The sequence below is a fragment of the Comamonas denitrificans genome (assembly GCF_017368815.1).
GTDB lineage: Bacteria > Pseudomonadota > Gammaproteobacteria > Burkholderiales > Burkholderiaceae_C > Comamonas > Comamonas denitrificans.
The window spans coordinates 1-52609 of sequence record NZ_JAFNME010000022.1 but is presented as its reverse complement, the minus strand read 5'-3'; the positions used below and the strand labels follow the sequence as shown (position 1 = coordinate 52609).

The 52609-nt window shown below is 62.4% G+C and carries 42 protein-coding genes and 1 pseudogene; 21 read left to right on the top strand and 22 right to left on the bottom strand.

What is annotated here, in order from left to right:
- The 3 genes from J1777_RS10505 to polA form a co-directional block, all read right to left on the bottom strand.
- On the bottom strand, positions 1–221 hold a 221-nt coding region (locus tag J1777_RS10505), incomplete at its 3' end, for a hypothetical protein (protein WP_207575652.1).
- A complete protein-coding gene (locus J1777_RS10500; protein WP_207575651.1) occupies positions 205–1104 on the bottom strand; it encodes a ZIP family metal transporter in 900 nt (299 codons plus the stop codon). The genes J1777_RS10505 and J1777_RS10500, both read right to left, overlap by 17 nt.
- A gap of 181 nt (positions 1105–1285) precedes the next feature.
- On the bottom strand, positions 1286–4087 hold the full coding sequence (polA, locus tag J1777_RS10495) for a DNA polymerase I (protein ID WP_207575650.1): 2802 nt from the start codon (positions 4085–4087) through the stop codon (positions 1286–1288).
- 73 nt (positions 4088–4160) lie between these two features.
- On the opposite strand from polA, the gene J1777_RS10490 reads away from it, so the two are divergent.
- The 9 genes from J1777_RS10490 to J1777_RS10450 all read left to right on the top strand — a co-directional run bounded on the left by J1777_RS10490 (position 4161) and on the right by J1777_RS10450 (position 11992).
- On the top strand, positions 4161–4505 hold the full coding sequence (locus J1777_RS10490) for a hypothetical protein (protein ID WP_242700495.1): 345 nt from the start codon (positions 4161–4163) through the stop codon (positions 4503–4505).
- Positions 4506–4586: 81 nt separating this feature from the next.
- Positions 4587–5543, top strand: coding sequence for a homoserine kinase (locus tag J1777_RS10485; RefSeq protein WP_207575649.1), 957 nt, complete (start codon positions 4587–4589; stop codon positions 5541–5543).
- Positions 5544–5552: 9 nt separating this feature from the next.
- Positions 5553–6353, top strand: coding sequence for a BPSS1780 family membrane protein (locus J1777_RS10480; RefSeq protein WP_207575648.1), 801 nt, complete (start codon positions 5553–5555; stop codon positions 6351–6353).
- Between the two features lie 117 nt (positions 6354–6470).
- Positions 6471–8189, top strand: coding sequence for a type IV-A pilus assembly ATPase PilB (gene pilB, locus J1777_RS10475; protein WP_207575647.1), 1719 nt, complete (start codon positions 6471–6473; stop codon positions 8187–8189).
- Between the two features lie 28 nt (positions 8190–8217).
- On the top strand, positions 8218–9432 hold the full coding sequence (locus tag J1777_RS10470) for a type II secretion system F family protein (RefSeq protein WP_207575646.1): 1215 nt from the start codon (positions 8218–8220) through the stop codon (positions 9430–9432).
- A 35-nt stretch (positions 9433–9467) separates the two neighbouring features.
- Complete coding sequence (locus J1777_RS10465) at positions 9468–10316, top strand: prepilin peptidase (RefSeq protein ID WP_423220542.1); 849 nt, start codon at positions 9468–9470, stop codon at positions 10314–10316.
- Complete coding sequence (coaE, locus tag J1777_RS10460; RefSeq protein WP_207575644.1) at positions 10316–10924, top strand: dephospho-CoA kinase; 609 nt, start codon at positions 10316–10318, stop codon at positions 10922–10924. Before J1777_RS10465 ends, coaE begins: the two co-directional genes overlap by 1 nt.
- A 58-nt stretch (positions 10925–10982) precedes the next feature.
- Positions 10983–11747, top strand: coding sequence for a cell division protein ZapD (zapD, locus tag J1777_RS10455; protein ID WP_207575643.1), 765 nt, complete (start codon positions 10983–10985; stop codon positions 11745–11747).
- A gap of 23 nt (positions 11748–11770) precedes the next feature.
- On the top strand, positions 11771–11992 hold the full coding sequence (locus J1777_RS10450; protein WP_207575642.1) for a DNA gyrase inhibitor YacG: 222 nt from the start codon (positions 11771–11773) through the stop codon (positions 11990–11992).
- Positions 11993–12375: 383 nt separating this feature from the next.
- Here the strand turns inward: J1777_RS10450 and J1777_RS10445 are convergent, their stop codons facing one another.
- The 12 genes from J1777_RS10445 to J1777_RS10390 all read right to left on the bottom strand — a co-directional run bounded on the left by J1777_RS10445 (position 12376) and on the right by J1777_RS10390 (position 29725).
- Positions 12376–14874 (bottom strand): heavy metal translocating P-type ATPase, encoded by a 2499-nt coding sequence (locus J1777_RS10445; protein ID WP_207575641.1) that lies wholly within the window; start codon positions 14872–14874, stop codon positions 12376–12378.
- Between the two features lie 108 nt (positions 14875–14982).
- On the bottom strand, positions 14983–15414 hold the full coding sequence (locus J1777_RS10440; protein ID WP_207575640.1) for a ribonucleotide reductase subunit alpha: 432 nt from the start codon (positions 15412–15414) through the stop codon (positions 14983–14985).
- Positions 15415–15431: 17 nt separating this feature from the next.
- A complete protein-coding gene (locus J1777_RS10435; protein ID WP_207575639.1) occupies positions 15432–16127 on the bottom strand; it encodes a carbonic anhydrase in 696 nt (231 codons plus the stop codon).
- 24 nt (positions 16128–16151) lie between these two features.
- The gene (locus J1777_RS10430) at positions 16152–16934 is read right to left on the bottom strand and encodes a peptidylprolyl isomerase (RefSeq protein WP_207575638.1); all 783 of its coding nucleotides are present in this window, start codon (positions 16932–16934) and stop codon (positions 16152–16154) included.
- A gap of 404 nt (positions 16935–17338) precedes the next feature.
- On the bottom strand, positions 17339–18058 hold the full coding sequence (gene narI / locus J1777_RS10425; protein ID WP_207575637.1) for a respiratory nitrate reductase subunit gamma: 720 nt from the start codon (positions 18056–18058) through the stop codon (positions 17339–17341).
- Entirely contained in the window at positions 18055–18747 is a 693-nt protein-coding gene (gene narJ / locus J1777_RS10420) for a nitrate reductase molybdenum cofactor assembly chaperone (RefSeq protein WP_207575636.1), read from the bottom strand. Before narJ ends, narI begins: the two co-directional genes overlap by 4 nt.
- Before the next feature lie 16 nt (positions 18748–18763).
- Positions 18764–20287: a nitrate reductase subunit beta gene (gene narH / locus J1777_RS10415; protein ID WP_207575635.1), complete on the bottom strand. Its 1524-nt coding sequence runs from the start codon at positions 20285–20287 to the stop codon at positions 18764–18766.
- Positions 20288–20304: 17 nt separating this feature from the next.
- A complete protein-coding gene (locus J1777_RS10410; protein WP_207575634.1) occupies positions 20305–24093 on the bottom strand; it encodes a nitrate reductase subunit alpha in 3789 nt (1262 codons plus the stop codon).
- 45 nt (positions 24094–24138) lie between these two features.
- On the bottom strand, positions 24139–25596 hold the full coding sequence (locus tag J1777_RS10405; RefSeq protein WP_207575633.1) for an MFS transporter: 1458 nt from the start codon (positions 25594–25596) through the stop codon (positions 24139–24141).
- Positions 25597–25621: 25 nt separating this feature from the next.
- Complete coding sequence (locus tag J1777_RS10400) at positions 25622–26905, bottom strand: MFS transporter (protein ID WP_207575632.1); 1284 nt, start codon at positions 26903–26905, stop codon at positions 25622–25624.
- 201 nt (positions 26906–27106) lie between these two features.
- The gene (locus J1777_RS10395) at positions 27107–27829 is read right to left on the bottom strand and encodes a response regulator (RefSeq protein ID WP_207575631.1); all 723 of its coding nucleotides are present in this window, start codon (positions 27827–27829) and stop codon (positions 27107–27109) included.
- A gap of 12 nt (positions 27830–27841) precedes the next feature.
- Positions 27842–29725, bottom strand: a complete 1884-nt coding sequence (locus tag J1777_RS10390) for a histidine kinase (RefSeq protein WP_207575630.1) — start codon at positions 29723–29725, stop codon at positions 27842–27844.
- A gap of 149 nt (positions 29726–29874) precedes the next feature.
- On the opposite strand from J1777_RS10390, the gene hyi reads away from it, so the two are divergent.
- Complete coding sequence (hyi, locus tag J1777_RS10385) at positions 29875–30660, top strand: hydroxypyruvate isomerase (RefSeq protein ID WP_207575629.1); 786 nt, start codon at positions 29875–29877, stop codon at positions 30658–30660.
- A 9-nt stretch (positions 30661–30669) separates the two neighbouring features.
- A complete protein-coding gene (locus tag J1777_RS10380; RefSeq protein WP_207575628.1) occupies positions 30670–31950 on the top strand; it encodes a glycerate kinase type-2 family protein in 1281 nt (426 codons plus the stop codon).
- 94 nt (positions 31951–32044) lie between these two features.
- Here the strand turns inward: J1777_RS10380 and J1777_RS10375 are convergent, their stop codons facing one another.
- A complete protein-coding gene (locus tag J1777_RS10375; protein WP_207575627.1) occupies positions 32045–32512 on the bottom strand; it encodes an Lrp/AsnC family transcriptional regulator in 468 nt (155 codons plus the stop codon).
- A 118-nt stretch (positions 32513–32630) separates the two neighbouring features.
- Between J1777_RS10375 and mdeB the strand changes: the two genes are divergently transcribed.
- Positions 32631–35261, top strand: coding sequence for an alpha-ketoglutarate dehydrogenase (mdeB, locus tag J1777_RS10370; protein WP_207575626.1), 2631 nt, complete (start codon positions 32631–32633; stop codon positions 35259–35261).
- A gap of 14 nt (positions 35262–35275) precedes the next feature.
- Here the strand turns inward: mdeB and J1777_RS14355 are convergent.
- Together J1777_RS14355 and glmS are read right to left on the bottom strand one after the other, a co-directional pair.
- Positions 35276–35440 (bottom strand): annotated as a pseudogene (locus J1777_RS14355) (flagellin); the annotation flags it as partial.
- Positions 35441–35944: 504 nt separating this feature from the next.
- Positions 35945–37843, bottom strand: a complete 1899-nt coding sequence (gene glmS / locus J1777_RS10360) for a glutamine--fructose-6-phosphate transaminase (isomerizing) (protein ID WP_207575624.1) — start codon at positions 37841–37843, stop codon at positions 35945–35947.
- A 176-nt stretch (positions 37844–38019) separates the two neighbouring features.
- Here glmS and J1777_RS10355 point away from each other — a divergent pair, with 176 nt between their 5' ends.
- A complete protein-coding gene (locus J1777_RS10355) occupies positions 38020–38511 on the top strand; it encodes an Lrp/AsnC family transcriptional regulator (protein WP_207575623.1) in 492 nt (163 codons plus the stop codon).
- 304 nt (positions 38512–38815) lie between these two features.
- On the opposite strand, the gene J1777_RS10350 is transcribed toward J1777_RS10355, so the two are convergent.
- Positions 38816–39802: a DMT family transporter gene (locus J1777_RS10350; protein WP_207575622.1), complete on the bottom strand. Its 987-nt coding sequence runs from the start codon at positions 39800–39802 to the stop codon at positions 38816–38818.
- Positions 39803–39968: 166 nt separating this feature from the next.
- Between J1777_RS10350 and J1777_RS10345 the strand changes: the two genes are divergently transcribed.
- The gene (locus J1777_RS10345) at positions 39969–40889 is read left to right on the top strand and encodes a LysR family transcriptional regulator (protein ID WP_207575621.1); all 921 of its coding nucleotides are present in this window, start codon (positions 39969–39971) and stop codon (positions 40887–40889) included.
- Positions 40890–40912: 23 nt separating this feature from the next.
- Here J1777_RS10345 and J1777_RS10340 read toward each other — a convergent pair whose 3' ends face one another.
- Both J1777_RS10340 and nagZ read right to left on the bottom strand, forming a co-directional pair.
- Positions 40913–41980: a 6-phosphofructokinase gene (locus J1777_RS10340; protein ID WP_207575620.1), complete on the bottom strand. Its 1068-nt coding sequence runs from the start codon at positions 41978–41980 to the stop codon at positions 40913–40915.
- Between the two features lie 14 nt (positions 41981–41994).
- Positions 41995–43089, bottom strand: coding sequence for a beta-N-acetylhexosaminidase (gene nagZ, locus J1777_RS10335; RefSeq protein WP_207575619.1), 1095 nt, complete (start codon positions 43087–43089; stop codon positions 41995–41997).
- Positions 43090–43251: 162 nt separating this feature from the next.
- Here nagZ and J1777_RS10330 point away from each other — a divergent pair, with 162 nt between their 5' ends.
- The 6 genes from J1777_RS10330 (at position 43252) to J1777_RS10305 (ending at position 48933) form a co-directional block, all read left to right on the top strand.
- Positions 43252–43863: a PepSY-associated TM helix domain-containing protein gene (locus J1777_RS10330; RefSeq protein ID WP_207575618.1), complete on the top strand. Its 612-nt coding sequence runs from the start codon at positions 43252–43254 to the stop codon at positions 43861–43863.
- Between the two features lie 23 nt (positions 43864–43886).
- Positions 43887–44423 (top strand): DUF2271 domain-containing protein, encoded by a 537-nt coding sequence (locus J1777_RS10325; RefSeq protein WP_207575617.1) that lies wholly within the window; start codon positions 43887–43889, stop codon positions 44421–44423.
- A gap of 26 nt (positions 44424–44449) precedes the next feature.
- Positions 44450–45262, top strand: coding sequence for a DUF4198 domain-containing protein (locus J1777_RS10320; RefSeq protein ID WP_207575616.1), 813 nt, complete (start codon positions 44450–44452; stop codon positions 45260–45262).
- 133 nt (positions 45263–45395) lie between these two features.
- The gene (locus J1777_RS10315) at positions 45396–46400 is read left to right on the top strand and encodes an FAD:protein FMN transferase (protein WP_242700494.1); all 1005 of its coding nucleotides are present in this window, start codon (positions 45396–45398) and stop codon (positions 46398–46400) included.
- The gene (locus J1777_RS10310) at positions 46393–47796 is read left to right on the top strand and encodes a sulfite reductase subunit alpha (protein ID WP_207575615.1); all 1404 of its coding nucleotides are present in this window, start codon (positions 46393–46395) and stop codon (positions 47794–47796) included. The genes J1777_RS10315 and J1777_RS10310 overlap by 8 nt, the downstream gene beginning before the upstream one ends.
- Before the next feature lie 153 nt (positions 47797–47949).
- Positions 47950–48933, top strand: a complete 984-nt coding sequence (locus tag J1777_RS10305) for a chemotaxis protein (protein WP_207575614.1) — start codon at positions 47950–47952, stop codon at positions 48931–48933.
- 64 nt (positions 48934–48997) lie between these two features.
- Here the strand turns inward: J1777_RS10305 and J1777_RS10300 are convergent, their stop codons facing one another.
- On the bottom strand, positions 48998–49309 hold the full coding sequence (locus J1777_RS10300) for a DciA family protein (RefSeq protein ID WP_207575613.1): 312 nt from the start codon (positions 49307–49309) through the stop codon (positions 48998–49000).
- A gap of 179 nt (positions 49310–49488) precedes the next feature.
- Here J1777_RS10300 and secA point away from each other — a divergent pair, with 179 nt between their 5' ends.
- On the top strand, positions 49489–52224 hold the full coding sequence (gene secA / locus J1777_RS10295; protein WP_207575612.1) for a preprotein translocase subunit SecA: 2736 nt from the start codon (positions 49489–49491) through the stop codon (positions 52222–52224).
- Positions 52225–52609: the final 385 nt, after the last annotated feature.

Here is a 52609-nt window from a genome sequence, read left to right as displayed (position 1 = left end):
GGCGGGGCGCTGCCGCGCTCCACCCGCAAAGAATGCAAAGGCACGGGCGCGGTGTGCGGCGTAGCCTGCCATAAGGCCAGCCCACCGGCGCACAACCCCAGCCACACGGCCAGCGCCATGGCCATGGCGGTGCGCGAGGTGCGGGGTGTTGAGGCGGCGGTGGCAGGGGGTGCGGCGCTGGCGGCGGTGAAGGGGGAGGAAGATTCAGTGTTCGTCTGCATGAATGGAATGGGCCGGGGCATGGCCCCCACCCGCGTGGTCATGGTCGTGGTCGTGGCCTTGGTGGGCCAGGTCGTGGGCCAAGCTGCTGACCGTGGTGACCAGGGCAATGCCCAGCACCAGCCACAGCACCTGGGTCAGGGTTTGCCGCGCCGTGAGGTGTTTTTGCAATTGCGGAATCAAGTCGGACAGCGCCACATAGATAAAGCTGCTGCACGCCACGGTGAGGAAAAACGGCAGCCAATCGTGCAGTTGGCCCACCAAAAAGTAGCCAGCAATCCCGCCCAGCGCGGTAATCGAGCCAGCCAGGGAGACTTTGAGCATCGCCACCCCCCGCTGGTTGCCCCGGCGCATGACGATCAAATCGCCCATGTGGTGTGGCACCTCGTGCGCCAACACCGAAACGGCGGCAATCAGCCCCAGGCGCATATCGGCCAAAAAAGCCGAGGCAATCAACACCCCATCGCCAAAGCAATGCACGCTGTCGCCGGTGAGCAGCGACCAGCCGGAGGTGGGGTGGTGGTGCGCGTGGTCGTGCGCATGCGCGGGGTGGTCGTGCCCATGGTGCAGGTTTTGCACCTGCGGGGCATGGCTGTGCTCATGGCCGTGGTGCCACAGCTCGGCCTTGGTCAGCAAAAAGAAAAACACGATGCCAATCAACAACGTGGTGAATAAATGCTGGGGATTGGCCCCGCTGGCAAACGCCTCGGGCAATAAATGCATAAACGCCGTGGCCAGCAGCGCCCCGGCCGCCAGGCTGAGCAGCCCTTGCTGCGCCCGCCCTGCACTGGCGCGACCAAAGCCGATGCGCAACAGCGCGTCGGCCACCCAGACGCTGCCGATTCCTGCGACCAGGGTGGCCAAAATAATTGCTATCAATACCATTGCTAATTTCGCTTATATTTCAATGTTTTCAGGGATAAATTGCGCCAAAAATAGCGCATCCATTGCAGCGCACAGTCGCCACACATCCAGACTACACACGCTGTCAAGCCCCAGAAAACCCGCAATTGTCCCACCAGCGCGGGCCTGCAGACGGCCCGCACGGCCCTGACCTAATGCGCTTTCAATGCGCTTGCTCCCAATTGGCCCCTACGCCCACCTCGGCCAGCAGGGGCACGGTGAGCTGGGCCACGCCCGCCATCAGCGCGGGCACCTCCTGGCGCAGCCAGTCGGCCTTGTCGGCGGGCAGCTCAAACACCAGTTCGTCGTGCACCTGCATGATCAGCAGCACCTCGGGCTGGGCGGCATCCAACCGGTTTTGCACGGCGACCATGGCTTTTTTGATCAAGTCGGCCGCCGTGCCCTGCATGGGGGCGTTGATGGCGGCGCGTTCGGCCGCTTTTTTGCGCGGGCCGTTGCCGCCGTTGATATCCGGCAAATACAAGCGGCGGCCAAACACGGTTTGCACATAGCCCTGGGCGTGGGCCAGGGCCACGGTGTCGTCCATATAGCGTTTCACACCGGGGTAGCGCTGAAAGTAGCGGTCGATGTAGGCGGCCGCGGCCTGGTTGTCGATGCCTAAGTTTTTCGCCAGCCCGTAGCTGCTCATGCCGTAAATCAGGCCAAAGTTGATCACCTTGGCAAAGCGCCGCTGCTCGCTGCTGACCTGGTCCAGCGCCACGCCAAACACTTCGGCTGCCGTAGCGCGGTGTACGTCCAGGCCCTGGTGGAAGGCGTTCAGCAGGGCCTCGTCGCCACTCAGGTGGGCCATGATGCGCAGCTCAATCTGGCTGTAGTCGGCGCTGGCAATCACCCGGCCCGGCGGGGCGATGAAGGCCTGGCGAATGCGCCGCCCCTCGGGCGTGCGCACCGGAATATTTTGCAAATTGGGCTCGTTGCTGGACAGCCGCCCGGTCACGGCCACGGCCTGCGCGTAGTGGGTGTGGACGCGCCCGGTGCGCGGCAGGGCCATGTGGGCCAGCTTGTCGGTGTAGGTGTTTTTCAGTTTGGACAGGCTGCGGTGTTCCAGGATTTTGGCGGGCAGGGGGTAGTCGTCGGCCAGTTTTTCCAGCACCTCCTCATCGGTGCTGCGCCCGCCGGTGGGCGTTTTTTTCACCACGGGCATGCCCAGCTTGTCAAAGAAGATTTCGCCCAGTTGCTTGGGACTGGCCAGGTTGAATGGCTGCCCGGCCAGTGCGTACGCGGCTTGTTCCAGCGCGACGATGCGTGTGCCCAGGTCGTTGCTCTGGCGGGCCAGCTCCTGCGCGTCGATGGCCACGCCGTTGCGCTCCATGCGAAACAGCGCCTCGCTGGTGGCCATCTCCAGTTCATAAATGTGCAGCAGCCCCGGCTGCACCTGGATTTGTGGCCACAGCACGCGGTGCACGTCCAGGGTCTGGTCGGCATCTTCGCAGGCGTAGGCGCAGGCCTTGTCCAGCGGCACCTGGGCAAAGGGAATCTGGTTTTTGCCCTTGCCGCACAGGTCTTCGTAGCTCAGGCCCGTGCGGTTGGTGTGGCGCAGCGCCAGGCTCTCCAGGCCGTGCGGGCGGTGCACTTCCAGCACATAGCTTTGCAACATGGTGTCGTGCTGGTAGCCGCGCACGGTGATGCCGTGGTTGGCCAGCACGTGCTGGTCGTACTTGACATGCTGGCCCAGCTTGGGCTTGCTGGCATCCTCCAGCCAGGGTTTGAGCTGGGCCAGCACGTCGGCCAGCGCCAGCTGCTGCACGGCATCCAGACCTTCGTGGCCCAGCGGAATGTAGGCCGCTTCGCCCGGTTGCACGCTCAAGGAGATGCCGATCAGCTGTGCCTGCAAGGCGTTGAGGCTGTCGGTCTCGGTGTCGATGGCGGTCAGCTCTGCGGCATGGATTTTGGCCAGCCATTCGTCCAGTTGCGCCTGGGTTTGAATGCAGTGGTAGGCCACTTCGCGCTGCTGAGCGGCCACGGCCACTTCGGTGCTGGCGGCATCGCCGCTGTCAAAGCTGCTGAACAGGTCGTCGCTGCTGGCGCTGGGAGCTTCTTTTTTAGGAGCTTCAAGCGCTCTTGCCAAGCCTTTAAAGCCATATTTATCGTAAAAATGGCGCAGATTAAGCGTATCCAGCTCTTGTTTTTTCAGATCCGTCAAATCCGGCAGGCTGGGGGCATAGGCGCTCAGGTCGCAATCGGTCTTCATCGTGACCAGTTGGCGGCTCAGGGCCAGCTGGCCGCTGGCAATGGCTTCGCGCAGGTTGCTGCCGGCCACGCCCTTGATGCTGCCCGCCTGGGCGATCAGGCCGTCCAGGCTGCCAAACTCTTGCAGCCACTTCACCGCCGTTTTCGGGCCCACTTTGGCCACACCGGGCACGTTGTCCACCGCATCGCCCACCAGGGCTTGGTAATCGGCCATCAGCGCGGGCGGTACGCCAAATTCTTGCTCCACCCCGGCCACGTCGCGGCGCTTGCCGCTCATGGTGTCGATGATGGTGATGTGCGCATTGACCAGCTGGCTCAAGTCCTTGTCGCCGCTGGAGACAATGGTCTGCACCCCTTGCGCCGCCGCGATATGGGCCAAGGTGGCAATCACGTCGTCGGCCTCGACACCGGGCACGCTCAGCACCTTCCAGCCCAGCAGCCGCACCACTTCGTGGATGGGGTCGATCTGGCTGCGCAAGTCGTCGGGCATGGGCGAGCGATTGGCTTTGTAGTCGGGGTACCAGTCATCGCGGAAGGTGGGGCCGCTGGCATCGAACACGCACACGGCATAGGCCGCCTGGGCCGTTTGCGGCTCTTTGGTCAGCGCCTGCAGCATATTCACCATGCCACGGATGGCCCCCGTGGCCGGGCTGCTGGGGTCGCCTGGCACGGCCCGCAAGTCGGGCATGGCGTGGTAGGCACGGTACAAGTAGCTGGAGCCATCGACCAGCAGCAAGGTAGGGGGATATGTCATAAGGCGCGTCATAGCCCGCAATTGTGCCCGCGCCCACCCAGCCGCATCGAAACAAGGCATCTACAATGCGCGGATGCGTGCCGCCACCTCCTCCTCATTTTTTCTTGCCAGCCTGCTCCTCAGTAGCCTGGCCTGTGCCCAAACACCTGCTACCCAGACGGACAGTGCCGAGCCACCGGCGGCACAAGCCGCCCCCGGCGGCAACGACCGCCACAACCAGCGCATTGAGCGCATTCACCACGAGGACAAAGGCAGCCAAATCAACGAGCTGCGCGTGGGTGGTGAAACCAAAAACATTACTGTGCAGCCCAAGAGCGGCAAATTCCCTGCCTATGAAGTGACCCCGTCCAAGCCCGGCAAGGATGCTGCGCAAGACGGCACCAATGGCCGACGCACCTGGAAAGCGCTGCAGTTTTAAGCCTGCCCCCTGCCCCCTCTGGCCCCTCAGCCCTGCACGCGCGGGGCTTTTCTTGACCATTGCCCCCTGCGTTGCTCCCCCATGGCTGTTTTTACCCAAGTTAGCGAAGACCAAGCACGCGCTCTGCTAGAGCGCCTCAACCTCGGCCAACTGACCGGCCTGCGTGGCATTCAAGGCGGCATTGAGAACACCAATTATTTTTTAGACACCACCCAAGGCCATTGGGTGCTGACGCTGTTTGAGCGCTTGACCGCCGAGCAGCTACCGTTCTATTTGGAGCTGATGCGCCATCTGGCCGCCAAGGGCATTCCCGTGCCCAATCCGCAAGCCGATCGCCACACCGGGGCCATCTTGCACAGCGTCTGTGGCAAACCTGCCGCCGTGGTGCAAAAACTGCATGGGGCCAGCCAATTGCTGCCCGATGCTGCGCATTGCGCTGCCGTCGGCGACATGCTGGCGCGCATGCATTTGGCGGGGCAAGATTTTGGCCTGCACCAGCCCAATTTGCGCGGCCTGCCCTGGTGGAATGCCACGGTGCCCCAGGTGCTGCCCTTTATGGCCACCGAGGCCGCGCACCTGCTGCAAGCAGAGCTGGCCCACCAAAACACCATCGCGAGCAGCACAGCCTATGCGGCCCTACCGCGTGGCCCAGTGCATGCCGACCTCTTTCGCGACAACGTCATGTTTGAGGGGACCGCCCTCACCGGTTTTTTCGATTTTTACTTTGCCGGAGTGGATACGTGGTTATTCGACCTGTGCGTGGCACTGAATGATTGGTGCATCCACCACACCGATGGCAGCCACCACGCTGATTTGGCCCAGGCGATGTTGCATGCGTACCAAGCCGTGCGCCCACTGACCGACGCAGAGCAGCAATTGCTGCCCGATTTGCTGCGGGCCGGGGCACTGCGGTTTTGGATTTCCCGCTTGTGGGATTACCACCTGCCACGCGAAGCGGCCCTGCTCACCCCCCACGATCCGCGCCATTTTGAGCGGGTGCTGCGCGCGCGCATCACGCAGCCGCTGCGCTTGAAGTAAAAACACGGCATGCAACTTCAACTCGTTAAACCCCGCATGGGCCTGGAATGGGTCAAATTGGGCGTGCGCACTTTTTGGCGCCAACCCATCGCTTTGGCCGCTTTGTTTTTTCTGTGCATGGCCGGGATGTCGCTCATCAGCGCCCTGCCCATTGTCGGCACCATTTTGGCACTGACCTTGCTGCCCACCTTCTCCCTCATCATGATGGTGGCCGCTGCCGAAGTGTGGAGCAACCGGGTTCCCACCCCGGTCTTGATCTGGCACATCCTGCGCCAAGGCAAAGAGCGCCTGGCCGCCTTGGCCACGCTGGGCGCTTGCTACGCCGTGGGGTTTGGCCTGGTGATGTTCCTGTCCAGCCTGGTCGATGGCGGCGAGTTCGCCCGGGTGTATTTGGGGCTGGCCCCACTGAGCCAAGAGCTGGCGCAAAGCGCCAGCTTCCAAGCCGCCATGTGGACCGCCTGCTTGCTCTACCTGCCCCTGTCTTTTCTTTTTTGGCACGCCCCGGCGTTGGTGCACTGGCACAACCTGCCGGCGTTCAAAGCCATGTTTTTCAGCATCGTGGCCTGCACCCGCAATATCGGGGCTTTTTTCATGTTTGGCGTGGGGTGGGTGACGCTGTTTTTACTGGTGGCAGCGGTGCTCACCTTGGTCACCGGCCTGCTCTCGTTGGTCGTAGGGCATATCGCCATGGCACTCATGATCGCTGCGGCCATGGCCTTGGCCGCCATGCTGTTCACCTCGATCGTGTTTACATTTCGCGACTGTTTTGCCGCCCCTGAAAAGCCCATAAGCGCTGAAAACACCGCTTAGTGTTGGTTCGCCGTCGCATCCCGGTCGGCGTGCGCCTGAAAATGGCCACACACCGGCTATGCTATTGCCGATGATAGACAGCTGTTCTGCGCTTTTCACAGGCTCATCTGCACCGCAATGACAACGACGACAACACCTCCCCCTCTCGCTGGCTTGGCCCGTGCCTTGATTGCTGCGGGCAAGCTCTCGGCTGCCGCTGGCGAAGAACTTTCCCAAAAAGCCTTGGCCAACAAAACCAGTTTTGCCTCTCAACTGGTCGCATCCGGCGTGCTTTCGGCAGCCGATCTGGCCCACCATGTTTCTGGGATTTTTGGCATCCCCTTGGTGGACGTGCAAGCCCTGGATATCAACCGCATCCCGAAAGACCTGCTCGACGGCAAGCTGTGCGCCAGCTACAAAGTGCTGCCCTTGGCCAAACGCGGCAGCCGCTTGGTGATCGCTACCGCCGACCCCACCAATAAAGAAGCCGCTGAAAAAATCAAATTTACCGCGCAGGTAGGGGTCGATTGGCTGATTGCCGAACATGACAAACTGGTTGCCTTGGTCGATAAGATCACCAAAACGACCAGCGAATCTCTGGAGTCTTTCAGCAGCGCGGCAGATTTTGATCTGGAGGACATTAAAGATGTCGATGAATCAAATAAGAATGAAGCCGATGGCTCCGATGTTGAAGATGCCCCGGTCGTCAAATTTCTGCACAAAATGCTGATTGATGCTTTCAATATGCGGGCTTCAGACTTGCACTTTGAACCCTATGAGCACAATTACCGCGTTCGCTTTCGCATTGATGGTGAATTGCGCGAAATCGCCGCTCCGCCCATTGCGATTAAAGACAAGCTCGCTTCGCGCATCAAAGTTATCTCACGCCTAGACATTTCAGAAAAGCGGGTTCCACAAGACGGGCGCATGAAGCTCAAAATGGGGCCGGAAAAAGTCATTGACTTTCGGGTTTCTACCCTGCCCACTTTATTTGGCGAAAAAATCGTTATTCGTATTTTGGACCCCAGCAGCGCAAAAATGGGGATTGATGCCTTAGGGTATGAGCCAGAAGAAAAAGAGCGCCTTCTGAACGCCATCAGTCGCCCTTACGGCATGATTTTAGTAACCGGCCCCACCGGATCGGGTAAAACCGTGTCGCTCTACAGCTGTTTGAATCTTTTGAATAAGCCTGGGGTGAACATTTCAACGGCAGAAGACCCTTCCGAAATTAACATGCCGGGTGTCAATCAAGTGAACGTGAATGACAAAGCGGGCCTGACATTTGCCGTCGCTCTTAAATCCTTTCTGCGCCAAGACCCAGACGTGATCATGGTGGGTGAGATTCGCGATCTGGAAACTGCCGACATTGCTATCAAAGCTGCACAAACCGGTCACTTGGTGTTATCTACCTTGCACACCAACGATGCCCCCACGACCCTCACCCGCATGCGCAATATGGGCATCGCACCCTTTAATATTGCATCCAGTGTGATATTGATTACCGCCCAGCGGCTGGGCCGCAGGCTTTGCAAAAAGTGCAAAGAACCGGTCGATATTCCACATGAAGCCCTTTTGGAAGCGGGCTACCAAGAAGAAGAGCTGGATGGCAGCTGGACACCTTATAAACCCGTAGGTTGTGCTGAATGCAACAATGGCTACAAAGGCCGGGTCGGTATTTACCAAGTCATGCCCATCTCCGAGGCGATGCAAGAAATTATTCTCAAAGATGGTTCTGCTTTGGAAATTGCCAATCAAGCACGCAAAGAAGGGGTTAAATCTTTGCGTGAATCAGGGCTACACAAAGTAAAACAAGGCGTAACCTCCTTGGAAGAAGTTATCGCTGTCACCAATCTATAAAACAAGCAAAGCTTAACCAGAGGTACGCATGGCTACTGGAACGATAAAAGTTAAAGAATCGGTTTTTGAGTGGGTGGGCAAGGATCGACAAGGCCGCATTGTTCAGGGTGAATTGCGTGCGGCAGGCGAGGCGACGGCACAAAATACTTTGCGCCGCCAAGGCATTTTGGTTACAAAAATAAAAAAACGCAAAATGTCTTCGGGTAAAAAAATCAAACCCAAAGATATTGCACTGTTTACCCGTCAAATGGCCACCATGATGAAGGCCGGTGTCCCCTTACTCCAGTCGTTTGACATTGTTGGCCGAGGCAACCCCAACCCCAGCGTGACCAGGTTACTCAACGAAATTCGGCAAGACGTAGAAACAGGCACATCCCTCAGTATTGCCTTTCGTCGCCATCCCATGTACTTTGACGATCTGTACTGCAATCTGGTTGAAGCCGGTGAATCTGCAGGTATTTTAGAATCACTGCTTGATCGCTTAGCGACATACATGGAAAAAACCGAAGCGATTAAAAGCAAAATCAAATCCGCCTTGATGTACCCAATCTCGGTGATTATCGTAGCCTTTGTGGTTGTGACTTTGATTATGCTTTTCGTAATTCCAGCTTTTAAAGAGGTATTTAGCTCTTTTGGCGCTGACCTTCCTGCTCCGACCATGTTCGTGATTGGGATGAGTGAATTTTTTACTACTTACTGGTGGTTGATTTTTGGTATTTTGGGCGGCGGTATTTACTTTTTTCTACAAGCGTGGAAGCGCAGCCCCAAAGTCCAAGTTTTTATGGATCGTGCCTTGCTCAAGCTACCCGTCTTTGGGGCACTGATTGATAAATCGTGTATTGCCCGCTGGACACGCACCCTGTCCACCATGTTTGCGGCCGGCGTTCCTTTGGTCGAAGCCTTGGATTCTGTCGGCGGTGCCTCTGGCAATATTATTTACAAAGAGGCTACCGATAAAATTCAAAAATCCGTCTCTATCGGCACCAGTTTGGCTGTCGCCATGACCGATGCCAACGTATTCCCGAGTATGGTGCTGCAAATGTGCGCCATTGGGGAGGAATCCGGCGCTATTGACCACATGCTAGGCAAAGCTGCTGATTTTTATGAAGCCGAAGTAGATGAAATGGTCGCAGGCTTATCCAGCCTGATGGAGCCGATTATTATCGTTTTCTTGGGAACTATTATTGGCGGCATTGTTGTCTCTATGTACCTGCCCATCTTTAAACTCGGCCAGGTGGTTTAATGGAGTTCTTCGCCTCATTAGGTACCACTGGTGCGATGATTGTTTTCGGTTGTTTGGGCTTATTGGTTGGTAGCTTTTTAAATGTTGTCATCCACCGCTTGCCCAAAATCATGGAAGCGCAATGGGATGCCGAGTGCGCCGAGCACATGGCAGCACAAGCAGGGCAAGAGGACTTTACCCCTCCGGCACCAGCGCTGACCCTCTCACACCCGCACTCGCGCTGCCCCCAGTGTGGGCACGGCATTCGCTGGTTTGAAAATATTCCCGTACTCAGTTGGCTGGTGTTGCGTGGGCGCTGCAGCCAGTGCCAGCACCGCATTAGTGTGCGCTACCCGTTGGTCGAAATCACCACCGCCTTATTGTTTGCTTGGAATGCCGCCCATTGGGGGCCGACTGCCGCCGCCTTGGTGTGGTGCGGCTTTAGTGCCGTCTTGCTGGCCCTGGCATTGATTGATTGGGATACCACGCTGCTGCCCGACAGCATGACCTTGCCACTGCTATGGGCGGGCTTGATGGCAACCACTTTGGGCTGGACGGGAATTAATTTACTAGATGCGGTGTGGGGCGCTGCTGCGGGTTATTTATCGCTGTGGAGTATTTACTGGGTTTTTAAATTGGCCACTGGCAAAGAAGGCATGGGTTACGGCGACTTTAAGTTGCTCGCAGCGTTGGGGGCTTGGTTTGGCTGGCAGGCCTTGGTGCCGATTTTGCTGGCCTCGTCGGTCATTGGCGCAATCATTGGCATCGCTTTAAAAATCAATAGCCGCTTGCGGCCGGGTGGATATATTCCTTTTGGGCCATTTTTGGCCGGAGCCGGTTTTGCTGTGCTATTTTTTGGGGCGCAAACCATGATGCAAAAATTCTTGGCTTTGCTTGGTTTGTAATGGCTGGTATTTTCAAGCTCGGCCTGACCGGTGGCATTGGCAGCGGCAAAAGCACCGTTGCCCAACTCTTGGCCGAATATGGGGCCACGGTAGTGGATGCCGATGCTGTTTCTCGCAACTTAACAGCCAGCGGCGGCGCAGCCATGCCAGCAATTGCCGACGCTTTTGGCCCCCACATGATGGCTGCGGATGGCAGCCTGAATCGCGCAGCCATGCGCAATTTGGTGTTTGAGCACCCCCATGAGCGCCAGCGCCTGGAAGCCATCCTCCACCCCCTGGTGCAAACGACCCTGGCAGCACAAATTGCCCAAGCCGAACACGCGGGGGCCAAGGTTGTGGTGCTCGATATTCCTTTGCTGGTCGAATCGGCATATTGGCGCGCGCAGGTAGATGCCATTTTGGTCGTTGATTGCAGTGAAGCCACCCAAATTACCCGTGTAATGCAGCGCAGCCAGCTCGATGAATCAGCCGTGCGCAGCATTATTGCCAGCCAAGCCACACGAGAAGCACGCCGCGCTGTGGCCGATTGGATCATCGAGAATGACGGAATCACTTTGGAGCAATTGCGGGCACAGGTGCTATCAATTTCACAAAAGTTGCCGTTATGATTAGCGCCCCTGCCCGGAAAACCTGTCCGCTACTGCCCAACCACCGCAAAGTCCCCGCGTGATTCTGTACGAATACCCCTTCAACGAGCGTGTGCGCACTTACTTGCGCCTAGAGCAGCTTTTTCGCCGTTTGCTCGAATTGATGGGCCGTGAATCGGCCTTGGACCACCATTTTGCGTTGGCCACCATGTTTGAGATTGTGGAAATTGCCTCGCGCACCGACCTCAAATCGGACGTGATGCGAGATTTAGAGCGACAAAAAAACATTCTCGATGGCCTGCATGACAACCCGGACATCGCCCAGAACATGCTGGCCAAAATCATCGACCAGCTCAACCAACGCTATGCCAGCTTGCATGCCCAAACGGGTAAATCCGGCCAAAGCTTGCTCGACAGCGAAATGCTCAACGCCCTGCGCAGCCGCCTGGAAATCCCTGGTGGCACCAACGGTTTTGACCTGCCGGCTTACCACCACTGGCAACACTTCCCGGCGGAGCAGCGCCAGAATGATTTGCGCCACTGGGGCCAATGCTTAAAGCCCCTGGCCGATGCCATTTTTCTGCTTCTGGGCCTCTTGCGGGACACAGGAACCCCGCAAAGGGTGGCGGCCAGCAATGGGCAATTTCAGCAATCGCTGCCCTCGTCCAAAGCCTACCAATTGCTGCGGCTGCGCATTGATCCAGCGCTGGGCTTGATCCCTGAAATCAGTGGCAACCGCCTGATCGTTTCTGTGCGGCTGCAGCAAATGCAATTGCAAAACGGCCATTACCACTGGCAGACCAGCACGGTCAATGCCGATTTTGAGCTCACGCTGTGCGCCTAAAAACCCGCTCCTGCCCCGGCCCCATGACCACACCTGCCGCCCCCCAGCCACCCGCATCGACACCGCCCACAGTGGCCTGCCCAACCTGCGGCGGCCCGGCCCTGTTTGCACCCAGCAACCGCTGGCGGCCTTTTTGCAGCGAACGCTGCAAGCGCATCGACCTGGGAGCCTGGGCGGCCGAAGAGTTTCGCGTTCCCAGCCGGGAATCCGAGGCGGATAGCGCCCCCGATAGTCAGGACGCTTGATGCTTGCGCTTGGACTGTGAATTTTCTGAAGCTGCGCAGCAAGCGAAGCAGCCACGCCCAACCACAGCGCATCCGTCAGAGCGCAGCCGCCATAACCAGCACGCCGCATCCCGTCTGACTCACCGCAGTTGTCCGAGCGCAGCGCCGCAAAGCGGCGCGTAGCGAGTTCTGCGGTGCAAAAGCTGCGCAGCACGCCTTCTTTGCTGACTTTCTTGCGCGGGCAAGAAAGTCAGTCGCCCGCCGGGGCGAGTCCCGGCCAGCCGCCGCAAAAATAAGCTATAAAAATTAATAGCTGCACCCGCATTCAAACAAACAACTTCACTATAAAAACACCTTAAATTTCAATAAATACCAGCGTAAAACGCTTCTTTTTATCATCACCCCTAAGGCTGAAACCTGCGCAACCGCAGCGCATTGCTCACCACAAACACGCTGGACAAAGCCATCGCCCCCGCCGCAAACATGGGCGACAGCAGCATGCCATTGACCGGGTACAGCACCCCGGCGGCCAGCGGAATCAGCGCCACGTTGTAGGCAAACGCCCAGAACAGGTTTTGCGCGATATTGGCCATGGTGGCCTGGGACAGGGCAATTGCCTTGGGCACCCCGCCCAGGTCGCCGGACATGAGCACCACGTCCGCCGCTTCCACCGCAATATCGGTGCCGGTGCCAATGGCGATGCCCACATCGGCCTGCGCCAGCGCCGGGGCATCGTTGATGCCGTCGCCAACAAACACCAGCGTGCCATGGCTTTGTTGCAGGCGCTGCACGGCCTCGACCTTGCCGCCGGGCAGCACTTCGGCCACCACTTCGTCAATGCCCAGCTGGCGGGCAATGGCCTGGGCGGTGTGGCGGTTGTCGCCAGTGATCATGGCCACCTTCAGCCCCAGTTGGTGCAGCGCGGCAATGGCTGCGGGGGTGCTGGGCTTCATCGGGTCGGCCACGGCCAGCATGGCGGCCAGCTGGCCATCGATGGCGGCGTAGAGCGGGGTTTTGCCCTCTTGTCCCAGTTGCTCGGCGGCAGCAGCAAACGCGGTCACATCCAGCCCCAGCTGGCGCATAAAGCGATCGGCACCGATTTCGATGCGCTGGCCGCCGTGGTGTCCTTGCACCTGGGCGCGTACGCCCATGCCGGAGAGGTTTTCGAACTGGGCCACCGTGGGCAACGCCAGCCCTTCGTCCTCGGCGGCCTGGACGATGGCACGGGCGATGGGGTGCTCGGACTGCGCCTCGACCGCCGCGATGGCCGCCAGCACCGGGGCGCGGTCGAAACCGGAGGCCAGGGCCAGATCGGTCAGCACGGGTCGCCCCAGGGTCAGGGTGCCGGTTTTATCGACGGCCACGACGCGGGTGGCTTTGAGCTGCTGCAGCGCCTCGCCCTTGCGCAACAGCACGCCCAGCTGCGCCGCGCGGCCGGTGCCGACCATGATCGAGGTCGGCGTGGCCAGCCCCATGGCACAGGGGCAGGCGATGATGAGCACGGCCACGGCATTCACCACCGCAAAATTCAGTGCGGGCTGCGGCCCCCACAACCACCAAACGAAAAAGGTGAGCAGCGCTGTTGCCATGACCGCTGGGACGAACCACATGGTGACCTTGTCGACCAGCGCCTGGATGGGCAGCTTGGCCCCTTGCGCCTGCTCCACCATGCGGATGATTTGCGCCAGCAGCGTATCACCGCCGACCTTGGTGGCCTCAAAAACCAACGCGCCGTTTTGGTTCACCGTGCCGCCGACCAGCTCGGCCCCGGCCTGCTTGGCCACGGGCACGGGTTCGCCGCTGACCATGGATTCATCGACAAAGCTCTCGCCCTCCAGCACCACGCCATCGACGGGAATGCGCTCGCCGGGGCGCACCTGCACCCGGTCGCCGGCCATGACCTGCACGATGTCCACCTCTTGCCATGCGCCAGCGCCGCGCTGCACGCGGGCGGTCTTGGCCTGCAATTGCACCAGGCGGCGGATGGCATCGGAAGTCTGGCCCTTGGCCCGCGCCTCTAAAAAACGACCCAGCAAAATCAGCGCGACGATAACGGCCGCCGCCTCAAAATACACATGCACCGTGCCCGTGGGCAGCACGCCGGGGGCGAAGGTGGCGACCACCGAATAGGCAAACGCCGCCGCCGTGCCCAGCGCCACCAGGGAATTCATGTCCGGCGCACCGCGCAGCAGGGCAGGCACGCCCAGGGCGTAGAACTGCCGCCCCGGCCCCAGCAGCACGGCGCTGGTCAGCACACATTGCAGCAGCCAGCTGGTGCGCATGCCGATGGTGGCCTCGATCCACCCATGCAGCGGCGGGAAAACATGCCCGCCCATTTCCAGAATAAAGACAGGCAAGGCCAGCACCAAGGCCCACCCCAGGCTGCGTTGCAAGCGCTGGCGCTCGGCGGCCTGGCGCTGCGCCTGGGCATCGTGGGCCTGGGCGCTGGTGTCTTGCACGACAAGCGTAGCCTCGTAACCGGCCTTGTGTACGGCAGCAATCAGCGCCTGCTCCGGCGTGCCCGCCAGCAGCTGGATGCGGGCGCGTTCGGTGGCCAGGTTCACCGCCACGTCCTGCACGCCGGGCACGCGGCGCAGCGTGCGCTCGACCCGGCCTACGCACGAGGCGCAGGTCATGCCCTGCACCTGCAGCTCAACGCTGGCCTGCGGCACGGCGTAGCCGGATTTTTCAATGGTGGCGATGGCGGCGGCCACGTCGGGCGGCCCCTCAAAGTGCAGGGTGGCGCTTTCGGTGGCCAGATTGACCTGCACGCTGGCCACACCGGGCAGTTTTTTCAAGGCCCGCTCGACCCGGCCCACGCACGAGGCGCAGGTCATGCCCTGCACCGGCAGGGTCACGGCGGCGGCGGTGGGGGCGGTAACGGCGCTGGCTGCGGTATTCATGGCAGTGGTTCCTTCAGTCATGCGGGGACTGTAAGGCTTGCCATGGTGGCAAGGTCAAACGGTGGGGTGGGAGGCGGCGGCGCGAGGATTCGTGCAGAGCCTCCCTCACTAGCCCGGTTGCAGTTGCACGGGCTGGCCCTGGCGGTTGAAGGGCAGGTAGGCATTGACCATGCCGCCGCGAATGGATTCGACCATGCGGTGCAGTTGCGCATCGACCTGGGCATCGCTGGGCTCTTCATGGAGCACCCCGCCCAGGGCGGCGACAAAGACCAGCGACCAGGGCTGGGGCAAGGGGGCCTCCAGGGTGTGCGACTCTTCCAGCAGGGCGGCAAACGAGGCAATTTCTGCCGGCTTTTTGTCCACGCACAGCAACGGCTCCAGCGTGCCGCCCTGGGCCTGGGCGAACTGCGCCTGCTGGCGGGTGCTGGGCTGATCGGGCAGGCCGGCGCTGGCGAAGACCAGCAGCAGGCGCTGCGGCTCGGGCTGGGCACGGGCGATGCGCAGCAGGTCGTCGAAGTGTTCGATGGTGGTGGTGTTCATGGCAATGGGGGGACGGGTTACACGGCGGGAATCTGGCCGTCGTGTTCTACATAGGGCGGGTGAGGGGGACAAGGCGGGCACGGCATGGTACCGCTGTGCTCGGCCAGGGAAGCAGCAATGAAGCCGCCGCTGGCCACGTCGAAGACGTAGACCTGCCCCTCCTCGATCACATAGTGCCAGCCGTGCAGGGTCAGCTGCCCCTGCTGCACGCGCTGGCGCACCATGGGGTAGTCCAGCAGGCGCTCCAGTTGCAGGACGACGGCCCGTTGCTCGGTGCGGCGCAGCACCTCCGGGCAGGGCTGCATGGGCAGCACCGCCTGGCGGCCCAGGTCAAGCCAGCGGCGCAGGTTAATGGCCTCGTCCGGCACGCCCTGGTAGAGCGCCTGCACGGCCCCGCAGTGGCTGTGCCCGCAAACCACAATGCGCTGCACGTTCAGCGTGAGGGTGGCGTATTCGATGGCGGCGGTGGTGCCGTGGTGGCCGTGCGAGCCGTCGTACGGCGGCACAAATGCGCCCACGTTGCGCACCAAAAACAGCTCGCCCGGCCCGGCCCCCGTGAGCAAATAGGGCAGCAGGCGCGAATCGGAGCAGCCGATGAACAGCGTGGTCGGGTGTTGGCCGTCCTGCACCAGCGCCTGGAACTGCGCCCGGTACTGGGGGAAGGCGTTGTGGTGAAAGTGCTGGAGGCGCTCCAGCAGCTCGTCATCAGGCATACGCTTTTTGCTTGCGCTTGCGGCTTATTGCACCAGCGGGGTGCTGGCCGCGTCCAGGTCGATGCCGACCACCTCGGCCTCGCCCGCCAGCAGCTGCAGGTACTGGCGCAGGGCGTTCAGCCAGGCCTGGTGGCGCAGTTGCTGGGCCACGGCGGCATGCACCTGCTCAAAGGGCTTGGCTTCGGGTTTTTGCCGGGCACAGACCTGCACCACGTGCAGGCCAAAGCGGCTATGCACCAGGCGGGCGAGCACGCCGATTTCTTGGCCCTCGAACACATCGCGGGCAAATTCCGGGGCGCAGTCTTCGCGGGTGAGCCAGCCCAGGTCACCGCCTTCGGCCCCGCTGGGGCAGTTGGACCATTTTTTGGCCGCCTCGGCAAAAGCGGGGCCGCCCTCGTCGGCGCAGCGCAGCTCCAGCAGCAAGGCCTCGGCCCGCTGGCGCAACAGGTTTACGTTTACCCCCGGTGTGACAGCAAACAAAATGTGGCGCAGGTGGGCGCGTTCGCCCCGCGCGCCAATGGTGGGGTGGGCAGCGTGGTAGCGGCGGCAGGCTTCTTCCGATGGCTCGGGCACGCTCAAAGCCTGCTCCAGCAACTGCTCGATGGCGGCCGTGGCGGCGGCGCTGGTGGCACCGTCGTGCGGGGCCGGGTCGTCCTGGGCCAGCAAGCCTTGCTGCAGGGCCTGCTGGCGCAGCAGCTCGGTGCAGGCGCGTTGGCGCAGCAGCTCGGGGGGCAGGTGTTCGCCAGGGGCGTGCAGGGGGATGCCGTTGATGTGGGCCGCTTCGGCTGTGGCGATGGCTTGTGGCATAGCGAATCCTTTATTGATAGCTTTTTGCGCTTTTAAATACAAGGTTTTTGATGGTTTTGTTTTTAAAAATGTTTATTTGCGTGCGGTAACAGCTTCTCTTTAAAAGTATTTACGAACAATGCGGTCTTGCGGATTGTTGGTTCCGCTGGCCGGGTCTCGCCCCGGCGGGCGACCTCCTTTCTTGCCCGCGCAAGAAAGGAGGCAAAGAAAGCGTGCTGGCGCAGCTGGGGCACCGCAGAACTCGCTTCGCGCCTGCGGCGCTGCGCTCAAACAACTGCGGTGAGTCAGACGGGAAGCGGCTTGCCTGTGCTGGCCGCTGTGCCCGGACGGATGCGCTGGAGCGGAAAGTTTCTTCGCTTGCTGCGCAGCTTCAGAAACGGTTCCGGTGTGCACGGCTTCTCTCCTTAGCGGGGCTGGTTCTGGCCTGTGGGCACATTCAACCGCCGCGCCCGCACCAGTTGGTACGGCCGGGCGATGTAGGCCAAGGTGCCAAAGCCGCTCCACACATGCACCAGGCGGGTGAAGGGGAAGATCAAAAACACCGTCATGCCCAGCGCCATGTGCAGTTTGAACACCCAGCTCACGCCCGCCAACAGCCCGACGGCATTGCTTTGGAAGGTGACGATGGACTGCGCCCAGCCGGCCAGCTGCATCATGACCGAGCCATCCAGGTGCTGGGCCGACAGCGGTAGCGTCGCCAGCCCCAGCGCCAGTTGCACCCACAGCAGCCACAGCAGCAGGATGTCGCTGGTCTTGCTGGTAGCGCGGATGCGTGCGTCGGTCAGTCGCCGGTGCAGCAGCAGGCTCACACCAATGAAGGCCAGCAGCCCGGCAATGCCGCCGCTGACGATGGCCATCAGCTGCTTGTCGCCCGCGCTAATAAAGGCTTCGTACATAAAGTGCGGGGTGAGCATGCCCACGGTGTGGCCGAAGAACAAAAACAGCACACCAATGTGAAACAGGTTGCTGCCCCAGCGCAGGCTGCCCCGGCGCAGCAGCTGCGAAGAGTCGCTTTTCCAGGTGTACTGGTCGCGGTCAAAGCGAATCCAGCTGCCAATAAAGAACACGGCCAGACAGATGTAGGGGTACAGGCCGAACAAAAAGTGATCAAGCCAGGCGGTCATGGCGCAACTCCTTGGGAAGATTGAGAACGTGTTTTGCGCACCGTTTGCGGGCTGGGGCGGTTTTGCCCTTGGTTGGTGCAGCCGTCAAAGGGCTCGGGTTCGGCCCAGGCCTCGTCCATGTCCGGCTCGGGGGCCAGGGGCACGGCCTGGGCTTTTTCGCCCGCTGCCTCCAAGATGGCGGCAATCACGCTGGCGTAGGGGCTTTGGCGCTGCAGCAAGGCGGTGAACAGGGCGTTCAGGATGTGCGTCATCTCGCCCAGAAACTCGCGCGCCAGCGCGGCGGGCTGGGTGGAGGCGAACTCCAGCACCACGCCCAGGTGGTCGGGCAGCTCGGGGGCGTTGAACAGCAAACCGGCTTTCTCGTAGGTTTGTGCCAAATCCAGCAGCGCCGGGCCGCGCTCGCGCGAATCGCCGTGGATGTGCTCAAACAGGTGCAGCGAGGTCTGCCGCCCCCGGTCAAAGGTTTCCACATAGCGCTCTTGCAGGGCGTACATATCGTGCTGCGCCAGCTGGCGGCCCAGGGCGTGCAGCTCGGCCAGGCGGTCTTTGCCCAGCACGTTCTCTTCGGCCAGGGCCTGCAGCAGCTCGCCCACTTGCGGGCGCAGCTGGGCATCGGGGTAGTCCAGCAGCCGGGCCAGCACGCGCAAGGTGATGCGCAGGCTGGCCGGGGTCGAGGTGGTTTTCAACATGGTTACCGCTCCTTTCCTACACCGTGGCCTTGATGGGCACGGTGCGCTTTTTCTTGCTGCCAAAGATGCTCACCGGGGTGGAGCCGTCCGAGCAGCCATTGCCAAACGAGAAACCGCAGCCGCCCCGGATGTCGAAGGCGTTTTCGGCGTACTCGCGGTGCGTGCTGGGGATGACGAAGCGGTCTTCGTAGTTGGCAATGGCCATCACCTGGTACATGTCCTGCACGTCGTGCGCGGTCAGGCCCACTTGTTTGAGCACGGCCAGGTTTTGCACCTTGTCCACGTGGACGCTGCGTTGGTAAGAGCGCATGGCCAGCATGCGCTCCAGCGCCCGAATGACCGGGGCGGTGTCGCCGGCGGTGAGCAGGTTGGCCAGGTACTGCACGGGAATGCGCAGCTGGCCTACGTCTGGAATCTCGCCATTCACGCCCAGGTGGCCCGCATTGGCCGCCGAGGTGATGGGCGACAGCGGCGGCACGTACCACACCATGGGCAGGGTGCGGTATTCGGGGTGCAGCGGCAGGGCGATTTTCCAATCGACGGCCATCTTGTACACCGGGCTTTTCTGCGCCGCTTCAATCCAGTTGTCGGCAATGCCATCGCGCTTGGCCTGGGCAATCACCGCCGGGTCGTGGGGGTCAAGGAAGATGTCCAGCTGCGCCTGGTACAGGTCGCGGTCGCGCTCCACGCTGGCGGCTTCCTGGATGCGGTCGGCGTCGTACAGCAGCACGCCCAGGTAGCGGATGCGGCCCACGCAGGTCTCGCTGCACACGGTGGGCTGGCCCGCCTCGATGCGCGGGTAGCAGAAGATGCACTTCTCGGCCTTGCCGGTTTGCCAGTTGTAGTAGATCTTCTTGTACGGGCAGCCGCTCACGCACATGCGCCAGCCCCGGCATTTGTCCTGGTCGATCAGCACAATGCCGTCCTCCTCGCGCTTGTAGATCGAGCCGCTGGGGCACGAGGCCACGCACGCCGGGTTCAGGCAGTGCTCGCACAGGCGCGGCAGGTACATCATGAAGGTGTTCTCGAACTGGCCGTACATCTCCTTTTGCACCTGCTCGAAGTTCACGTCGATGCTGCGCTTGGCGAACTCGCCGCCCAGGATTTCCTCCCAGTTCGGGCCCCACTCGATTTTTTCCATGCGCTGGCCGGTGATCAGGCTGCGCGGGCGGGCGGTGGGGGCGGCCTTCATCTCGGGGGCCGACTGCAGGTGGTCGTAGTCGAAGGTGAAGGGCTCGTAGTAGTCGTCAATCTGCGGCAGGTTGGGGTTGGCAAAGATCTTCATCAGCATCTTCCACTTGCCGCCCTGGCGCGGGGTGATGGAGCCATCGGCGTGGCGGCTCCAGCCGCCGTTCCATTTGTCCTGGTTCTCCCACTCTTTGGGGTAGCCGATGCCGGGCTTGGTCTCAACGTTGTTGAACCAGGCGTATTCCACGCCGGGGCGGCTGGTCCAGACGTTTTTGCAGGTGACCGAGCAGGTGTGGCAGCCAATGCACTTGTCCAGGTTCAGCACCATGCCGATTTGGGCACGAATTTTCATTGTGTTCTCCTTCTTTTTCAGGCGTGTTGGGCCGCTGCTTCGGTTTCAGCATCCAGCCAATCGACGCGGCGCATCTTGCGCACCAGCACGAACTCGTCGCGGTTGGTGCCAATCGTTCCGTAGTAGTTAAAGCCGTAGCTGTACTGCGCGTAGCCGCCAATCATGTGCGTGGGCTTCAAGACCACCCGGGTGACCGAGTTGTGGATGCCGCCGCGCGTGCCGGTGATTTCCGAGCCGGGGGTGTTGATGATCTTTTCCTGCGCGTGGTACATCAGCACCATGCCGTTGTTCACCCGCTGGCTGACCACGGCCCGGGCGGCAATCGCGCCGTTGGCGTTGAACAGCTCGACCCAGTCGTTATCGACAATGCCGCCGCGCTTGGCATCGTCTTCACTCAGCCAGATCACCGGGCCGCCCCGGTTGAGGGTGAGCATGTGCAGGTTGTCGCTGTAGGTGCTGTGGATGCCCCATTTCTGGTGCGGGGTGATGAAGTTCAGCGCAATCTCGGGGTTGCCGTTGGGCATCTTGCCTTGCACCTCGTGCAGGGCCTTGAGGTGTACCGGCGGGCGGTAGCTGACAAAGCCCTCGCCAAAGTCGCGCATCCAGGGGTGGTCTTGGTAGAACTGCTGGCGGCCCGTCAGGGTGCGCCATGGAATCAGCTCATGCACGTTGGTGTAGCCGGCGTTGTAGCTGACCTTCTCGCTCTCCAGCCCGCTCCAGGTGGGCGAGCTGATGATCTTGCGCGGCTGCGCCTGGATGTCGCGGAAACGGATTTTCTCGTCCTCGCGGTGCAGCGCCAGGTGGACGTGGTCGCGCCCGGTTTGCTTGCCCAGCGCCTCCCAGGCCTTGCAGGCCACGTGGCCGTTGGTCTCGGGCGCCAGTTGCAGCACCACCTCGGTGGCATCAATGTCGGTGACAATTTTCGGGCGGCCCTGCGTCACGCCTTCTTCGCGCACGCGGCCATTCAAGTCGCCCAGCTGCTCCACCTCGGTCTGCGTGTTCCAGCCAATGCCTTTGCCACCGTTGCCCACCTTGTCCAGCAACGGGCCCAGGGCGGTAAAGCGCTTGAAAGTGTTGGGGTAGTCGCGCTCGACCACGGTGATTTGCGGCGCGGTCACGCCGGGAATCAGGTCGATCTCGCCCTTCTTCCAGTCTTTCACATCAAAGGGCTGGGCCAGCTCGCCGGCGGTGTCGTGCATGATGGGGGTGAGCACCACCTCTTTTTCCACGCCCAGGTGGCCAACGCACACTTCGCTGAAGGCTTTGGCAAAGCCTTTGTAAATCTCCCAGTCGCTGCGCGCCTGCCAGGCCGGATCCACGGCCGCCGACAGCGGGTGGATGAAGGGGTGCATGTCGCTGGTGTTGAGGTCGTTCTTCTCGTACCAGGTGGCCGTGGGCAGCACGATGTCCGAATACAGGCAGGTGGTGCTCATGCGAAAGTCCAGCGTCACCAGCAAATCGAGCTTGCCTTCGGGCGCTTTGTCGTGCCATTGCACTTCCATGGGCTTGGCCTCGTCCTTACCCAAATCCTTGCCCTGCACGCCGTGGGTGGTGCCCAGCAGGTGCTTGAGGAAGTATTCATGCCCTTTGCCCGAGCTGCCCAGGATGTTGGAGCGCCAGACAAACATGTTGCGCGGCCAGTTCAGCGGGTTGTCCGGGTCTTCGCAGCTGAGTTTGATGCTGCCGTCTTTCAGCCCCTGCACCACGTGGTCTTTGGCATCCACGCCTTTGGCGGCCGCGTCTTTGACGACTTGCAGCGGGTTGATCTCCAGCTGCGGGGCGCTGGGCAGCCAGCCCATGCGCTCGGAGCGCACGTTGAAGTCGATCATGCTGCCCTGGTAGGCGGCCTTGTCGGCCAGGGGCGAGAGCACTTCTTCCACGCCCAGTTTTTCGTAGCGCCACTGGTCGGTGTGGGCGTAAAAGAAGCTGGTGGAGTTTTGCTGGCGCGGCGGGCGAATCCAGTCCAGCGCAAAGGCCAGCGCCGTCCAGCCGGTTTGCGGGCGCAATTTTTCCTGGCCCACGTAGTGCGACCAGCCGCCGCCCGATTGGCCGATGCAGCCGCACATCATCAGCATGTTGATGATGCCCCGGTAGTTCATGTCGCAGTGGTACCAGTGGTTCATGGCCGCGCCAATGATGACCATGGACTTGCCGTGGGTCTTGTCCGCGTTGTCGGCAAACTGGCGGGCAATGGTGATGATTTGCTCGCGCGGCACGCCGGTGATGCGCTCTTGCCAGGCCGGGGTGTAGGGGGCGTTGGCATCGTAGCCGCCGTCGGCACCCTCGCCCTCCAGGCCCCGGTTCACCCCGTAGTTGGCCACTTGCAAATCAAAAACCGTAGCTACTGCCACACGCCCAGCAACGCCTTCTCCGTTTAAATCCAAATAAGTAATGGGCACGCGGCGCAGCATTACATCGTTGCCCTGGTCGTTGGCGTTGAAGTTGGGGGTATCAATCCCGCCAAAGTAGGGGAAGGCCACATCGGTGATCTCGTGCGCTTGCGCCCCGTCTTCCAGCACCGAGAGCTTGAGCTTGACGGTGTTGCCCTGGCGGGCATCTTTGTTCTCCAGGTTCCACAGCCCTTGGTCGTCGCGCCCGTCTTGGCCCCAGCGGAAACCGATCGAGCCATTGGGCAGCGCCACCTGGCCATCGACGTTGTAGGCCACGGTTTTCCAGTCCGGGTGGTTGGCCTGGCCCAGTTGGCCGACAAAGTCGCTGGCCCGCACGTAGCGGCCCGGCACCTTGACCACGCGGCCATCGGGCAGGGTTTTGTCTTCCAGCACGACCAGCAGTGGCAGGTCGGTGTAGCGGCGCGCGTAGTCGTCAAAGTAGCTGCTGCGCTTGGCGAAGTAGAACTCTTTCAAGATGACATGGCCCATGGCCATGGCCACCGCCGCATCCGTGCCCTGCTTGGGGTGCATCCACAGGTCGGCCAGCTTGGCCACTTCGGAATAGTCGGGCGTGACGGCCACCACCTTGGCCCCCTTGTAGCGCACCTCGGTAAAGAAGTGGGCATCCGGCGTGCGCGTCTGCGGGATGTTGGAGCCCCAGGCGATGATGAAGTTGGAGTTGTACCAATCGGCCGATTCGGGCACGTCGGTCTGCTCGCCCCACACCTGCGGGCTGGACGGCGGCAGGTCGCAATACCAGTCGTAAAAACTCATTGGCACGCCGCCGATCAGGTTCAGGTAGCGGCTGCCGGCGGCATAGGAAATCATCGACATCGCCGGGATGGGCGAAAAACCAATGATGCGATCCGGGCCATGCTGCTTGATGGTGTACACGTTGGCCGCAGCAATCATCTGGTTCACCTCGTCCCAGGTGCTGCGCACAAAGCCGCCCAGGCCGCGCTGCTTTTGCCATTCCTGGCGGGCCTCCTGGTTTTGCACGATGGCGGCCCAGGCATCGACCGGGCTGTTGGCCACGGCCAGCGCCGCGCGCCAGTGCTTCAAGAGGCGGCCGCGCACCAGGGGGTATTTCACGCGGTTGGCCGAATACAAATACCAGCTGTACGACGCGCCCCGGGCGCAGCCGCGCGGCTCGTGGTTGGGCAGGTCGGGGCGGGTGCGCGGGTAATCGGTCTGCTGGGTTTCCCAGGTGACGATGCCGCCCTTGACATAAATCTTCCAGCTGCAACTGCCCGTGCAGTTCACGCCGTGGGTGGAGCGCACGATCTTGTCGTGCGCCCAGCGGTCGCGGTAAGCGTCTTCCCAGGTGCGGTCTTCACCATTGGTCTGGCCGTGGCCATCGGAGAATTCTTCGCGGGCTTGCGAAAAATACGTCAGGCGGTCGAGTAAATGACTCATCGAGGGCTCCTTGAAAATCGAAGAAAAAATGGGCGAAAGGAGACGTCAGCAAGGCATCTCAGCGTTTTTGCGGGCGTAGCACCACCACGTCACCACCACGCACAGCAGGTAAAAAGCGACAAACATCCACAGCGCAAACTCGGGGCCGCCGGTGGCCTCAATCGAGCTGCCGTAACTTTTCGGAATAAAAAACCCGCCATACGCGCCCAGCGCCCCGGCAAAGCCGACGGCCGCGGCCCCTTCGGTGTTGCCCTCTTTGATGGCCTGGGCCCGGGCGGCAGCATCGTTGCCCTGGCCGCGTGCGGTGATGGCGCGCAGTTTTTGCGTGAGAAAAATCACCGGAATCATGCGAAAGGTCGAGCCATTGCCCACCCCGGTAGTCAGAAACAGCACCAGAAACATCAGAAAGAAGCCGATAAAACTGCCCTCCTGCGGGCCAAACGGCAGGGCGTAGCCCGTGGCCCCTTTGGGCAAGAAATACAGCACGCCCAGCACGGCCAGCACCATGACGACAAAGTTCCACAGCGTGACCACGCCGCCGCCGATCTTGTCGGCCAGCCAGCCGCCAAAGGGCCGCGACAGCGCCCCCACCAGCGGCCCCATCCAGGCGTAGGCCAAGGGGTTGATGCCGGGGAACAGCGCCTTCATCAGCAGCGGAAACCCAGCGGCAAAACCAATGAACGAGCCAAAGGTGCCCAGGTAGAGCAGGCACATCAGCCAGTTGTGCTTGTTCTTAAAAATCGTAGCTTGCGCCGCAAAGCTGGCCTTGGCATCGGCAATGTCATGCATGCCAAACCAAGCAGCCACAGCGGCAATAGCTATCCATGGCACCCAGATGAAGGCGGCGTTTTGCGCCCAGACGTGCTGCGGCTCGCCGTTGCGCACCATCACCTGGGCATCGCCACCGAGCACGCCGAAGATGCCCAGCGAAATCACCAGCGGGCTTAAAAACTGCACCACCGACACACCCAAATTGCCCAGCCCCGCGTTCACGCCCAGGGCCGAGCCTTTGCGCTCTTTGGGAAAAAAGAAGCTGATGTTGGACATGCTGGAGCTGAAATTGCCCCCGCCAAAGCCGCACAGCAGCGCCAAGATGAGCATGGTCGGGTAGCTGGTGCTGGGGTCTTGAATGGCAAAGCCAATGCCCAGCATGGGAATAAGCAGCGAGGCGGTGGACAGCGCCGTCCAGCGCCGCCCGCCGACGATGGGCACCATGAATGAGTAAAAAATGCGCAGCGTCGCCCCCGACAGCGCCGGGGCGGCGGCCAGCCAAAACAGCTGGTTGGTCGAATACTTAAAGCCCAGTGCCGGCAGGTTCACGGCCACCACGCTCCAGACCTGCCAGACGGCAAAGGCCAGAAACAGCGCGGGCACCGAGATCCACAGGTTGAGCTTGGCAATCGCCTCGCCCTCGCGCTCCCAGAAGGCTTTGTCCTCCGGGGTCCACAGGGTGAGCGTGCGCCCGGCGCGGGTGGCGGGCTGGATGGGGGTGGGGGAAGTCATAGGATGCGGGCTCCGGGCAAGGGCATCAGTGGGAGGGGTGATCTGCCGGGGCAGTCATGACGTTGGTGCGGCGCACCTCGGTGAAATACATCCAGATCAGCGACACCCACACCACGCCGTACATGAGCATGAAAGCGCTGGAGCGAATGCCCGTCCAATCGAGCAAAGCGCCAAAGAAAATCGGCAAGATAAAACCGCCCAAACCACCGGCCAACCCCACAATGCCGCTGATGGCACCGATGTTGCCGGGGTAGTCGTCGCTGATGTACTTGAACACGCTGGCCTTGCCAAAGGCCATCGCCACCCCCAGCACGGCCATGATGGCGGTGAAGGCGTACACGTTCAGCCCGAGGTGGAAGGTGGTGGCGCCGCTGACGGTTTGGATGGTGAATTGCGTCTGCGGGTAAGAGAGCAAAAACAAGCAAATCCAGCACACCCACATCACCCACCAGGTGACGCTGTGGGCACCGTATTTGTCCGACAGCACCCCGCCGATGGCCCGCAACACACCGCCGGGCAGCGAAAAACACGCCGCCAGCAGCGCGGCCACGCGGATGTCCAGCCCGTATTCGCCCACGTAGTACTGCACCATCCACAGCGCCAGCGCCACGTAGCCCCCAAAAACGATGCTGTAGTACTGGCAGTACTTGAGCACGCGCGGGTCTTTCAGCAGCTTGAGCTGGTCCGAAAACTTGACATGGCTGGGCACCAGGTGGCGCGGATCGCTGTGGCTCATCAGCCAAAACACCACCAGCGCCGCCAGCATGATGGCCGCGTACACATGCGGCACGGCCTTCCAGCCAAAGGCCACCAAAATCACCGGCGCGACAAACTTGTTCACCGCCGCGCCCGAGTTGCCCGCCCCAAACACACCCATGGCCATGCCCTGGCGCTCTTTGGGAAACCAGCGGGCCACATAGGGCGTGCCCACCGAGAACGCGCCCCCCGCCAGCCCCAGCACCAAGCCAATGGCCAAAAAATGCCAAAACTGCGTGGCAAAAGAAATCGCCCAAATCGCCGGCACGGTGATCGCCAGCAGCGCCGCCATGACGATGCGGCCACCGAACCTGTCCGTCCAAATGCCCAGCGGAACGCGCACCAAAGAGCCGCTTAACACCGGCATGGCCATGAGCAGGCCGAACTCGGTGGCGTTCAGGTCGAGCATCTGCTTGATCGGGATGCCCACCACGGCAAACATCATCCAGACCATGAAGCACACGGTAAACGCCAAGGTGCTGGCAATCAGCACCGACCAAGCCTGGCGGCTGTAACGCTCAGCACTGACAGAAGGGGTAGAAGCGAAGGCCATTGCAAAAATCCGGTAGAGCAGCAATGGCCTGCATCCTCCCCGTTCGCCCTGGCGCTGCCTATCCGCCAGTGGGGCTAAAAGGCAAGGCAAAAGAACGATAGGACTGCAGGTACCCTCGTTCCAAAGGAGTAGTCCCTTGGAATTAATTTTTCAATAAAAACCGCTTTAACTGCTTATGTGTAAAGCGGATGCAGCTATCAATTATTCACTGCGTATGCGGTCAGAGGCGTACACCGCCGCCTGCACCCGCGAAGACAGGCCCAGCTTGCGCAAAATGTGCTGCACGTGAATCTTCACCGTGGTTTCGGCAATATCCAGCCGCCGGGCAATTTCCTTGTTGCTCGCACCCTGGGCAATTTCGCGCAGCACCTCCTCTTCGCGCGGCGACAAAGGCGAAGGCGAAGGCGAAGGCGAAGGCGAAGGCGAAGCCGCTGCGGCCGGTGTGCCCTGCGCCCCCTCGGCCACGGCGGCGGGTTCGGGGGCCCCTTGGCTTTGAAAGGCGGTCACCAGCTTGCCCAGCAGCTCGGGGCTGACCACCGGCTCGCCCCGCGCCGCGCGGCGGATGGCTTCAAAAAGCAGTTCGCCATCCATGGTTTTGAGCAAATAGCCCTGCGCCCCATTGCGCAGCGCCGTGGCCAGGTCCTGCCCGTCTTCACTCACCGTGAGCATCACCACCCGGCTGGTGGGGCTGGCCTGGCGCAGCCCGGCAATGGCATCCACCCCCAGCACGCCGGGCAGGTGGTTGTCCAGCAAGATGACCTGCGGCTGCAGCTGTGGCACTTGGCGCAGCGCCTCGCTGGCATCGCTGGCATCGCCAATCACCTGCAGCCCGGCATCCTGCCCAATCAAGGCCATCAGCCCCCGGCGAAACAAGGTGTGGTCATCGACAACAAAAACGGTGATCGGGTCAAGGTAAGCAGGCATGGCGGTCAAAAATCAAAGGGGGTCGCCCAAGGCGGGCAAAGCGGCTAAAGATGGGAGCTGCAAGCGCACGGTAGTACCCGTTCCGGGGGTGGAAATCACCTGTAAATCAGCATGGATACGCGCAGCGCGCTCCTTCATTATTCCCAGGCCCACGTGCAAAGAATCTGGTGCCACTTCTTGCGAGGCAAAGCCGCAGCCATTGTCGGTAATGCTGAAAGTCCACACCGGATGGCGCTGCACGCTGACCGTGACCTGGGTGGCCTGGGCGTGCTTGCGGATGTTGGACAGCGCCTCTTGCACGATGTGCAGCACCTGCACTTGCACATCGGGGGGCAGCGGCAGGCCTTCGGCACCGCCCATGATGAGCGCCCCTTTCAGGCCGGTTTGGTGCTCAAACTTGGACAAGGTGGAGCGCAGGGCATGGCCAATGTCTTCATCGCTGGTGCGGGTGCGAAAGTGCACCAGCAGCTCGCGCACATCGGCGTAGCACTCGCGCACGCCCACCTCCAATTCACTCACGCTGCGGTCGCGGGCGGCGGTGTTGCCTTTGGCAATGGCATCGCGCAGCAGCTGGGTTTGGATTTTTAAAAATGCCAGCGATTGGGCAATCGAATCGTGCAACTCGCGGGCAATCAGGCTGCGCTCTTGCGCCACGGCGGCCTCGCGCTCCAGGGCCGTGACGCGCAGGCTCTCCATCGCACTGGCCAAGTGCTCGGCCATGGCAGTGAGCAGGGCATGGGTTTCGGGGGTCAGGGTTTGCTCTTGCACAAAGTACAAATTCACCTCGCCCAGAAGGCGCTGCTGGTGGCGCAGCGGCACCCCCACCAAGGTGACGTAGCCAGCCTCGCGGCAATGGGGCAGGGTGACGACCTCGTCCGTGTGCAGGCGAATCACCCGCGCTTTGGCCCCCTCTTTGGGCGGCGCACAAATGCACGCGCCCGTGGGCAGGCAATGCTCTTGGGTGCTCAGACTGGGCGGCAGGCCCTCGCTGGCCAGCAGCACGTAGCGCTCATTGGCCTCGTCCGACCAGCGCACCGCCACGGCATCGGCCTGCACGCTGGCACGCACTTGGTGGACAAAGCCCTGGGCCAGCGTCTGCAGGTTGTCGGCCTCGGCCATTTGGGCGCTGACGGTGTACAGCGCCTGCAACTGGGCATGCTGGGCCTGCAGGCTGGCGGTTTTCTCGCGCACTTTGAATTCCAGATTCTCCCGGGCCGATTGCAGCGAAGCGGCCATCAGGTTAAAGCCCGAGGCCACGCGGCCAAACTCCCCGCCCGACTCCAGCTGCAAGCGCGTTTGCAGCTGCCCCTGGCGGATATGGGCCATGCCGCCTTCCAGGCGCTCCAGGGGGTAGAGCACCTCCCAGTAACTCATCATCCAGAACACGATGGTCGCCCCAATCACCAGCGCCACCATCATCAGCTGGAACAGGTGCAGGCCCGCCGTCCAGCGCACCATCTCCCGCTCCAGCAACGTCACCAAGTCATCAATCACCTGCACCAGGGCATCGCCCTGGGCGCGAAACTCGGGCAAGGTGGCCGCCGTTTGCATGCGGCTCAGGTGCTGCCAGCCCTCTTCGATGCGGGCAAACTGCGCGCGCAGCGGCGGTGTCCATAAAATTTGCAAAGGCCGCGACGGATCGCCCTCGCGCAGCAACTGCAGGCTGGCGGTAAACCGCGCATTGCCCTGGTCAAGCACATGCTGCTCATGGTTTTGAAACGATAGCTGCATGCGAAACACCTGCATGCGCAAACGCCCCGCCTCATTCACCGCCGCCGCGCCGCCTTCGAGCTGCCAGGTCACCCACAAAGTAATGCTGACCGAGGCCAACCCGGCCAGCAAGAACACCAAGCTCACGGCTTTGATCTTGGCCGACAGCGACAGCAAACGAAACATGGGCGGCACCTTGCGCACGGCGTGCGCCAGAGAAGTGGAAAATGAACAACAGCGCAAAAGCGCAGCACGCTGGCGCTGTGCATTGTCCCCAACCCAGCCCCAACCCCGCTAAGCTTGGGCCACTTTTTTGTACTGAAAATATTTTTCCTATGCCGCAATTCAGTGCCAACCTGAGCATGCTGTTTCCTGAGCGCCCCTTTTTGCAGCGCTTTGCCGCCGCCGCCCAGGCCGGATTTAGCGCAGTGGAGTTCATGTTTCCCTACGCTTTTGCCATCGCCGACCTGCGCGATGCCATCGCCCACAGCAAGGTGCATGTGGTGCTGCACAACCTGCCCCCGGGGGACTGGGCGGCCGGTGACCGGGGCATTGCCTGCCACCCCGATCGCATAGAAGAATTTCGCGACAGCGTGGCCCAAGCCATCGCCTACGCCAGCGCACTGCAGGTGCCGCGCCTCAATTGCCTGGCCGGCTGCACCCCCGCCGATACCGATCCGGTGCTGGTGCGCCACACCCTGGTGGCCAATCTGCGCTTTGCCGCCGAGGCCCTGGCTCAGCACGGCATCGGCCTGGTGGTGGAGATGATCAACACCGTGGACATGCCCGGCTTCTACTTGCACCGCAGCGCCCAGGCCCTGGACGTGCTGCACGCCGTGGCCCACCCCAACCTGCAGCTGCAGTACGACATCTACCACATGCAGCGCATGGAGGGCGAACTGGCCACCACCTTGCAGCGCCTGCTGCCGCACATTGGCCACATCCAAATTGCCGATACCCCAGGCCGCCACGAGCCGGGCACGGGCGAGATCAACTACCCCTTTTTGCTGCGCCACCTGGATGCCATCGGCTACCAGGGCTGGGTCGGCTGCGAATACCACCCCCTGGGCGATACCCAGGCCGGGCTGGTATGGTTGAAAAATTTTTTGCAAACCCCCTGAAAGCTCCCCATGCCGCCGCCTGACCTGCTCCAGCACCTGTTCGCCGCCGCCATCGCCAGCGCCCAGCCCGCGCAGTGCGTGCCGCCCTATTTGCCCCGGCCTGAGGAGGTTAAAGGCCGCTTGGTCGTCCTGGGCGCAGGCAAAGCCTCGGCCGCCATGGCCCAGGTGGTCGAGCAGCACTGGCCCGGGCTTCTAAGTGGCCTGGTCGTCACCCGCTACGGCTACCAAGTGCCGTGCCAGCGCATTGAAGTGGTGCAAGCCGCCCACCCTGTGCCCGATGCCGCCGGGCTGCACGCCGCCCAGCGCATGCTGGCCCTGGCCGAGGGCCTGACGGCCGACGATGTGGTGCTGGCGCTGATTTCGGGCGGCGGCTCGGCCCTGCTGCCTTTGCCGCTGCCGGGCATCACGCTACAGGACAAGCAGGCCATCAACCGCGCCTTGCTGGCCAGCGGGGCCAGCATTGGCGAGATGAACACCGTGCGCCGCCACCTTTCGGCCATCAAAGGCGGCCGCCTGGCCGCCGCCTGCCACCCGGCCCGGGTCATCACCCTGCTGCTGTCGGATGTGCCGGGCGACCACCCGGCCGACATTGCCTCTGGCCCCACCGTGGGCGATGCCAGCACCTGCGCCGATGCGCTGGCCATCGTGCAGCGCTATGGCCTGCAGCTGCCGCCCCCGGTGCTGGCCGCACTGGAAAGCGGCGCGGGCGAATCCATCAAACCGAACGACCCGCGCCTGGCCACCGCCCGCACCCACCTCATTGCCGCGCCCCAGCAGGCCCTGGAAGCGGCCGCCCGGGTGGCGCAGCAGCACGGCATTGCCTGCCACATCCTGAGCGATGCCATCGAGGGCGAGGCCCGCGATGTGGGCCAAGTGCTCGCCGCCCTGGCCTTGCAAGTGGCCCAGCGTGGCCAGCCTTTTCAGCCGCCGTGTGTGCTGCTGAGCGGCGGAGAAACCACCGTCACCCTGCGCAGCACCCCGCAAACGGCGGGCCTGGGTGGGCGCAATGTCGAATGCCTGCTGGCCTTTACCCTGGCCACGCGGGGGCATCCGCGCATCCATGCCCTGATGGGCGATACCGATGGGGTGGATGGCGGGGCCGAGATTGCCGGGGCCTGCAGCGGGCCGCACACCTTGGCGCAGGCTTTTGCCCAGGGCCTCAGCCCCTTGGCCCACTTGGACGGCCACGATGCGCACCGCTTTTTTCAAGCCCTGGGGGCCAGTGTGGTGACGGGGCCAACGCTGACCAATGTGAATGATTTCCGGGCGATTCTGATCTTGAACAAATAACCAAATCAATAGCTATTGGCGCTTTATATATAACAAAATAAAGGCGTTTTTTTATATTTTTCTAGGTATCCCTGCGGGAAGCGCTATCACATTCTTAAAGATGCGCCAGCGGTAGCGCCGTCTTGTAGCGCACCTGCTTCAAGGCAAAGCTGGAGCGAATTTTTTCAATGTCCGCAATCGGCGTGAGCTGCTCCAAGATAAAGCGCTCTAGCGCGGCAATATCGGGCAAGGCCACCCGGATCAGGTAATCCGAATCGCCGCTCATCAAATAGCACTCCATCACCTCGTCATGCTCGGCGATGCGCCGCTCAAAGTCGGCCAGCACCTCCTTGCTTTGGGTTTTCAGGCTGATGCTGATGAACACGTTCAGCCCCAGCCCCAAGTTTTTGGCATTGACCAGGGCCACATAGCGCTCGATCACCCCGGCGGCCTCCAGGGCTTTGACCCGCGTGAGACAGGGCGAGGGCGACAAATGCACGCGCCGGGCCAGCTCCACATTGGACAAAGCGCCATCGGCCTGCAACGCCGCCAAAATACGCAAATCGGTGCTATCCAGCTTCATATGCTTTCAATCCTTTTTTTTGCGGCATATTGTGCTGCAAACCAGGGCAGCCACTGCGTTTTCAGTAGCCTATTTCGGAGATTTTTTGCTACAGTTTTTCTCATTATTGGAGAATTTCATGGCCCTTTTACCTGCCCCCGCTGCCCTGGATACCGACGGGCAAGAAACCGCCGAGTGGCGCGATGCCTTTACCGCCCTGGTGGCCACCCACGGCCCGGCCCGCGCCCGGTTCATTCTGGACACCCTGGCCGATGCCGCCCACCGCGCCCAGGTGGGCTGGCAACCGGCGCTGAACACCCCCTACGTGAACACCATTGCCGCGCCGGCGCAGCCCGCCTTCCCCGGCGATTTGGCGGTGGAAGAGCGCCTGGCCAGCCTGATGCGCTGGAACGCCCTGGCCATGGTGGTGCGCGCCAACAAAGCCTATGGCGAGCTGGGCGGCCACATTGCCAGCTACGCCAGCGCGGCCGATTTGTTTGAGGTGGGCTTTAACCACTTCTTCCACGCCCGCGAGGGCCTCGATGCCGGTCAGCACCGGGGCGATTTGGTGTTTTTCCAGCCGCACAGCGCCCCTGGCGTGTACGCCCGCGCGTTTTTGGAAGGCTTTTTGACCGAGCAGGATTTGCTGCATTTCCGCCAAGAAATCACCGCCCCCAGCGCCGGGGCCCGTGGCCTGTGCAGCTATCCGCACCCCTGGGCCATGCCCGATTTTTGGCAGTTTCCCACCGGCTCGATGGGCATCGGGCCAATCAGCAGCATTTACCACGCCCGCTTCATGCACTTTTTGACCGACCGGGGCCTGCTCGATTGCGCAGGCCGCAAAGTCTGGGGCGTGTTTGGCGATGGCGAGATGGACGAGCCCGAAAGCACCAGCGCCCTGACCCTGGCCGCCCGCGAGGGGCTGGACAACCTGGTCTGGGTGGTCAATTGCAACCTGCAGCGCCTGGATGGCCCGGTGCGTGGCAATGGCCGCATCGTCGATGAACTCGAGCGCCTGTTCACCGGCAGCGGCTGGAACGTGATCAAGCTGCTGTGGGGCAGCGACTGGGACGGCCTGTTCGCCCGCGACCTGACCGGCACCCTGGTGCGCACCCTGGGCGAGACGGTGGATGGGCAAATGCAAACCTTTGCCGCCAAGGACGGGCGCTACAACCGCGACCACTTCTTTCACCAGCACCCCGAGTTGGAGCAGCTGGCCCAGGGCATGACCGACGAGCAAATCGACCGCTTAAAGCGCGGCGGCCATGATTTGGTGAAGATTTATGCCGCCTACGCCGCTGCCGCCACGCACCGGGGCCAACCCACGGTGATTTTGGCGCACACCAAAAAAGGCTACGGCATGGGCACCGCCGGCCAGGGCAAGATGACCACGCACAGCCAGAAAAAGCTGGACGATGCCGAGCTGATCGCCTTTCGCAACCGCTTTCACCTGCCCCTGACCGACGAACAGGCGCTGAACCTGGAGTTTTTGCAGCCCGGTGCCGACAGCGCCGAAATGCGCTACCTGCACGCCCAGCGGGCCAAACTGGGCGGCTACCTGCCCCGGCGCCAAACCCAGTGCGCCACCGTACCCGTGCCGCCGCTGGCGCAGTACGCCCAGTTCGCCCTGGCGGCGCAGGGCAAAGAGATGAGCACCACCATGGCCTTTGTGCGCCTGCTGACCAATTTGCTCAAAGATGCCACGCTGGGCCCGCGCATCGTGCCCATCGTGGCCGACGAGGCGCGCACCTTTGGCATGGCCAATTTGTTCAAGCAAGTGGGCATTTACAGCAGCGCCGGTCAGCAATACGCGCCCGAAGACATCGGCTCCATCCTCGCCTACCGCGAAGCCAAAGATGGGCAAATTCTGGAAGAGGGCATCAGCGAAGCCGGTGCCCTGGCCAGCTGGACGGCGGCGGCCACCAGCTACAGCGTGCACGGCCTGGCCATGCTGCCGTTTTACATCTACTACTCGATGTTTGGCTTTCAGCGCGTGGGCGATGCCATCTGGGCTGCTGCCGACCAACGCGCCCGGGGCTTTTTGATCGGGGCCACCAGCGGGCGCACCACCCTGGGCGGCGAAGGCCTGCAGCACCAAGACGGCACCAGCCACCTGGTGGCCGCCACCATCCCCAACTGCAAGGCCTACGACCCGGCCTTTGCCGGGGAGCTGGCCGTCATCATCGACACCGGCATGCGCGAAATGCTGATCGAGCAGCGCGATGTTTTCTACTACCTCACCACGATGAACGAAAACTACGCCCAGCCCGACCTGCCGGACAGTGCCCATGCCGGCGTGCTGCGCGGCGCTTATCTTTTTAAGAGCTATCTCCGCAATAGCAGTAACGGCTCAGGCGCTATTTCATCCGAAAAACACGTCACCCTGCTGGGCTCTGGCGCCATCCTCACCGAAGTGCTGCAAGCGGCCGAGCAACTGGCCGCCCAGGGCATCAACGCCCACGTGGTCAGCGTCACCAGCTGGAGCGAGCTGGCCCGCGACGGCCAGGCCTGCGAGGGCCATGCAGACGGTGCCGCCACACCCTGGCTGGCCCAGGTGCTGGCGCACACCCAAGGCCCCATCGTGGCCGCCACCGACTACGTGCGCGCCGTGCCCGAAACCGTGCGGGCCTACCTACCCCCAGGCCGCGCCTACCGCACCCTGGGCACCGACGGCTTTGGCCGCAGCGACACCCGGGCCGCCTTGCGCCGGGCGTTTGGCGTGGATGCGCACAGCATTGCCGCCACGGCACACGCCCTGCTCAGGGGGTAATCCGTTCTGGTACGTCAGCCTTGCAGCAGCTGCAAGACGTTTTGCGGAATCTGGTTGGCCTGGGCCACCATGGCCATCCCCGCCTGTTGCAGGATTTGCACGCGTGCCAGGTTGGCGGTTTCCTTGGCAAAGTCGGCATCCACGATGCGCCCACGGGCGGCAGAGAGGTTTTGGTTGGTTGACCAGCAGGCCAGCGAAGCAGAGCGCCAAGCGAAATAACGCCACGATAGGCATACGCAGTTGGCTGGGCTGCACCTTTTGAAACTGCGTAGCAAGCGAAGAAGCCCTGCACAACAGCACATCCATCAAGGCACAGCGGTTAGATAGCGCAAAGCGCCTCCCGTCTGACTTGCTGTGGCTGTCTGAACGTAGCGCCGCAGGCGCGAAGTGAGTTCCACAGCGCCCAAGCCTGCGCAGCAGCGCTTTCTTTGCTGACTTTCTTGCGCGTGCAAGAAAGTCAGTCGCCCGCCGGGGCGAAACCCGGCCAGCAGACCTCAATCGAACAAAACCAGCAGCAGTACTGCCCCTCACTCCACCGTCACGCTTTTGGCCAAATTGCGCGGTTGTGGCTCCAGCACGCTGCTACGCAGCTTCACGTCGGCTACGCCGACATGAGCTTACGCCGCAAGCCCATCAACCTTGCGCCTGCGGCGGGGCACTACGCGCCCCCAAGAGCGCGACGGTTATTCAACCGTCACACTCTTGGCAAGGTTCCTGGGCTTGTCCACATCGGTGCCGCGGGCCACGGCGGTGTGGTACGCCAGCAATTGCAGCGGCACCACGTGCAGGATGGGCGACAGCGCCCCGTAGTGCTCGGGCATGCGAATCACATGCAGGCCCTCGGCGCTTTCAATGTGCGTGTCGGCATCGGCCAGCACATAGAGCACGCCGCCGCGCGCGCGCACTTCTTGCATATTGCTTTTGAGCTTTTCCAGCAACTCATCGTTGGGCGCGACGGTTACCACCGGCATGGCGGCATCGACCAGCGCCAGCGGGCCGTGTTTGAGCTCGCCAGCCGGGTAGGCCTCGGCGTGGATGTAGCTGATTTCTTTGAGCTTGAGCGCCCCTTCCAGCGCAATCGGGTAGTGGCGGCCCCGGCCCAGGAACAGGGCGTTTTCGCGCTTGGCGAAGTCTTCGGCCCAGCTGACGATTTGCGGCTCCAGCGCCAGCACGGCCTGCAGGGCCATGGGCAGGTGGCGCATGGCGGTTAAATAGTCCTGCTCTTGCGCCTCGGTCAAGCGGCCCTTGGTTTGCGCCAGCACCAGCGTCAGCAAAAACAGCCCGGCCAGCTGGGTGGTGAAGGCTTTGGTGCTGGCCACGCCAATTTCGACCCCCGCGCGGGTGATGTAGCGCAGCTTGCACTCGCGCACCATGGCGCTGGTGGCCACGTTGCAGATGGTCAGCGTCTGCGTCAGGCCCAGGCTTTGCGCGTGGCGCAGGGCGGCCAGGGTGTCGGCGGTTTCGCCCGATTGGCTGATGGTGACGACCAGGGTGCGCGGCTCGGGCACGCTGGTGCGGTAGCGGTATTCGCTGGCCACCTCCACGCTGCAGGGGATGCCGGCAATCGACTCCAGCCAGTATTTGGCGGTGCAGCCGCTGTAGTAGCTGGTGCCACACGCCAGGATGAGCACGCGGTCGATGTCCTTGAACACGCGCCAGGCAGCGTTGCCATCGGCCCCATCGAACAGCTCCGGCACGATGGCGCTGATGCCGTCCAGGGTGTTGGCGATGGCATCGGGTTGCTCAAAAATCTCTTTTTGCATGTAGTGGCGGTACGGCCCCAACTCCACCGCGCCGCTGAAGGCCTGCACGGTTTTGACCGGGCGCTGCTCGGGCAGCAGCACATGGCCGGTTTTATCGGCCAGCCAGTAGCGGCCCGGCTGCAAATCGACCAAATCGCCCTCTTCCAGGTACACGATTTGATCGGTCACCCCGGCAATGGCCATGGGGTCGCTGGCCAGGAAAAATTCATTTTCATCGCGCCCCACACCCAGCACCAGGGGCGAGCCAGCACGCGCCCCCACCACGCGGTGCGGCTCGTCCTTGTGCAGCACGGCAATGGCGTAGGCCCCGCGCAATTCAGTGCGGGCGGCTTTGACGGCCTCGAACAGGTCGCCGTTGTACAGGCTATCGACCAGGTGGCCGATGACTTCGGTGTCCGTCTGGCTGGTAAACACATAGCCCTTGGCCTGCAGCTGGCGGCGCAGTTCCTCGTAGTTTTCGATGATGCCGTTGTGTACCAGGGCCACGCGCGCGGGCACGCCGCTGCCCGCATCCAGGCCGGGGCCGTAGCTAAAGTGCGGGTGGGCGTTGGCCACGGCCGGTGCGCCGTGCGTGGCCCAGCGGGTGTGGGCGATGCCGGTCAGGCCCTGAAAATCCTCGGTCTGTACCTGCGCCAGCAATTGCGCCACCCGCGCCGTGCTGCGGGTGCGCTCCAGGCCCTGGCTGATGGGCGAGCCACTGACCATGCGGTGTACGGCCACGCCACAGGAGTCATAGCCCCGGTATTCCAGCCGCTGCAAGCCCTGCACCAGCAGGGGCACGATGTTGCGATTCGAGACAGACGCGACGATGCCACACATACAACCATTCCTTCCAAGAAAGCCAAAACCACGCGAAAAGCGCACAAAAACCGCATAAAACTGCAATGTGCGCCATCCTAGAAGAAGTCAAAAGAAATAAAAATTAACTTATCTAGCGAAGATGAAATTTAAATTCAACCACCCTTGATTCTGAAAAATAATTTCATAATCAGTTTATGGATGAAATTAAAAACACCGATTTCGATGCCATCGACTTGCAATTGCTCACCCTTTTGCAAACCGATGCCAGCCGCAGCAACCAAGCGCTGGCCGCTGCCGTGGGCATCTCGGCCCCCACCTGTTTGCGCCGGGTCAAACGGCTGTGGGAGCGCGGCGTGCTGGAGAAGCAAGTGGCCATCCTCGGCCCGCAGGCCCTCAGCGCGGTGCAGGGGCCGGGCCTGCAGGCCCTGGTCGAGGTGACGCTGGAGCGCCAGCACGCCGAGGCGCTGGATGCTTTTGAGCACCTGGCCTGCGCCCACCCGGCGGTGCAGCAGTGCTGGCGCGTCAGCCCCGGCCCCGACTTTGTGCTGGTGCTGGCCTGCCGCGATATGCCCGATTACCTGCGCGTCAGCCAGGCGCTGTTTACCCAACCGGCCAATGTGCGCAATGCGAAGGCGTTTTTTGCGACCAAGCGGGCGAAGTTTGGGACGCAGTGGGACTTGGGGTGAGCAGGGATTGATTATGTTTTTTGTAGCTTGTTGCGCTTGTATTTATTGATATTTTAGCTTTATTGCTTTGAAAGCTAATGACTGTGTGCGGTAGTAGCTTTCTTTTTTGATTGGTGGTTGGCTGGCCGGGACTCGCCCCGGCGGGCGACTAACTTTCTTGCGCGCGCAAGAAAGTCAGCAAAGAAGGCGTGCTGCGCAGCTTTGGATACCCGCCGTAAAACTCACTTCGCGCCTGCGGCGCTCCGTTCAAACAGCTACGGCGAGTCAGACGGGAGGCGACTTGCTGGTTATGGCGGCTGCGCTCTTACCGATGCGCTGCTAGGTGGGGCGGCTTTGCTGGCTGCGCCGCTGCAGCCGGGCGGCTGGTGGTGCGTTGGCGGCTGATGCCGATCAGCAGCACGCCGGACAGCACCAGGGCGGCACCGCCCAGTTGCCACCAGGACAGGGCTTCGCCCAGCAACCAGGCGCTGAAGAAAATCGTCATCACCGGCCCCAGCGAGCCGACCAGCGCCGTGCGCCCTGCGCCAATGTGGCGGATGGCGGCCGAGGTCATCAGCACCGGCAGCACGGTGGAGAACACCGCCATGCCCAGCGCGTGGCCGTACACCGGCAGCGGTTGCTGCAAGGCGGCCAGCGGCTGGGTGGCGGCAAAGTGCGCCAGAGTGGCGAAGGTGGACACCAGCAGCGCCAGGGCGCTGAAGCGCATGGCCCCCAGCCGGGCAATGGCCGGTTCGCTGCCCGCTTGGTAAAAGGCGTAGGACAGGGCCGAGCCCAGCACCAGCGCCGACCCCAGCAGCACGGTGCGCATATCGGCGGTCAGGTGCAGGTCGTGGGCAAAGGCCAGCCCAATCCCGGCATACGACAGCAGCAGCGCTGCGCCCTCTGGCCACCCCAGGCGCTTACCAAAAAAGAACACGCCAATCAGGATGGTCAGCAGCGGGTAGGTGAACAAAATCAGCCGCTCCAGGCTGGCGCTGATGTATTGCAGCCCCAAAAAATCCAGAATGCTGGCACCGTAGTACCCCAGCAGCCCCAGCGCCACCACCCACACCAGGCTGCGCCGATCCAGCCCGGCACCACCGGCCGCCCGGTGCGCACGCCAGCCCATCCAGGCGAAAAATGGCAGCGAAAACGCCATGCGCAGCGCCAGCAGCGTGACCGCATCCACCGCCACCGGCTGGGGCACGGCATAGGCCAGCTTGACAAAAATGGCTTTGAACGAAAAACCCAGCGCCGCCAGCACAGCAAGCGCCAGCCCGAGGCGTTCGGCAGACCAATGTTTCCAAGGCATACGAGAACAGTGCAAAAAATTTGGGAACCATCCGCCGACCACCCAGCGGACATACGATGGGCGCGAATGGTGCCCGCCCGCCACCCATTGCACAATTGCCCATCACCCAGCACAGAATTCGTCAAAAACGAATGCTTAACCACCAGCTTCACCACCCAGCACCGCCATGCACTACGACCTGACCGACCTGCGCCTGTTTGTCGCCATTGCCGAAGAGGGCAACCTCACGCGCGGTGCAGCGCGGGCGTTTTTGGCTCCGTCCTCGGCCAGCCACCGTTTGCAACGGCTGGAGGCGGCCCTGGGGGCCCAATTGTTTCAACGCCAGGCCCGGGGCGTGGCCCTGACCCGCGCCGGGGAGGCCCTGCTGCGCAATGCCCGGCAGGTGTTGGCGGCGCTGGAGCAAATGCACGCCAACCTCTCGCCCTTTGCCAGCGGCGTGCGCGGCCATGTCAGCCTGTGGGCCAACACCCATGCCACGCACACTTTTCTGCCGGACGATCTGGCCAGCTTTTTGCGCCAGCACCCCCAGGTCAGCGTGACGCTGGAAGAGCGCACCAGCAGCGACATTGCCCTGGCCGTGGCCCACGGCGAGATCGAGCTGGGCGTGCTGGCCGATAGCAGCGCCATTGATGGCAGCAGCGTGCAGTTGCAGCCCTACCGGCGCGACCGGCTGGTGCTCATCACCCCCCAAGACCACGCCCTGGCCGGGCGCGGGCCGCTGCGCTTTGCCCAGGTGCTGGAGCATGCCTTTGTCATGCTGCACACCGGCTCGGCCATCCACACCTTCACCATGAACGCCGCTGCCGCGCTGGGCCAGCATCTGGATGTGCGCATTCAGGTGCGCAGCTTCGAGGCCGTCTGCCGCATGGTCAGCGCCGGGGTGGGCATCGGCATGGTGCCGCGCAGCGCCTTACCAGCCACCAGCGCACGCCATCCGCTGGCGGTGCTGGAGTTGCAGGAGCCCTGGGCGCAGCGCGACTTGCATATTTGCACGCGCCAAGGCCGGGCGCTGTCCGGCTTTGCTGCAGCGCTGGTGGCGCATTTGCAGGTGTGCGCCCAGCCCCTGGAGCACCCTGCGCTGGGCTGAGTCGGCAGGCAGGCAGACAGGCATCACCCAGCAGCCCGCTCACCCAAGCAAATGCCGATGTCCCGCGCCATGACCAATAGCTCATGGTCCAGCGGCACCTTGCGCTGGGTGTTGGCCACCTGGGCAATCGGCACGCTGCCGATGTGGCCGTTTTGCAGGGTCACCATCTGGCCAAACTGCCCGGCCAGCACCAGTTGCGCGGCTTTGTGGCCGTAGCGGGTGGCCAGCACGCGGTCGTAGGGCGTGGGGTCACCGCCGCGCTGAACGTGGCCCAGCACGGTGGTACGCACCTCGCTTTTCAGGTAGGGCTGCAATTGCTCGCGCAAGACGTGGCCAACACCGCCCAGGCGCACCGGGTCGGGGCTACCCTCGACACGGGCCTGCACGGTCTGGTCGGCACCGCTTTGCTTGGCCCCTTCGCCAATGCAGATGATGGTGTAGCGCTGGCGCTCTTCGCGGCGGCGGCAGGTGGCAGCGATGGTGGACACGTCGTAATCCATCTCGGGCAGCAAGATCACATCGGCCCCGCCGGCCAGCCCCGCCTCCAGCGCCAACCAGCCGGCATGGCGGCCCATGGTTTCGACAATCATCACGCGGTGGTGGCTGTTGGCCGTGCTTTCGACCCGGTGCAGGGCCTCGGTGACGGTGGCCACGGCCGTATCAAAGCCAAAGCTGCGCTCGCAGTGGGCAATATCGTTGTCAATGGTCTTGGGCACGCCCACGCAGTGCATGCCCGTGGCCTGGGCCACGCCGTGCGCCAGGCTCATGGTGCCATCGCCGCCAATGGCCACCACCACCTTCAGCCCCAGCGCCTGCACATTGGCCTGCACCTGGGCCAAGGTGGCGGCATCTTTCAAGGGATTGGCGCTGTTGCTGGTACCCAAAATGGTGCCGCCCCGGTGCAAGATGCCCGAGACATCGTCCCAGCGCAAAGGCCATGCCTGCGGCTGCGGGGCCATCAGGCCTTCAAAACCGTCGGCAATGCCCAGCACCTCGCACTGGCCATAGCCGATCAAGGATTTGGTCACGGCGCGGATGACGGCGTTCAATCCGGGGCAGTCGCCGCCGCCGGTGAGGATGCCAACTTTCATGGGGGAAGTCTTTCTTATTCAAGGGCTGGGAGTAAACACAGCGCCTGCTGGTAACGCGCATCGTGCTGCAAGGCGGCCCAATCCTGCGCCGGGGCCGTGGGCCGCAAGCGGGCCATGCGCTGGGCGCTGGAGGCGCTGGGCTGCCAGCGCCCAGCGGTTTGCGCGGCGGCCAAACCGGCCAGCAAGGCATCGACCGGCTGGCCATCGCCCACGCTTTGGTTGCACAGCAGCACGGCATCGCAGCCCGCGTGCAAGGCGGCCAGGGCGGCGGCGGTGTAGCTGACGGGTGCGCCGTCGATGATGCGCGCGCCCTCCATGCTCAGGTCGTCGCTGAAGATCACCCCGTCAAAGCCAAGCTGGCCGCGCAGGATGTCTTGCAGCCAGCGGGCGCTGAAGCCAGCGGGGCGGCTGTCCACCTCGGGGTAAACAATGTGCGCAGGCATGACGCTGGTGAGCACCTGCGCCAGCCAGGGATAGGGGGCGGCATCGTCGGCCAGAATGGCCGCAAGGCGGCGCTCATCCACCGGCATGGCCACGTGCGAATCGGCTGCGGCAAAGCCGTGCCCCGGAAAATGCTTGCCGCAGTTGGCCATACCCGCCTGCAGCAGGCCGTGCATCAGGCTTTGCGCCAGGCTGGTGACGGTGGCCGGGTCGCGGCCAAAGCTGCGGTCGCCAATGATGGCGCTGGTGCCCCAATCCAAATCCAGCACGGGGGTAAAACTTAAATCCACCCCGCAGGCGCGCAGTTCGGCCGCCAGCACGTAGCCGCAGGCCAGCGCTGCCTGGCGGGCGCGTTCGGGGCTGGCCTGCGTCCACAACTGGCCCAGCACGCCCATGGCGGGCAGGTGGGTGAACCCATCGGTGCGAAAGCGCTGCACGCGCCCGCCTTCGTGATCGACGCAAATGAGCAGATCAGGGCGCAGCGCCTTGATCTGGGCGCACAGGGCAGTGAGCTGGGCACGGTCGTGCCAGTTGCGGCCAAACAAAATCATGCCGCCAACCAGGGGATGGGCCAGGCGTTGGCGGTCGATGTCCGTCAGCGCAGTGCCCGCAATATCAATGATCAACGGGGCATGGCAGGCAGGCGGGGCAGCAAAAGCAGTGGGCATAAAAGCATCCGTAAGTCGCAAAAAACGAAGCCCGCAATGGTACGCCAGCGCTGCACAGTGGCGCGGATGTAAAGAGTTGGCAAATCTTTGTAGATGGGATTCATTTTCATTTAGATTCGCTAGAATGCACGGCTTTGCACGCTAATTGCCCACCTTTTTTGCATGACCACCTCTGCCCCCTCTGTTCGCGCCCGCTGGCTGAAAACTTTGCACCAATGGCATTGGGTCAGCGCCGCCGTCAGCCTGGTGACCATGCTGCTGTTTTCCATCACTGGCTTTACGCTGAACCACGCCGCCGATATTGAGGGCCGCCCCCAGGTGACCCAGCGGCAGGCGCAGGTGCCCGCCGCGCTGCTGCACGATTTGCCTACCGGCCACGCCCCCCTGCCCCCTGCCTTGCAGGCCTGGCTGGACAGCACCTGGCAGATTGCCACCGCCGGGCGCGAGGCCGAATTCTCTGAGGACGAGGTGTACCTGTCCCTGCCGCGCCCCGGTGGCGATGCCTGGCTGCGCATCAGCCTGCCCGATGGCCAGGCCGAATACGAGCGCACCGACCGGGGCTGGATTTCGTATTTCAACGACCTGCACAAAGGCCGCAACACCGGCGCAGCCTGGCGCTGGTTCATTGACATTTTTGCCATCGCCTGCGTGCTGTTCAGCGCCACCGGCGTGGGCATCTTGTACCTGCACGCCAAAAACCGCCCCATGGCCTGGCCGGTGCTGGGCCTGGGGCTGCTGCTGCCGGCGCTGCTGGCGCTGTTGTTTATCCATTGATTGAAAAAAAGGAAAGCGAACCGATGAACCCCCTGCACCTGCGCTTTGGCACTGCGGCCCTGGCCGCTGCCGGTTTTACCGCCCTGGGCACCCCAGCCCTGGCGGCCAGTTTGACGGTGGGCGTGGAAATTCCCCGCCTGCAAGTGGCCGAATACCACCGCCCCTACGTGGCCGTGTGGATTGAGCGGGCCGACAACAGCGTGGCCAGCACCCTGGCCGTGTGGTATGACCTGAAGCTGAAAAACGCCGAAGGCACCAAATGGCTCAAAGACATGCGCCAATGGTGGCGGCGCACCGGGCGCGAGCTGGACCTGCCCATCGACGGCGTGACCAGCCCCACCCGCCCGGTGGGCAAGCACACGCTGGAGTTCACCGAAGGCAAAGCCCCCCTGGCCGCCCTGCCCGCTGGCAACTACAAGCTGGTGGTGGAGGCCGCCCGTGAAGTGGGCGGGCGCGAGCTGGTCAGCATCCCCTTCACCTGGCCCGCCGCCCAGGCCACCAGCCTGCAAGCCCAAGGCCAGACTGAGCTGGGGGGCATCACCCTGCAAGTCAAACCGTAAATTTGTCCCCTTCCCTGGAGTTCACAATGAAGAAAACCCTCACCCGCCTGACCGCCGCCGTGGCACTGGCCTGCGCCGCCACCCTGCCTGCCCAGGCGCACAACGCCTGGCTGCTGCCTTCCACCTCGGTGCTGTCCAAAGCCGACTGGATCACCGTGGATGCCGCCGTCTCCAACGACCTATTCTTCTTCAACCACGTGCCGCTGAATGTGCAAGGCCTGCACATCACCGCCCCCGACGGCAGCGCCCTGCAGCCACAAAACCCACACCAGGGCAAGCTGCGCAACGTGTTTGACCTGCACCTGGAGCAGCCTGGCACCTACCGCATCGCCACGGTAAACAGCGGCCTGTTCGCCAGCTACAAAGATGCCAAGGGCCAGCCCAAGCGCTGGCGCGGCACCCCGGAGAAATTTGCCGCCGAAGTGCCCGCCGATGCCCAGGAGCTCAAAGTCACCCAAGCCGTGGGCCGCATCGAAACCTTTGTCACCCTGGGCAAACCCAGCGCCATTGCCGCCACCGGCCAGGGGCTGGAGCTGCTGCCCACCCCAGGCCACCATCCCAACGATCTGGTCGCCGGTGAGGCTGCCCGCCTGCGCATGACGGTGGACGGCCAGCCTGCCGCCAACGTCACCGTCACCATCACCCCGGGCGGTTCGCGCTACCGCGACAGCGTCAACGAGATCGAAGTGACCACCGATGCCCAGGGCGTCTTCAGCGTCACCTGGCCCGCTGCCGGTGCCTACTGGCTGGAAGCCGAACACAAGGACGACAAAACCAGCCTGCCCCAGGCCAAGGAACGCCGCCTGACCTACGCCGGCACGCTGGAAGTACTGCCCTAAAAGCATATAAAAGTGAGCTGCTAGCGTGCGCATTCATTACTCTTTAGATACTTTAAAGCTTAAAAACCATGCTAATCAAGCGGAACAAGCTCCTCTTTTAAAGAACGTCAGCTTTGCGCACGCAGCACCCGCCTTGCCCACCTTGGCAGCCCCCCAGCGCCTGCGCCGCGCCGACCCGGACACCCTGCACAGCCTCCATGGCACCAGCATGGGCACGCATTGGCGCGTGCGCGTTAGCAATCCGCAATTTTTGCCGCTGCAGACCCTGCGCAGCGCCATCGAGGACGTGCTGGCCAGCGTGGTGCGCCACATGAGCCACTGGCAGGCCGACTCCACCCTCGCCCAATTCAACCGCGCCCCGGCCGACACCTGGCACGCGCTGCCCGCCGATCTGAGCACCGTATTGCACGCGGGCCTGCACTGGGCCCAGGCCAGCGGCGGCGCATTTGACCCCACCGTGGGGGCGTTGGTGGCCGCTTGGGGCTTTGGCCCGCACGCTCCCGCCCACCCTGCCGATTGGCGGCCCGCCAGCCCGCACGCCATCGCTCAGGCACAAGCGTGCAGCGGCTGGCAACGCCTGCACTACCACCCGGAACGCGGCTGGCGGCAACACGGCGGCCTGCAGCTGGATTTAAGCGGCATCGCCAAGGGCTACGCCGTGGATGCCGTGCTGCTGCGCCTGCACGCCCTGGGCCTGGGCAACGCCCTGGTCGAAATCGGCGGCGAACTGCGCGGCAGCGGCCAGCGCCCCGACGGCCAGCCCTGGCGCGTGGCCATCGCCCCTGTACCTGCTGCTGTCGGCCCAGCCCCCGATGCCCCGCCCTGCGCCATCGCCCTGCGCGACTGCGCCATCGCCACCTCGGGCAGCCTCTACCACCGCCACCAGTGGCAGGGGCGCAGCTATTCGCACACCCTCGACCCGCGCACCGGCGCCCCCATTGCGCACGCGCTGGCCAGCGTCACCGTGCTGCACGCCGAATGCCTGCACGCTGATGCGCTGGCCACGCTGCTGACCGTCCTCGGCCCCGAAGCGGGCTGGGAATTTGCCGAGCAGCATGGCATTGCCGCCCTGTTGAGCAGCCCCACCACCCGCCGCTGCAGCAGCGCCTGGGAGGCAGCCCTTGAGCCCCATGTCTGACCTGCTCACCCCCGACCCCACCCGCTGGGCCTGGGCATTGGCCCTGCTGCTGGCCTACGCCCTGCTGTGCCTGGCGCTCTACCAGCGCCACCGCCGCGCCCGCCTGCACGCCCAGGCGCAAGCCGCCGCCTTGGCCAGCGGCCATCGCCCCATCCTCATCGCCTACGCCAGCCAAACCGGGCAGGCCCAGCAATTGGCCGAGCAATGCGCCCAGCCACTGCACGCCGCCGGTTGGGCCGTCACCGTGCAGGCGCTCAACCACACCACACCCGCGCAACTGCAAGCGGCCACGCACGCCCTCTTCATCGTCAGCACCTATGGCGAGGGCGATGCGCCCGACAATGCCGCCCTGTTCCAGCGCCAGTGCATGGCGCAAGCGCTTGATTTATCCGCGCTGCAGTACAGCCTGCTGGCCCTGGGCGATCGCCACTACCGCCAGTTTTGCGGCTTTGGCCGCTCGCTGGATGCGTGGCTGCAGGCCCAACAAGCCCAGCCGCTGCACGAACGCCTTGAGGCCGACCAGTCCGGCCACGCCGCTGCCACCCTGGCCCACTGGCAAAACACCCTGGCCGCCGCGCTGCACCTGGATGCCAGCGCCCTGGCCAACGCCCCCGGTGCCCCCGCCCGCTCCACCTGGACGCTGGTGCAGCGCCAGCACCTGAACCCCGGCAGCCAAGGCGGCGCAGTCTTTCACCTGGAGCTGGTCACGCAGGAGCCGAACACCACGTGGGAATCCGGCGATTTGGTCGATCTGGTGCCACCACTGGCAACAGATGCGCAAGAGCCGCCTGCGCCGCGCAGCTACTCCATCGCGTCCATCCCCACCGATGGCCGCCTGCACCTGTTGGTGCGCCAAACCTGGCGCGACGACGGCACGCCAGGGCGGGCCTCACACTGGCTCACCACCGGTTTGGACGTGGGTACCACACTCACCCTGCAACTGCGGGCCCACCCCGGCTTTCGGCTGGAGGGCAACGCCCAGCGCCCGCTGATTCTGATTGGCAATGGCACCGGCTTGGCCGGGCTGCGGGCCCACCTGCGCACCCGCGCCGCCCTGGGCCAGCACGCCAACTGGCTCATCGCTGGGGAACGCCAAGCCGCACACGACCAGCTCTACGGGGACGAACTGCACGCCTGGCACGCCACTGGCCACCTGCAGCACCTGGATTGGGCCTTTTCGCGCGATGGTGACGCAAAAACCTATGTGCAAGACCGCCTGCACCAGCACGCCAATCGCTTGCGCGAATGGGTACAAACCCGTGGCGCCGCCCTGTACGTGTGCGGCAGCCTGCACGGCATGGCCGAAGGCGTGGATACCGCTTTGCGCAGCATTTTGGGCAGCGCTGTGGTGGACGACCTGCTGCAGCAAGGCCGCTATCGGCGCGATGTGTATTAAAAAAATACCGGCGCACCCTTGCTGCTACGGGCTTGCCCAGTAACCGCCCGGCGCAAAGCGCTCGCACAATCACGGGCATCAGCACCGTAACAATCCGCAATACCAACTATGATCTGCGGCTAACCGCCCGCTGCCCTTGCAGGAGAACTGACCATGAGCACACACCAATCCGATATCGACGAACGCACCAACCTTGCTGGCTCCAATAAATTTGAAATGCTGATGTTTCGCCTGGGCAAAGACAAAACGCTGGGGCAGTCGGAGCTGTTTGGCATCAACGTTTTCAAAATCCGCGAAATCATGGCCATGCCCCAAATCACGCCCGTGGTGGGGGCCGACCCTTCCTCCCTGGGGGTGCTGAACCTGCGCGGGCAAGTGATTCCCGTGTTTGACCTGCCCGCCATCGTCGGCTGCAAGCCCGAGACCGGCCTGAACATCTTGCTGGTCACCGAATACGCACGCACCGTGCAAGCCTTCGCGGTCGAATCCGTGGAAGACATTGCCCGACTGGACTGGACGCAAGTCGTGCCGGCCGAATCGAGCGGCTCTGTCAAATCCCTGGTCACCAGCTTTGCCCGCATGAAAGACGAAGCCACCGGCGAACAGCGCCTGGCCCAAGTCCTGGACGTAGAGGCCATCGTGAACATGGTCACCCCAGAAAAAGAGCGCCCTTCCGTGGCCGGAAAAAACATTGGTGCCAAGGTCAAAATGAAAAGCAACAGCATCGTTTTGGCCGCCGACGACTCCTTTGTGGCCCGTGCCTTGATTGAGCAAACCCTCAAAGAGCTAGAGGCACCCTTTGAAATCGTCAAATCGGGCAAAGAAGCCTGGGATCGCCTCAATGCCCTGGCCGACCAAGCCGCCAGCGAAGGGGGCAGTGTTTATGAAAAAGTCGGCATGGTGCTCACCGACCTGGAGATGCCCGAAATGGATGGCTTCACCCTCACCAGCCAAATCAAACAAAGCTCGCGCCTCTCCCAATTGCCGGTGCTGATTCACTCTTCGCTCTCAGGCACCACCAACGAAGACTTGGTCCAAAAAGTCGGTGCCAACGGCTATGTCTCCAAATTCCAGCCCGCCGAGCTGGCCTATGCCATTCGTGAAGCACTGGCCAAAAATCCGATGATGGCCGAATAAACCCAGCTACTTCAAAAAAAGCTGCCCAGCTGCTCCTGAGGCAGCTTTTTTTATGCCCCATGCGCTATCGGTTTTGCGGTAATACATACACCCGAATGTGCTGCACATCCCACCCTTTGCTGCGCAAATGGGCGGCAAAGGCCGGCAGCAACTGGCGCAACTTGGCCGCCGCCGTGGGCGAGGGCACATGCACGCTCCAGGTGCTGCCCTCAATCGGCCCCGCCTGCACGCTCGCACGCAGCCCCGGCGGCACCAGGGCCATGATGCTGCGCAGCCGCTGCTGCGACTCTTGGTTCAGGCGCAACAGCTGCACCAATTCAGGCGCTTCTTGGCTGGCTTGTTGCACACTAATGGCATGGTGTCGTCGATGCTGCATAGCCCCATTATCCGAGGCAGGTAGAATTACCGATTGGCTTTTTGCCAGATAACCCGCTTGCAACGGCGCAATACATCCCCACTTTTGAACCGTTGCAACCGTAAACACAACTCGTAAAGGATGGCCCCTGAGCCGCAGCGATCGAAGGCGATTGGCAGCGCTTGGCGGGCTGAACGTGCATGGCCAAATTCCTGACCTCCATCTTTGGTAGCCGCAATGACCGGCTGCTCAAGCAATACCGCAAAACCGTTGCCCGCATCAATGCGCTAGAGCCTGAGTTTGAAAAGCTCTCCGACGAGGCCTTGCGCGGCAAAACCCAAGAATTCAAAGACCGTTTAGCCCAAGGCCAAACCCTGGACGATTTGCTGCCCGAAGCCTTTGCGGTGGTGCGTGAAGCCTCCAAGCGCGTGCTGAAAATGCGCCACTTTGACGTGCAAATGATGGGTGGTATCGGCCTGCACCAAGGCAAGATTTCCGAAATGCGCACCGGCGAAGGCAAAACACTGACCTCCACCTTGCCCGTGTACCTGAATGCACTGACCGGAAAAGGCGTGCACATCGTCACAGTAAACGACTATTTGGCGGCCCGCGACGCAGAAACCATGCGCCCGCTGTACAACTTTTTGGGCATGTCGGTAGGGGTGAACCTGCCCCAAGCACCGCGCGAAGAAAAGCAGCTGGCCTACCTGGCCGACGTAACCTACGGCACCAACAACGAATACGGCTTTGACTACCTGCGCGACAACATGGTGTACGACGCAGGCGACCGGGTGCAGCGGGCGCTGAACTTCGCCATCGTCGATGAGGTGGACTCCATCCTGATCGACGAAGCGCGCACCCCCCTGATCATCAGCGGGCAAGCCGACGACAACACCTCGCTGTACCTGGCCATCAACCAAATCGCCCCACAGCTCACCCGCCAAGAAGGCGAAGCCGACCCGCGCACTGGTGAGGGCGTGACCAAACCTGGTGACTTCACGGTGGATGAAAAATCCCACCAAGTTTTCTTGACCGAGCAAGGCCACGAAAACGCCGAAGCCATCTTGACCAAAGCGGGGCTGCTGCCCGAAGGGGCCTCACTCTACGACCCCGCGAACATCGTGCTGGTGCACCACCTGTACGCTGCGCTGCGGGCCCACCACATTTACCACCGCGACCAGCATTACGTGGTGCAAAACGGCGAAGTGGTGATCGTGGACGAGTTCACCGGCCGCCTGATGTCGGGCCGCCGCTGGAGCGATGGCCTGCACCAGGCCGTTGAAGCCAAGGAAGGGGTAAACATCCAGGCCGAGAACCAAACCATGGCCTCGATCACCTTCCAGAACTACTTCCGCCTGTACAGCAAACTCTCGGGCATGACCGGCACGGCCGACACCGAAGCCTACGAATTCCAGCAAATCTACGGACTGGAAACCATCGTCATCCCGCCCAACAAACCCAGCCGCCGCGAGGACCAACTCGACCGCGTCTACAAGACCACCCCCGAGAAGTACAAAGCCGCCATCGACGATATCCGCGCCTGCCACGAGCGCGGCCAGCCGGTGCTGGTGGGCACCACCTCGATCGAGAACTCGGAAATCATCGACGAACTGCTGACCAAGGCCGGACTGGCGCACCAGGTGCTCAATGCCAAACAGCACGCCAAAGAGGCCGACATCATCGCCCAAGCTGGCCGCAAGGGCATGATCACCATCGCCACCAACATGGCCGGACGCGGCACCGACATCGTGCTGGGCGGCAACATCAGCCAAGAAATTGCCGCCATTGAAGCCAACGCAGAACTGACTGAAAGCCAAAAACAGCAACAAATCGAAGCCCTGCGCAGCCAATGGCAAAAAGACCATGAAGAGGTCAAGGCGCTGGGCGGCCTGCGCATCATTGCCACCGAACGCCACGAAAGCCGCCGCATCGACAACCAGCTGCGGGGCCGCTCGGGCCGCCAAGGCGACCCCGGCTCCTCGCGCTTTTACCTCAGCTTGGATGACCAGCTCATGCGCATCTTCGCGGGCGACCGCGTCCGCGCCATCATGGACCGCCTGAAAATGCCCGAAGGCGAGGCCATTGAGGCTGGCATGGTCACACGCAGCATCGAAAGCGCCCAGCGCAAGGTCGAAGGCCGCAACTTTGACGTGCGCAAACAACTGCTGGAATACGACGACGTGGCCAACGAGCAGCGCAAAGTCATTTACGAACAGCGCAACGCCATCTTGGACACGCCCGATCTGACCGGGCTGATAAAGAAAATGATAGCTGGCTGCGCAGAAGACTTGGTGCGCCAATACGTTCCAGAGGAATCAATGGAGGAGCAGTGGGCGCTTCCTGCTCTCGAAAAAGTATTGGGTGAATGGCATTTGCAGCTCAACCTGCAAGAACAAGTGGCCAAAAACGAAAGCATCACCGACGAAGATATTCTGGAGCTGGTACAAAAAGCCGCCATCGCCCAGTACGAGAGCAAGCTTGACTTGGCAGGCAGCGAACAATTCATGCACTTCCAACGCGCCGTGATGCTGCAAAGCTTTGACACCAACTGGCGCGACCACTTGGCCGCACTGGACTACCTGCGCCAAGGCATTCACCTGCGCGGCTTTGCACAAAAACAGCCCAAACAAGAGTACAAGCGTGAAGCGTTTGAGCTGTTCAGCCAGCTCATCGACGTGGTAAAGAACGAAGTCACACGCGTGCTGCTCACCGTCCGCATTCGCGAACCCGAAGCCCTGCAACAAGCCGCCGACAGCATCGAAGACCGCGCTGGCCATATTCCCGGCATGCAATACGCCAGCGCTGATGGCGACAAGAGCGACACCCCCGCAGACGAACTCCCCCCCCTGCCAGCAGGCGTGCGCGTAGGCCGCAATGACCCCTGCCCTTGCGGCAGCGGCAAGAAATACAAGCAATGCCACGGCAAGCTGTCGTAATCCAACCCACTGCTAAATAAAAGATTCGCTTCAACCCACAATGCCAGTCAGTTCACTACTGACTGGCATTTTTTTGTCGAGGGGTTACCGGATGAGCGCTGCAGTGACCTGCAAACCCTTGGACCTCTCTCCAACTGATTGGTATGGCTGGAGGGGGCAGGTCAGCAGCATTTTCTCAATAGCTATTTGCGCAGCCCCTTAGGCAGTTTTAGGCTCCAATAAACCCTAAACTCTTACCCAGCAAGCGCAAGGCGCTATAAAAACAAAACCCCCAGTCTTTTGGGACTGGGGGTTTGCTTTGCTATAAGAGCCTGACGATGACCTACTTTCACACGGGAACCCGCACTATCATCGGCGCTGACCTGTTTCACTGTCCTGTTCGGGA

Excerpts from the sequence above, each read along its gene's own strand:
- J1777_RS10500 (WP_207575651.1), bottom strand. The coding sequence starts at position 1,104 with ATGGTATTGATAGCAATTATTTTGGCCACCCTGGTCGCAGGAATCGGC.
- polA (WP_207575650.1), bottom strand. The coding sequence starts at position 4,087 with ATGACATATCCCCCTACCTTGCTGCTGGTCGATGGCTCCAGCTACTTG.
- J1777_RS10490 (WP_242700495.1), top strand. The coding sequence starts at position 4,161 with ATGCGTGCCGCCACCTCCTCCTCATTTTTTCTTGCCAGCCTGCTCCTC.
- J1777_RS10485 (WP_207575649.1), top strand. The coding sequence starts at position 4,587 with ATGGCTGTTTTTACCCAAGTTAGCGAAGACCAAGCACGCGCTCTGCTA.
- J1777_RS10480 (WP_207575648.1), top strand. The coding sequence starts at position 5,553 with ATGCAACTTCAACTCGTTAAACCCCGCATGGGCCTGGAATGGGTCAAA.
- pilB (WP_207575647.1), top strand. The coding sequence starts at position 6,471 with ATGACAACGACGACAACACCTCCCCCTCTCGCTGGCTTGGCCCGTGCC.
- J1777_RS10470 (WP_207575646.1), top strand. The coding sequence starts at position 8,218 with ATGGCTACTGGAACGATAAAAGTTAAAGAATCGGTTTTTGAGTGGGTG.
- J1777_RS10465 (WP_423220542.1), top strand. The coding sequence starts at position 9,468 with ATGATTGTTTTCGGTTGTTTGGGCTTATTGGTTGGTAGCTTTTTAAAT.
- coaE (WP_207575644.1), top strand. The coding sequence starts at position 10,316 with ATGGCTGGTATTTTCAAGCTCGGCCTGACCGGTGGCATTGGCAGCGGC.
- J1777_RS10450 (WP_207575642.1), top strand. The coding sequence starts at position 11,771 with ATGACCACACCTGCCGCCCCCCAGCCACCCGCATCGACACCGCCCACA.
- J1777_RS10445 (WP_207575641.1), bottom strand. The coding sequence starts at position 14,874 with ATGAATACCGCAGCCAGCGCCGTTACCGCCCCCACCGCCGCCGCCGTG.
- J1777_RS10440 (WP_207575640.1), bottom strand. The coding sequence starts at position 15,414 with ATGAACACCACCACCATCGAACACTTCGACGACCTGCTGCGCATCGCC.
- J1777_RS10435 (WP_207575639.1), bottom strand. The coding sequence starts at position 16,127 with ATGCCTGATGACGAGCTGCTGGAGCGCCTCCAGCACTTTCACCACAAC.
- J1777_RS10430 (WP_207575638.1), bottom strand. The coding sequence starts at position 16,934 with ATGCCACAAGCCATCGCCACAGCCGAAGCGGCCCACATCAACGGCATC.
- narI (WP_207575637.1), bottom strand. The coding sequence starts at position 18,058 with ATGACCGCCTGGCTTGATCACTTTTTGTTCGGCCTGTACCCCTACATC.
- narJ (WP_207575636.1), bottom strand. The coding sequence starts at position 18,747 with ATGTTGAAAACCACCTCGACCCCGGCCAGCCTGCGCATCACCTTGCGC.
- narH (WP_207575635.1), bottom strand. The coding sequence starts at position 20,287 with ATGAAAATTCGTGCCCAAATCGGCATGGTGCTGAACCTGGACAAGTGC.
- J1777_RS10410 (WP_207575634.1), bottom strand. The coding sequence starts at position 24,093 with ATGAGTCATTTACTCGACCGCCTGACGTATTTTTCGCAAGCCCGCGAA.
- J1777_RS10405 (WP_207575633.1), bottom strand. The coding sequence starts at position 25,596 with ATGACTTCCCCCACCCCCATCCAGCCCGCCACCCGCGCCGGGCGCACG.
- J1777_RS10400 (WP_207575632.1), bottom strand. The coding sequence starts at position 26,905 with ATGGCCTTCGCTTCTACCCCTTCTGTCAGTGCTGAGCGTTACAGCCGC.
- J1777_RS10395 (WP_207575631.1), bottom strand. The coding sequence starts at position 27,829 with ATGCCTGCTTACCTTGACCCGATCACCGTTTTTGTTGTCGATGACCAC.
- J1777_RS10390 (WP_207575630.1), bottom strand. The coding sequence starts at position 29,725 with ATGTTTCGTTTGCTGTCGCTGTCGGCCAAGATCAAAGCCGTGAGCTTG.
- hyi (WP_207575629.1), top strand. The coding sequence starts at position 29,875 with ATGCCGCAATTCAGTGCCAACCTGAGCATGCTGTTTCCTGAGCGCCCC.
- J1777_RS10380 (WP_207575628.1), top strand. The coding sequence starts at position 30,670 with ATGCCGCCGCCTGACCTGCTCCAGCACCTGTTCGCCGCCGCCATCGCC.
- J1777_RS10375 (WP_207575627.1), bottom strand. The coding sequence starts at position 32,512 with ATGAAGCTGGATAGCACCGATTTGCGTATTTTGGCGGCGTTGCAGGCC.
- mdeB (WP_207575626.1), top strand. The coding sequence starts at position 32,631 with ATGGCCCTTTTACCTGCCCCCGCTGCCCTGGATACCGACGGGCAAGAA.
- glmS (WP_207575624.1), bottom strand. The coding sequence starts at position 37,843 with ATGTGTGGCATCGTCGCGTCTGTCTCGAATCGCAACATCGTGCCCCTG.
- J1777_RS10355 (WP_207575623.1), top strand. The coding sequence starts at position 38,020 with ATGGATGAAATTAAAAACACCGATTTCGATGCCATCGACTTGCAATTG.
- J1777_RS10350 (WP_207575622.1), bottom strand. The coding sequence starts at position 39,802 with ATGCCTTGGAAACATTGGTCTGCCGAACGCCTCGGGCTGGCGCTTGCT.
- J1777_RS10345 (WP_207575621.1), top strand. The coding sequence starts at position 39,969 with ATGCACTACGACCTGACCGACCTGCGCCTGTTTGTCGCCATTGCCGAA.
- J1777_RS10340 (WP_207575620.1), bottom strand. The coding sequence starts at position 41,980 with ATGAAAGTTGGCATCCTCACCGGCGGCGGCGACTGCCCCGGATTGAAC.
- nagZ (WP_207575619.1), bottom strand. The coding sequence starts at position 43,089 with ATGCCCACTGCTTTTGCTGCCCCGCCTGCCTGCCATGCCCCGTTGATC.
- J1777_RS10330 (WP_207575618.1), top strand. The coding sequence starts at position 43,252 with ATGACCACCTCTGCCCCCTCTGTTCGCGCCCGCTGGCTGAAAACTTTG.
- J1777_RS10325 (WP_207575617.1), top strand. The coding sequence starts at position 43,887 with ATGAACCCCCTGCACCTGCGCTTTGGCACTGCGGCCCTGGCCGCTGCC.
- J1777_RS10320 (WP_207575616.1), top strand. The coding sequence starts at position 44,450 with ATGAAGAAAACCCTCACCCGCCTGACCGCCGCCGTGGCACTGGCCTGC.
- J1777_RS10310 (WP_207575615.1), top strand. The coding sequence starts at position 46,393 with ATGTCTGACCTGCTCACCCCCGACCCCACCCGCTGGGCCTGGGCATTG.
- J1777_RS10305 (WP_207575614.1), top strand. The coding sequence starts at position 47,950 with ATGAGCACACACCAATCCGATATCGACGAACGCACCAACCTTGCTGGC.
- J1777_RS10300 (WP_207575613.1), bottom strand. The coding sequence starts at position 49,309 with ATGCAGCATCGACGACACCATGCCATTAGTGTGCAACAAGCCAGCCAA.
- secA (WP_207575612.1), top strand. The coding sequence starts at position 49,489 with ATGGCCAAATTCCTGACCTCCATCTTTGGTAGCCGCAATGACCGGCTG.